Origin of the sequence: Parapedobacter composti, assembly GCF_900112315.1 — a bacterium.
Classification (GTDB): domain Bacteria; phylum Bacteroidota; class Bacteroidia; order Sphingobacteriales; family Sphingobacteriaceae; genus Parapedobacter; species Parapedobacter composti.
The window spans coordinates 115,343-173,013 of record NZ_FOLL01000001.1; the positions used below are offsets into that span (position 1 = coordinate 115,343).

General features: G+C 52.4%; 44 protein-coding genes and 1 pseudogene (2 of these 45 running past the window's edge). 31 read left to right on the top strand and 14 right to left on the bottom strand.

Features of this window, described 5'->3' with window-relative positions; translation table 11 throughout:
* A protein-coding gene (locus BM030_RS00450; RefSeq protein WP_090970002.1) for a thioredoxin domain-containing protein crosses the window boundary here: on the top strand, positions 1–1,560 show its 3' portion. Its footprint begins 459 nt before the window's first position; the window shows 1,560 of its 2,019 coding nt (coding positions 460–2,019); the start codon falls outside the window, past its left edge; it ends in the stop codon at positions 1,558–1,560.
* A gap of 19 nt (positions 1,561–1,579) precedes the next feature.
* Complete coding sequence (locus BM030_RS00455) at positions 1,580–2,077, top strand: FKBP-type peptidyl-prolyl cis-trans isomerase (RefSeq protein WP_090970887.1); 498 nt, start codon at positions 1,580–1,582, stop codon at positions 2,075–2,077.
* On the opposite strand, the gene mnmD is transcribed toward BM030_RS00455, so the two are convergent.
* Positions 2,074–2,742, bottom strand: a complete 669-nt coding sequence (mnmD, locus tag BM030_RS00460) for a tRNA (5-methylaminomethyl-2-thiouridine)(34)-methyltransferase MnmC2 (protein WP_317615082.1) — start codon at positions 2,740–2,742, stop codon at positions 2,074–2,076. The two genes, BM030_RS00455 and mnmD, sit on opposite strands and share 4 nt — an antisense overlap.
* A gap of 47 nt (positions 2,743–2,789) precedes the next feature.
* Here mnmD and BM030_RS00465 point away from each other — a divergent pair, with 47 nt between their 5' ends.
* Together BM030_RS00465 and arfB are read left to right on the top strand one after the other, a co-directional pair.
* On the top strand, positions 2,790–4,055 hold the full coding sequence (locus BM030_RS00465; RefSeq protein WP_090970004.1) for a dicarboxylate/amino acid:cation symporter: 1,266 nt from the start codon (positions 2,790–2,792) through the stop codon (positions 4,053–4,055).
* Between the two features lie 25 nt (positions 4,056–4,080).
* A pseudogene (arfB, locus tag BM030_RS00470) lies at positions 4,081–4,452 on the top strand (alternative ribosome rescue aminoacyl-tRNA hydrolase ArfB); the annotation flags it as partial.
* On the opposite strand, the gene BM030_RS00475 reads toward arfB, so the two are convergent.
* The gene (locus BM030_RS00475) at positions 4,449–5,405 is read right to left on the bottom strand and encodes a lipid A deacylase LpxR family protein (protein WP_090970006.1); all 957 of its coding nucleotides are present in this window, start codon (positions 5,403–5,405) and stop codon (positions 4,449–4,451) included. The pseudogene arfB and the gene BM030_RS00475 sit on opposite strands and share 4 nt — an antisense overlap.
* 228 nt (positions 5,406–5,633) lie before the next feature.
* On the opposite strand from BM030_RS00475, the gene BM030_RS00480 reads away from it, so the two are divergent.
* From BM030_RS00480 to BM030_RS00490, 3 genes are read left to right on the top strand one after another with little or no spacing between them, the layout of a single operon-like run.
* Positions 5,634–6,071, top strand: a complete 438-nt coding sequence (locus tag BM030_RS00480; protein WP_090970893.1) for a cytochrome c maturation protein CcmE domain-containing protein — start codon at positions 5,634–5,636, stop codon at positions 6,069–6,071.
* A gap of 1 nt (position 6,072) precedes the next feature.
* Positions 6,073–8,523: a cytochrome c biogenesis protein CcsA gene (gene ccsA / locus BM030_RS00485; protein ID WP_090970008.1), complete on the top strand. Its 2,451-nt coding sequence runs from the start codon at positions 6,073–6,075 to the stop codon at positions 8,521–8,523.
* Positions 8,523–9,284, top strand: coding sequence for a Rossmann-like and DUF2520 domain-containing protein (locus BM030_RS00490; protein WP_090970010.1), 762 nt, complete (start codon positions 8,523–8,525; stop codon positions 9,282–9,284). Before ccsA ends, BM030_RS00490 begins: the two co-directional genes overlap by 1 nt.
* Positions 9,285–9,291: 7 nt before the next feature.
* On the opposite strand, the gene BM030_RS00495 is transcribed toward BM030_RS00490, so the two are convergent.
* Together BM030_RS00495 and BM030_RS00500 are read right to left on the bottom strand one after the other, a co-directional pair.
* Complete coding sequence (locus BM030_RS00495; protein ID WP_090970012.1) at positions 9,292–9,891, bottom strand: hypothetical protein; 600 nt, start codon at positions 9,889–9,891, stop codon at positions 9,292–9,294.
* On the bottom strand, positions 9,878–10,375 hold the full coding sequence (locus BM030_RS00500; protein ID WP_090970014.1) for an RNA polymerase sigma factor: 498 nt from the start codon (positions 10,373–10,375) through the stop codon (positions 9,878–9,880). Before BM030_RS00500 ends, BM030_RS00495 begins: the two co-directional genes overlap by 14 nt.
* Positions 10,376–10,443: 68 nt before the next feature.
* On the opposite strand from BM030_RS00500, the gene BM030_RS19770 reads away from it, so the two are divergent.
* Positions 10,444–10,878, top strand: coding sequence for a hypothetical protein (locus BM030_RS19770; RefSeq protein ID WP_170845584.1), 435 nt, complete (start codon positions 10,444–10,446; stop codon positions 10,876–10,878).
* 12 nt (positions 10,879–10,890) lie between these two features.
* Here the strand turns inward: BM030_RS19770 and BM030_RS00510 are convergent, their stop codons facing one another.
* Positions 10,891–11,676 carry an amidohydrolase gene (locus tag BM030_RS00510; protein ID WP_090970895.1) on the bottom strand — a complete coding sequence of 262 codons (786 nt, stop codon included), beginning with the start codon at positions 11,674–11,676 and terminating at the stop codon, positions 10,891–10,893.
* A 414-nt stretch (positions 11,677–12,090) separates the two neighbouring features.
* Here BM030_RS00510 and BM030_RS00515 point away from each other — a divergent pair, with 414 nt between their 5' ends.
* From BM030_RS00515 to BM030_RS00555, 9 genes are all read left to right on the top strand, one after another.
* On the top strand, positions 12,091–13,101 hold the full coding sequence (locus BM030_RS00515; RefSeq protein ID WP_090970018.1) for a LacI family DNA-binding transcriptional regulator: 1,011 nt from the start codon (positions 12,091–12,093) through the stop codon (positions 13,099–13,101).
* 135 nt (positions 13,102–13,236) lie between these two features.
* On the top strand, positions 13,237–15,819 hold the full coding sequence (locus BM030_RS00520; protein ID WP_090970020.1) for an alpha-amylase family glycosyl hydrolase: 2,583 nt from the start codon (positions 13,237–13,239) through the stop codon (positions 15,817–15,819).
* A 51-nt stretch (positions 15,820–15,870) separates the two neighbouring features.
* Positions 15,871–18,849 carry a SusC/RagA family TonB-linked outer membrane protein gene (locus BM030_RS00525; RefSeq protein ID WP_090970022.1) on the top strand — a complete coding sequence of 993 codons (2,979 nt, stop codon included), beginning with the start codon at positions 15,871–15,873 and terminating at the stop codon, positions 18,847–18,849.
* Between the two features lie 12 nt (positions 18,850–18,861).
* On the top strand, positions 18,862–20,451 hold the full coding sequence (locus BM030_RS00530) for a RagB/SusD family nutrient uptake outer membrane protein (RefSeq protein ID WP_170845585.1): 1,590 nt from the start codon (positions 18,862–18,864) through the stop codon (positions 20,449–20,451).
* A 16-nt stretch (positions 20,452–20,467) separates the two neighbouring features.
* The gene (locus BM030_RS00535; RefSeq protein ID WP_090970023.1) at positions 20,468–21,484 is read left to right on the top strand and encodes a SusE domain-containing protein; all 1,017 of its coding nucleotides are present in this window, start codon (positions 20,468–20,470) and stop codon (positions 21,482–21,484) included.
* A gap of 16 nt (positions 21,485–21,500) precedes the next feature.
* Positions 21,501–23,378 (top strand): glycoside hydrolase family 13 protein, encoded by a 1,878-nt coding sequence (locus tag BM030_RS00540; protein WP_244518575.1) that lies wholly within the window; start codon positions 21,501–21,503, stop codon positions 23,376–23,378.
* The gene (gene pgmB, locus BM030_RS00545; RefSeq protein WP_090970024.1) at positions 23,375–24,043 is read left to right on the top strand and encodes a beta-phosphoglucomutase; all 669 of its coding nucleotides are present in this window, start codon (positions 23,375–23,377) and stop codon (positions 24,041–24,043) included. Before BM030_RS00540 ends, pgmB begins: the two co-directional genes overlap by 4 nt.
* Before the next feature lie 25 nt (positions 24,044–24,068).
* Positions 24,069–26,390, top strand: coding sequence for a glycoside hydrolase family 65 protein (locus BM030_RS00550; RefSeq protein WP_079714893.1), 2,322 nt, complete (start codon positions 24,069–24,071; stop codon positions 26,388–26,390).
* On the top strand, positions 26,387–27,727 hold the full coding sequence (locus BM030_RS00555; RefSeq protein ID WP_090970026.1) for an MFS transporter: 1,341 nt from the start codon (positions 26,387–26,389) through the stop codon (positions 27,725–27,727). The genes BM030_RS00550 and BM030_RS00555 overlap by 4 nt, the downstream gene beginning before the upstream one ends.
* Before the next feature lie 18 nt (positions 27,728–27,745).
* Here the strand turns inward: BM030_RS00555 and BM030_RS00560 are convergent, their stop codons facing one another.
* A complete protein-coding gene (locus BM030_RS00560) occupies positions 27,746–28,720 on the bottom strand; it encodes a polyprenyl synthetase family protein (RefSeq protein ID WP_090970028.1) in 975 nt (324 codons plus the stop codon).
* A gap of 167 nt (positions 28,721–28,887) precedes the next feature.
* Between BM030_RS00560 and BM030_RS00565 the strand changes: the two genes are divergently transcribed.
* Positions 28,888–29,463 carry an RNA polymerase sigma factor gene (locus BM030_RS00565; RefSeq protein ID WP_090970030.1) on the top strand — a complete coding sequence of 192 codons (576 nt, stop codon included), beginning with the start codon at positions 28,888–28,890 and terminating at the stop codon, positions 29,461–29,463.
* An 11-nt stretch (positions 29,464–29,474) separates the two neighbouring features.
* Positions 29,475–30,575: a S1 family peptidase gene (locus BM030_RS00570; RefSeq protein WP_090970032.1), complete on the top strand. Its 1,101-nt coding sequence runs from the start codon at positions 29,475–29,477 to the stop codon at positions 30,573–30,575.
* A 62-nt stretch (positions 30,576–30,637) separates the two neighbouring features.
* On the opposite strand, the gene BM030_RS00575 is transcribed toward BM030_RS00570, so the two are convergent.
* Positions 30,638–31,273: a peroxiredoxin gene (locus BM030_RS00575; RefSeq protein WP_090970034.1), complete on the bottom strand. Its 636-nt coding sequence runs from the start codon at positions 31,271–31,273 to the stop codon at positions 30,638–30,640.
* A 103-nt stretch (positions 31,274–31,376) separates the two neighbouring features.
* Here BM030_RS00575 and BM030_RS00580 point away from each other — a divergent pair, with 103 nt between their 5' ends.
* From BM030_RS00580 to BM030_RS00600, 5 genes are all read left to right on the top strand, one after another.
* Positions 31,377–32,126: an EcsC family protein gene (locus BM030_RS00580; protein ID WP_244518576.1), complete on the top strand. Its 750-nt coding sequence runs from the start codon at positions 31,377–31,379 to the stop codon at positions 32,124–32,126.
* 95 nt (positions 32,127–32,221) lie between these two features.
* Positions 32,222–32,668, top strand: coding sequence for a GNAT family N-acetyltransferase (locus BM030_RS00585; RefSeq protein ID WP_170845586.1), 447 nt, complete (start codon positions 32,222–32,224; stop codon positions 32,666–32,668).
* A gap of 37 nt (positions 32,669–32,705) precedes the next feature.
* Entirely contained in the window at positions 32,706–33,515 is an 810-nt protein-coding gene (locus BM030_RS00590; RefSeq protein WP_090970036.1) for an AraC family transcriptional regulator, read from the top strand.
* A 112-nt stretch (positions 33,516–33,627) separates the two neighbouring features.
* A complete protein-coding gene (locus BM030_RS00595) occupies positions 33,628–34,005 on the top strand; it encodes a VOC family protein (RefSeq protein WP_090970906.1) in 378 nt (125 codons plus the stop codon).
* Positions 34,006–34,153: 148 nt separating this feature from the next.
* On the top strand, positions 34,154–35,296 hold the full coding sequence (locus BM030_RS00600) for an acyl-CoA dehydrogenase (RefSeq protein WP_090970038.1): 1,143 nt from the start codon (positions 34,154–34,156) through the stop codon (positions 35,294–35,296).
* 10 nt (positions 35,297–35,306) lie between these two features.
* Here the strand turns inward: BM030_RS00600 and BM030_RS00605 are convergent, their stop codons facing one another.
* From BM030_RS00605 to BM030_RS00635, 7 genes are all read right to left on the bottom strand, one after another.
* The gene (locus BM030_RS00605; protein ID WP_244518577.1) at positions 35,307–37,502 is read right to left on the bottom strand and encodes a S9 family peptidase; all 2,196 of its coding nucleotides are present in this window, start codon (positions 37,500–37,502) and stop codon (positions 35,307–35,309) included.
* Positions 37,503–37,511: 9 nt separating this feature from the next.
* A complete protein-coding gene (locus tag BM030_RS00610; RefSeq protein ID WP_090970041.1) occupies positions 37,512–38,903 on the bottom strand; it encodes an aminopeptidase P family protein in 1,392 nt (463 codons plus the stop codon).
* Positions 38,904–38,916: 13 nt separating this feature from the next.
* Entirely contained in the window at positions 38,917–40,167 is a 1,251-nt protein-coding gene (locus tag BM030_RS00615; protein ID WP_090970043.1) for an NAD(P)/FAD-dependent oxidoreductase, read from the bottom strand.
* Positions 40,168–40,185: 18 nt separating this feature from the next.
* Entirely contained in the window at positions 40,186–41,193 is a 1,008-nt protein-coding gene (locus BM030_RS00620; protein ID WP_090970046.1) for a 4-hydroxyproline epimerase, read from the bottom strand.
* Positions 41,190–42,671: an aldehyde dehydrogenase (NADP(+)) gene (locus BM030_RS00625; RefSeq protein ID WP_090970048.1), complete on the bottom strand. Its 1,482-nt coding sequence runs from the start codon at positions 42,669–42,671 to the stop codon at positions 41,190–41,192. Before BM030_RS00625 ends, BM030_RS00620 begins: the two co-directional genes overlap by 4 nt.
* Positions 42,668–43,618, bottom strand: coding sequence for a dihydrodipicolinate synthase family protein (locus BM030_RS00630; RefSeq protein ID WP_090970050.1), 951 nt, complete (start codon positions 43,616–43,618; stop codon positions 42,668–42,670). The genes BM030_RS00625 and BM030_RS00630 overlap by 4 nt, the downstream gene beginning before the upstream one ends.
* A gap of 168 nt (positions 43,619–43,786) precedes the next feature.
* Positions 43,787–44,662, bottom strand: coding sequence for an AraC family transcriptional regulator (locus BM030_RS00635; protein WP_090970051.1), 876 nt, complete (start codon positions 44,660–44,662; stop codon positions 43,787–43,789).
* Between the two features lie 331 nt (positions 44,663–44,993).
* On the opposite strand from BM030_RS00635, the gene BM030_RS00640 reads away from it, so the two are divergent.
* From BM030_RS00640 to BM030_RS00670, 7 genes are all read left to right on the top strand, one after another.
* On the top strand, positions 44,994–46,754 hold the full coding sequence (locus BM030_RS00640; RefSeq protein WP_244518578.1) for a DUF885 family protein: 1,761 nt from the start codon (positions 44,994–44,996) through the stop codon (positions 46,752–46,754).
* A complete protein-coding gene (locus tag BM030_RS00645; RefSeq protein ID WP_090970055.1) occupies positions 46,751–48,196 on the top strand; it encodes an APC family permease in 1,446 nt (481 codons plus the stop codon). The genes BM030_RS00640 and BM030_RS00645 overlap by 4 nt, the downstream gene beginning before the upstream one ends.
* A gap of 17 nt (positions 48,197–48,213) precedes the next feature.
* Positions 48,214–50,511 (top strand): S9 family peptidase, encoded by a 2,298-nt coding sequence (locus BM030_RS00650; protein WP_090970057.1) that lies wholly within the window; start codon positions 48,214–48,216, stop codon positions 50,509–50,511.
* Between the two features lie 332 nt (positions 50,512–50,843).
* On the top strand, positions 50,844–54,014 hold the full coding sequence (locus BM030_RS00655; RefSeq protein WP_090970059.1) for a SusC/RagA family TonB-linked outer membrane protein: 3,171 nt from the start codon (positions 50,844–50,846) through the stop codon (positions 54,012–54,014).
* 11 nt (positions 54,015–54,025) lie between these two features.
* Positions 54,026–55,504: a RagB/SusD family nutrient uptake outer membrane protein gene (locus BM030_RS00660; protein WP_090970061.1), complete on the top strand. Its 1,479-nt coding sequence runs from the start codon at positions 54,026–54,028 to the stop codon at positions 55,502–55,504.
* A 61-nt stretch (positions 55,505–55,565) separates the two neighbouring features.
* On the top strand, positions 55,566–56,705 hold the full coding sequence (locus BM030_RS00665; RefSeq protein WP_090970063.1) for a DUF4859 domain-containing protein: 1,140 nt from the start codon (positions 55,566–55,568) through the stop codon (positions 56,703–56,705).
* A gap of 39 nt (positions 56,706–56,744) precedes the next feature.
* Positions 56,745–57,671: the 5' portion of a DUF5007 domain-containing protein gene (locus BM030_RS00670; protein ID WP_090970065.1), read on the top strand. 45 nt of this gene lie beyond the right edge of the window; 927 of the gene's 972 nt are visible here — the first part of the coding sequence; it begins with the start codon at positions 56,745–56,747; its stop codon lies beyond the right edge, outside the window.

A 57,671-nucleotide genomic window follows, 5' to 3' on the forward strand; every position in this document is an offset into this window, starting at 1 on the left:
ACCGCCGGTATTCAACAGAGTGAACAACTGCCTGTCAACCGGATACCGGAAACTTATACAGATAAAGATATCACCGCCATTGTGGAACCTTGGAAACGCTTATTTGATAAGCAAGAGGGGGGCTATACGCGGGCACCTAAGTTTCCGCTGCCGAACAATTGGTTGTTTCTGCTCCGTTATGCGGTGCTGGCGGATGATACCGCGGTACTGGAGCATGTACATTTCACGCTTCGGAAAATAGCGTCCGGAGGGATCTATGACCATGTAGGCGGAGGTTTTGCCCGCTATTCGGTAGACGGTAGGTGGCATATTCCGCATTTTGAAAAAATGCTGTATGATAACGCCCAACTGGTGAGCCTGTATGCCGAGGCTTGGCAGCAACGCCCCACTGAACAGTATAAACGGGTGGTGACGGAAACATTGGCGTGGGTGCGCCGTGAGATGACAAGCCCCGAAGGGGGATTTTATTGTGCGTTGGATGCCGACAGTGAAGGCGTAGAAGGTAAGTTCTATACATTTCACCGGTCAGAAATTGAACAGGTGCTCGGCGATGATGCGGCATTGTTTATCCAATATTTTGGCGTTACCGCTGAAGGCAACTGGGAAGAAGAGCAAACCAATGTTTTGTATGTGGATGCTGATGCCGACCCGCTTGCGCGGGAGGCCGGGTTTTCGGCAGCGGAGTGGGAGCTGTACCTGGCTGATGCCAAGCAAAAACTATTGGACTACCGGGAGCAGCGCGTACGGCCGGGACTGGATGATAAACAGCTTACTTCGTGGAATGCCATGATGCTTAAAGGGTTTCTGGACGCTTACCGGATATTTGATGAGCCGGAGTACCTGCAAGCGGCGTTGGACAATGCCGGGTTTATCCGGCAGAAGCTATACGCCGGAGATGGCGGACTGCTGCATCAACCTGAAGGGGGGGGTAAAGCCATTCCGGGTTTCCTTGATGACTATGCCTTTTGTATTGAGGCTTATACGGCACTGTACGAAGCCACATTCGATGAGGCGTGGTTGCAGGAGGCGGAGCGGCTGGCAGCGTATGTGCTGCACCATTTTTACGATAATGAACAGCATGCGTTTTTTTATACAGCAGACACGGCCGAGCCGCTCATCGCCCGTAAGCAGGAGGTGATGGACAATGTTATCCCATCATCGACGTCTGCCGTTGTGCGGCAGTTCCATAGGCTGGGACGTTATTTCGACCGACAGCAGTACTTTGATATTGTGGCGCAGTCGCTCGCCAACGTGGTGCCGCAAATGGCGCGATACGGCTCTGCTTATTCCAACTGGGCAATTTTGCTGCTGGAGGTGGTACACGGTTGCCACGAAGTCATCCTTACAGGCCCCGAATGGCAGGCCTTCCGCAAGGTGGTAGACGGGCAGTACGTTCCCAATAAAATCATTTTGGGCGGAACAAATGGCACGCTCCCATTGTTAGCCAAGAGGATAGATAACCGGCAGACAAGGGCATACGTGTGCAGGAATAAGACATGCAGCCTGCCCGTAACCGATAAAACGGAACTGATAAACTTATTAATTAACCCGGATGCTTGACATCCATAATTCCAATCCAATGACTATAGTACCCAACAGCGTGGTAACGCTGACCTACAAGCTCCACACCGTGGAGAATGGAACCAAAACCTTTGTTGAAGAAGCCGATAAGAACAATCCTTTGGATTTTCTATACGGAGTGGGCATGATGCTTCCTAAGTTTGAGGAAAACATCGCGGGGCTGAAAGCCGGCGATACCACCGATTTCCTGCTTGCTGCTGAAGATGCTTATGGCGAGGTAAATGAACAGGCTATCGCATCGCTCCCCATTGATATGTTTGCTGAGAGTGGCATCCCCGCAGTGGGGCAAGTGTTGCCGTTACAGGATAACCAGGGCAATCAGTTCCGCGGTAAGGTAACGGAAGTGAGTCCTGAGGTGGTGGTGGTTGACCTCAATCATCCCATGGCCGGGCAGGATTTGCATTTTTCCATCGAAGTACTTTCTGTTAGGGAAGCAACCCCGGAAGAACTGGCTCATGGGCATTCACATGGGCCGGATGGAACGCACCAACATTAAGCGTTTACTGCCCGGAGCATCTCCCGTTTGCCAGGTGCTCCGGGTACTTTTTCGATACGGAACCCCAAGGAACGCATCACACGTTTGAGTTGGCCTGTGATGGCGTAGGTTACAAACACGCCGCCGGGCTTCAGAAAGCGGCATACATGTTCCAACGTTTCTGCCGTCCACATCTCTGGTTGGTGCACTGCCGCAAAGGCATCGAAATATAATACATCAAACCGTTTTTCTGTAGTAAACCGCATTGCCTCCGTCGGCACGATTTCAAGTGTACCGCCGCGGATAATGGGCTGTGGTGCGTGCTGACTGAGGGCATATTGCCGGAGAAAAGGCTCCCAGACCTCGGTGGCCACGTATGCGCCATATCCGGTTTGGGCAAGGGTTTCTTCGGGCAGGGGACAGGCTTCTACGCCTGTATAGTGCAGTGAAACGTCTTGCCTGAAGCAATGGTCGGCACTTAGCACGAAGTTCAGACCCGTGCCGAACCCGATTTCCAAGATGGATACGGTGGAGGATGGTTGTATGGCGAGCCGGTGCTGCAGGCCCATGCCCAGGAATACGTGCCGGCTTTCCTGCACCGCGCCGTGGCGGGAGTGGTAGTGCTCGCCCACTCCGGGATGATAGAGTGTTCTGGAGCCGTCTGCCGTGGTAACAAATGTTATCATGTTGTGCAAACTTAAAATATTTCCGCTACTTTCGTGTTTTGTAACGTATGGAAAGGCGAGCGACTGGCTTTTTGAAGAACTATGGGGATATCCTGCTCCTGCTGTTGGGTATTGCTGTTGGCAGTGTTGTGGGGATGTTTTTTCCCGGCACCGTGGAGTGGCTGAAGCCCGTAGGCGATGTTTTTCTTAACCTGCTGTTTGCCTCGGTGGTTCCCTTGTTGTTTTTTGCCATAGCATCGGCCGTGGCCAATATTGATGGGTCGCAGCGGCTGGGGCGTATCATCTCGGTCATGGTGGCGGTTTTCCTCGGTACCGTCGTCATTGCGGCAGTGTGTACCATCGTGGCATTGTGGCTGTTCCCGGTGGAAGCGCCGTCAACCGTTGGCGGACCGGGTACGACCCGCGAGTTGTTGCAAGGCGATCCCAATGATACCTGGGGCGCTAAGCTGGTGCGCTTCGTAACGGTTGACGAATTTTATCGGCTGCTCTCACGCGAGAACATGCTGGCCTTTGTGATTTTTTCTTTTCTGGTGGGAATTGCCGCCATGCGCTCCGGTGGGCCGGGCGCAGCCTTCAGGGGATTCCTCGCGTCAGGCAACGAGGTGATGAAGCACTTGCTGATACTGATTATGAAAGTGGCCCCCATTGGACTGGGTGCGTATTTTGCTTATCAGGTAGGCACTATCGGGCCGGAACTGTTCGGGTTTTATGCTAAGCCCCTTGGCTTGTACTATGTGTTGGGCGTATGCTATTTCGCCGTATTTTTCTCGTTATATGCCTACATGGCCGGTGGCCGGCAAGGGGTATCCCGGTATTGGAGAAACAATATCCTGCCCTCGGCAACGGCCATCAGTACCTGCAGCAGTATTGCAACCATGCCCGTAAATCTGGTGGCGGCGCAGCGAATGGGAATTCCGGCGGCCGTGGCCAATGTGGTGATTCCGCTGGGCATGACGTTGCACAAAAACGGGTCTTCCATGTCCAGCATTGTTAAGATATACGTGGCTTTTGTGCTGATTGGCCGTGATTTTTTTGAGCCGATGACGTTGCTCACTGCGGTCGGCATCACCGTATTGGTGAGCATTGTGGCAGGGGGTATTCCCAATGGTGGGTATATCGGCGAGATGTTGATGATTTCTGTGTATGGCCTGCCTACGGAAGCCATACCGGCAGTCTTGATTATCGGTACGTTGGTCGACCCGATTGCGACGGTGCTGAATGCCACCGGCGATACCGTGGCCGCGATGCTGGTAAGCCGGTTTGCGCTGGGGCGTAACAAACGAAACAGGGATGGCATTAATGGAACGGATTGATTTGGATGCGTTGCGGCCTTTTGTGCAATTCCAGACCTCACGTAGCGGGGGCAGCGGCGGACAGCACGTCAATAAAGTGGAAACCAAGGTGACATTGGTGTTTGACCTGGAGGCTGCCACGGTCTTTTCTCACGAGGAAAAGGCGCGCATCAGGGAACGGCTGCGGAACCGCCTGCAAGCCGATGGCAACGTGCAGGTGAGTAGCCAACAGCACCGGAGTCAGCTGCAGAATAAGGAGGCGGCGCTTGAAAAGCTGTTGACACTTCTGGCCGGAGCGCTCAAAACCGAAAAGCCCCGTAAGGCCACCAAACCCTCCAAAGCGGCCGTGCAGAGACGGCTCGATGCCAAACGGCAGCAGGCACTGCGGAAAATCAACCGCCGGAAAGATTGGCTTTAAAACCGGTAACCTGCCCCGATGGAACCATAGCGGTGGCGGAAAAACATGCCCGGCACTTCCTTGGAATAGAACATGTATTGCATGCGCAGGGTTAACGCCTGTTTGGCATACACGAAGCCAAACTGATGATAGGACATCCAACGGGAAGGTGTATGGGTAACGGGGCCTTTGTCGCGAAGGAATATTCCGCCCTGGAGCGTGGCATCGTAACCGACAAGTTTCAACTGGGGCTGGTAGAAAAAGAAAAATTCATTGTCTACGGCCTCGCCCCGGGCTTGCAGGCGGCTGGAGGTGTAAGCCGATTGGTGGAGCGGATTGATCCGGCCGAACCGAAAGACAGATGCTATGGATGCATCCGTGTGGTTAAGCCCCAAGGTTACCCGGCCCTGTGCCGATAAATCAAACCATTGCGCATCATTACGGAATAATAGGCCGCCGTATTGGACGGCGGCATTTACCCCAACAGCGTTGTTCAATTGGTATTCCCATCCGGCAATTTCATAAAGATTCAATGCCCGGTGCACGCCTTCCTGAAACTGGCGTCCCAACGCCCGCCGCCCAATGGTTCCTAACTCGCCTATCAAGGAGACGAATGTCTCGTTGGCAAAAAAACGATCCATGTTGAAACGAAGAAACAGATAGGCCGTGATGGGGCGGTCTACTTCTTCTATATAGTGGATCTGGGCCGTGTATGCGTTGTACATCTGCTGTGCCACGGTAATCCCCCATAACCGGTTGGCTTCAGTGCTGGTGAGCAATGCGCTATCCGCCGTTTTCCGGATGCTGAAGAAGATGCCATTGGTATAATACTGGTCTTGTTTGTTTAGTAAGTAAAGGTCGTTGTCGTTCTGGAAATTCAGTTCAGATTGTTGGGCGAAACTGAAAAGGCTAAACGATAGTAGTAAAGCCAGGGTTAGGTATAACCTGTGGGTACGATATAGGTTTTTGGCCATCAGGATATGCTGTTGCGCGCTCGTAGGCAAACATAGTGATTTTTTGGCTTTTTAGAAAGGGCAAGTAGTCTGCCCCGCCACGCATCCGGAACCGCCCCCCTAATCACAGCGGTTCCTCGCTATTGTTTAGAATGATTCTAAAAATCAGCAAATACTTGCAGGATGCTGGGCTTGCTGTTTCGTTTCGTAATTTTGTACACTGGTTTTAATTCGTTGAGGGATAATGAAATGAAGAAGAGTTCGGTAATAGGTATTATTATTATTGCGATAGCTATTGCAATGATTATTGTAATATATACGGATTCAAGCACGTATTCGACATTCACGGAAGCAAAGGAGAAGCAAACCGAATTGTATGTGGTTGGGATACTTAACAAAGAGAAAGCGTTGTATTATGACCCGACCCAAGATGCTAATCATTTTTCGTTTTACATGTATGATAATGATAGCACCGAATGCAAAGTTGTTTTCCGGGGCGCCAAGCCACAAGACATCGAGCGGTCCGAACAGATTGTGCTGACAGGCAAGATGGTGGGCGATGAATTTCATGCAAGCAAGATTCTGATGAAATGTCCATCGAAGTATGAGCAGGACGAAGTGGAAGTGATTGAAGCGTCAACGGCCCGCACCTTGGGGTTTGTTGAAACACCAACCGATAATCGATAGCATGGATATACAATATGTAGGTGAAAACCTGCTGCCCGGCAAAATCGGGCAGTTTTTTGTTATTCTTTCATTTGGCGCAGCGCTGTTGTCATGTGTAAGTTATTACTTTGCTGCGCAATATAAGGATGACCGTTCCTGGCTGCGGATAGCCCGCAGTGCGTTTTGGTTGAACGTACTGGCAATAGTGGGCATCGGTAGCTGTCTGTATTATATCATATACAACCACTTGTTTGAATATCATTATGCTTGGGCACATTCATCCCGGTCACTGCCCACGCACTATATCATTTCCAGTTTCTGGGAAGGGCAGGAAGGCAGCTTTTGGCTCTGGATGTTTTGGCAGTCGCTGCTGGGCATGGTGCTGCTTTTCAAAGCCGGAAGCTGGGAGCGCCCGGTGATGGCGGTGGTAATGCTTTGCCAGGCCATTTTGGCATCCATGCTTATTGGTGTAGAAATCTTCGGAGTGCGGGTAGGCAGTTCGCCGTTTATCCTGCTGAGGGAAGCCATGCAGGCACCTATTTTTTCAAACCCGGATTACCTGGGTATGATTCCCGACGGCAGGGGATTGAATCCCCTGTTGCAGAATTATTGGATGGTTATCCATCCGCCAACACTTTTCCTTGGCTTCGGGGCCATGATTGTGCCTTTTGCTTATGCCACTGCTGGTCTTTGGCAGCGGCGTTACCGCGAATGGATAACACCTGGTATTCCGTGGGCGCTTTTTGCGGTGATGACTTTGGGTGCAGGTATCATCATGGGATCGTTCTGGGCGTATGAGGCGCTTAACTTCGGGGGGTTCTGGGCGTGGGATCCGGTAGAAAACGCTTCCATCATCCCCTGGTTTACGCTCATTGCCGCCGTGCATGTGATGATTGCCTATAAAAATTCCGGACATTCTTATTTCGCCGCCACGTTGCTGGCTATGGTGAGTTTCGTGTTGGTTATTTATGCTTCGTTCCTGACGCGGAGCGGCGTGCTGGGCGAAACCTCGGTGCACTCCTTTACAGACTTGGGGCTGTATTGGCAATTGGTTGCGTTTAACTTGGTGTTCCTCGTTATCATGGTGTACCTGCTGGTGAAACGTAAAAAGGAAATGCCGTCCCATCCCAAAGAGGAAGAAAGTTATTCGCGCGAGTTTTGGTTGTTTATTGGTGCGTTGGTGCTTACCGTGGCTTGTGTACAGATAATCGCTTCGACGTCCATCCCGGTATTTAATCAGCTGTTTGGAACGAATGTGGCACCCCCGATTGATCCCGTGCAGCACTATAACAAATGGCAGGCAGGATTCGCCGTGGTGGTGGGATTATTGTCGGCATTCACGCAATTCATGAAATACAAGCGTACAGATATCCGTAAATTTTACGCGGCGGCTATCGCTTCGTTGATTATCGCGGTGTTGGTAGCGGCGATAGTGGTTTACGTTACCAAGGTATATACCAACTTCATGTATGTACTACTGGTGTTTTCTGCGGCTTATACTATTGTGGCGAACGGAAAAATATTGGGCGATGCCTTTAAGGGCAAGTGGAAGCTGGCGGGGGCTGCCGTGGCGCATATCGGTTTCGGCCTGTTGCTCATCGGTGGACTGGTAGCCGCGGCGACCAATGAAGTGATTTCGGTAAACAGCAGCGGTTACATTGCTGTGGCTGGGTTTGACCAAGTGGAGAAGCCCGGCGAAAATTTATTCCTCACCGAAGGGGAACCTGTTCAGATGGGCGATTACCGCATCACGTACGTGGGGGATAGCGTAGCGCCTCCCAACGTTTACTATAAGATCAATTATGAAAAGATAGACGAAGAAACGGGCCGGGTTATCGAGCGCTTCCAGTTACAGCCTTTTGCACAGAACAATCCACAGATGGGTGGCTTGATAGGTACCCCGGATACCCGGCACTACCTGACGCATGATATTTACACGCTCATCACGGCAGCGATGTCTGATACGCAGCAACAGGCCCAGGGTGAGGATGGCCAGACTGGATTCGACGATTATGAAGAACCGGCGGTATACGAGACCAATATCGGGGATACGCTTCGATACCGGAACGGATATATCGTGGTGGAGGGTATTAACCGCGATGCCACGGTACAGAACATCCCGCGTAGGGACGATGATGTTATCGTAGGATTGAAACTGAAGGTTTATGCGGCGACCGGAGAGACGTATGACGTAGAACCCGTATTTCTTATCCGCGGAGGAAATACGTTCGATTTGTTTAAAGATGTGGCAGAGCAGGGTCTCCGGTTCCGTTTTAGCAATATCATGCCGCAAAAGGATAAACTTGAACTCATGGTATACCAGAAACCCCTCCCGGAAAAGCGGTGGGTGGTATTCAAGGCTATCAAGTTTCCGTATATCAATTTCTTCTGGTGCGGAGCTATTGTGATGACCATCGGGTTTTTCCTTTCCATCCTGCGCCGTAACAAAGAGGTTAGAACCACGAGTGACTGATGAACATTGTATTGCTTGGCAGCGGTAATGTGGCCACGCATCTGGGGCAAGCGTTGGTAGACGCCGGGCATCGCATAGTGCAGGTATATAGCCGCACGGAACACCATGCCGCATCGTTGGCCAAGCCGCTTGAAGCCCAAGCCATAAGTGAACTCTCCGCGGTACAGACTGACGCTGATGTTTACCTCATCGCGGTGAAAGACGAGGCCATCGGCGCGGTGGCCGCAGAGCTACCGCAGAACAGACGTGGTGTGACGGTACATACCGCAGGGAGCGTGGATATCGGTTCGCTTTCGCCGTACGCGGGCCGGTTTGGTGTGCTGTATCCGGTGCAGACCTTTTCTAAAGTTAAACCAGTTGATTTCTCGGTTATACCGATAGCGGTGGAAGCGTCTGACGAGCATGCCTATGCCATACTTAAAGGCTTAGCCGATAGTATATCGGCGCGGGTGTTCCCCTGCAACTCCAAACAACGCTTGTCTCTCCATGTGGCGGCGGTGTTTGCCTGTAATTTTACCAACCACCTCTACGCCATCGGCGCGGATATCCTTCGAGGTCATGAACTGGACTTCGATTTGATACGGCCGCTCATTTTGGAAACGGCCGAAAAGGTGATGGTGCATTTACCGCATGAGGTACAGACGGGCCCAGCGGTACGGGGCGACATCCGCACCATGCAAAGGCATTTGGAACTATTGAAAGGCCAGTCTGAGTTGTCGGATTTATATCAAAGCCTGAGCAAACAAATCGGCCGGAAGTAACTGTGGGCTACTCTTCCCTGAATTGGCCGTTTATCCGCTCCAGATTAGTGATCATTTCTTGGATTCGCGCATTCTCATTACGGATGTATTGCTTCATGAAAACAAAATGGCAAATCAGGAACCAGCATATCATAAACATGACTGTGCTAAGAAACATCCAAAAAGGCAACACGAAATACATTTCGATGCCGTATAAGACGAAAGCAATAGCGATACAGGCCTCATATATCGTATAATTACGGGTATTGAAACGGTTACGCTTCTGTTGAAAGGCCTTGAGGTAATTGATGTAATCCTGCGGTTTGGATAAAAGGCAGGCGCTGTTGTTGATCTGCCGGTAATCGTCCAACTGATTGAATAAATAATAGCAGATGCAGCCCGCCATGATAGCCAGTGCAAGGTATGTAGTCCAGGTCGAAAAGCTAACGGCAATACCTATCCATACCAAAATGATTACCGCAATGGCTACGGCTACACTCTGCCAGAGCAACTTTTGGGCAAGTGCGTTTTTGCCGCTTTTGATGCGATTCAGTACCGTTTCAAAGCTAACATTCGGCTCCGGCTTTTGGCCCTGCCATAGCTGCTGTATCTCGTCAAACCCTTTCATTGCTGTTATATATTTCAGTTAGCTTATGCTTTATTCGATGTATCTTTACGCGAAGGTTGCCTTCGGATATGCCGGCTACTTCCGCAATTTCGGTATAAGGGACCTCGTCTAATACCATCGTAATGATAATCCGTTCGTTTTCTTCCAGCTGGGCGATAGATTTGTATAAAAGCGCAATCTGTTCCTGTTTTTCGGAAGCTTCCTCTGCATAGTTCTCAATGATGTTGTCGTTAAGTTCGTCGGTCGCCCGGCGCTTAGCGGTGCGCAGATACGAAAGACAGGTGTTTACCGCTATCCGGTAAATCCACGTGGATAGCTGTGATTGATTGCGGAATTTATCAAGGTTCTGCCATACCTTGATAAAGGTTTCCTGCATCAGATCATTGGCGGAATCCCTATCGCCCGTATAGCCATAACACAGGTGATACACTTTCTTTGAATTATCTTCAAATAGTTGCTGGAACAGTTGTCGCTGGTTATTCATCTATGCCGTTACGTTAATTTGACGTGCTTGATGCCAAGATGTTACAATAATTCATTACCTTTATGCCTATGGAAACCATTATTCCCATACTCATCGCTATCACTGTTTTTGCACTCCAGGCCTATGCCAATTACCAAAAGGAGCAAGAGAAGGCACGGAAAAGGAACTTAGGCCGGCCCCCGCTGCCGGAAGATAATGCCGATCACCTGCCCCATGGCCCCGATCACCGATCACGGGTCCCCGATCCCCGATCCCCGACCCCCGGTCACCGATCACCGACCCCCGATCCCCGGCCACAAGTAAAACCGGCGTTTGAGGATTATTCAGGCGTTGTAGATGCCAGAAAGATAAGGCGGATCCGCCAGGCCCGCGATGGGCGGCAAACACCTCAGCGGTTAGAAGTGGAAGAAGGGACAGCTCCATTAGCGAAATGGGATGAACCGGTGTTCGATCTCCGAGATGCCGTGATTAAATCGGCAATCCTCGAGCGGCCCTATAAATAAACACTTAGGGGCTTACGGACTTATCTTCAAGTTAAAATCATCCATATCTTTCAAGAAGGGTAAACTCGTGCGTGTGTCATCCAAATCCCTTCGGTAGATCGTAAACGTATATAGATCTTCATATTCTGGTTTGTAGTATACCACGTCGCCTATCGGCGATATACACATCGAACCTCCGGAGTAATAAATCTCGTTGCCGTCGTGCCCCACGCGGTTTACGCCGATGACAAATGCTTGGTTTTCAATAGCCCTGGCCGGAATCAGGCTCCGCCAGTGTGCAGAGCGTTTGTCTGGCCAGTTGGCCACATAAAGCAAAACATCATAGGCACCGTTGAGATTACGCGACCATACCGGAAAGCGGAGGTCATAGCAGATCATCGGACAGATCTTCCAACCGTTGAGTTCTACGATGACCCGCTTGTTGCCAGGTGTGAAGACGGTATCTTCCTTTGCAAGACCAAATAGGTGGCGTTTGTCGTACTTAACATAGTCGCCATCTTTGGTCATCCATACAAACCGGTTATAATAGTTGCCCCCTTCTTCAATGATGAGGCTTCCCGCTACTACACAATCATATTGTTGGGCTATTTTGAGCATCCAATGCATGGTTTTTCCATCGGATTTTTCGGCGCACTTCTCCACGTTCATCGTAAAACCAGTATTGAACATTTCGGGTAATATAATCAGATCCGTTTTTTCACGGATGGCCGATAGCCGACGTGACAGGTTATCCAGATTTTTGTCAATATTCTCCCAAAAAAGATAAGCCTGAAACGTCGTGATTTTTAATGCATCCATATCCATAAGCTATGGTGTCCGTTTATTTGTAATTGTATGGCGTGCGATTCGCCACAAGTTAGTAAAAAAAATACAAAAAGCGAATGATCAAGTGCAGGTCGCAATTATGCTGCCAGTTTCTGGTTGGCCACTTGTTCTAAAATGACGGCTGACCAATACCCCTAATTAATGTACATCAAGTGGAATGTAACAGGGTTTTAAAAGGTTAGCAATAGGTGTTTTCCCCTATGAAGTCCCTATAACATCCCTATAATATCCCTATAAAGACCTAATAAATAGGGGGAAAGGTTGGCAGTCAGTGGCCGGACGGGGTATACCCAGTTTGGTATTGAAAAGCATTTGCTCGCGGGGGTATAAACAATTAACAGGTATATATGTATTATTGTACGGAAAAAAGGATTAGACGTTGGTTGTATGGATGCCATAAACATAAAGGTGCTGGCAGAGAAGCTCGGGCTCTCTACCTCAACGGTGTCACGGGCTTTCCGTGGTAACAGCGATATCAATGCGAAAACCAAGCAGCGTATTCTCGAAACGGCCGAAACATTGGGGTATCAGCCCAACATGTATGCCAGCAGCCTGCGTGACCAAAAGAGTAAGACCATTGCCATCGTAGTGCCCGAATTTGCGAATAATTTCTTTTCGCAGGCGATTCATGGCATTGAGCGGGAGGCGCGCATGAATGGCTACCACACCTTGATTTATGTGACCGACGATGATTACGAGAAGGAGGCTTCTTTCGTGACCCAGATTTGCAACGGCCGTGTGGAAGGGGTGATCATGTCAGTGTCCGGCGAAGGGCACCGGCATCAATACCTGGAGTTGCTGGCAAAGCGGGGCATTCCCTTGGTTTTTTTTGATCGGTATTATGATGATGTGGCGGCGACCAAGGTCACGGCAAATGACTATGAGAGCAGCTATGCCGCCACAAAGCACTTGCTTGACAAAGGTTGTTCCAGGGTGGCTTATTTGGTCGTCAACAAACATGTGTCTATCGGCAAAATTCGCCTACAGGGCTATGTCGATGCGCTGCGCGACTACGGTATGGCAGCGGATGACGACCTCATCGTGGAATGTACCAATGACCGGTACGAAATCCGCAGGCGACTGGCCGAATCGTTCGGGCGGCTGCAGCCTGACGGTATTTTTGCCGCCGTCGAGCGGCTGGCGATAGCAACGTACCGGTTCTGTAGCGAAGAAGGTATCGCGATCCCCGAGAATCTGAAAGTTATCGGATTCTCAAGCCTGGAAATCGCAGACTTGCTTAATCCTGCGCTCAGTACGGTTACTCAACCTGCTTATGAGATGGGGGCCACTGCGGCCGCCGTGTTATTTCGCGCACTCAAGGCCGGCGAAAAGCGAACTGGCAATGAAAGTATTATTCTGCCATCGGTACTGATGGAGCGGAAGTCGAGCGCCGGATAGCTTCAAAAAAAAATCTTTTTTTCTTTGAATTCAACGGATGTTGTATACATTTGTTTAAGTTTCGGGAACGTTCCCGAAAATGCTGACCAGCAAAAGTGATCTTTTGCACCCGATTATATAGCCAAAATTGAGGTCATGAAAGGTATTCTTTTTTGTTTCTTATGGGGGCTGGCCGTATTGACAGGCTGTAAGAAGCCGTCAGGAGACGATTCGCCCGGGCCTGATCCGGTGGTCCCGGAAGCCGAAACGGGCCTACTCACATTTATGCCCGCTTTTCCCACAGCCAATGAGGAGATAACGCTGCGGTTCGACAGCGGCAGAGGTAACCGGGAACTACATGGATATGCCGGCGATGTGTATGCACATATCGGCGTGATTACGTCCTTGAGCGGCGGTGCAACGGATTGGCGGTACGTCAAGACGGAATGGGGGGAAAACACCGCCGCCACGCGGTTGGTGGATATTGGAAACGGGGTATACGAGCTTAAATTGAAGCCGCGTGTGTATTTTGGGGTGCCTACGGGCGAAAAACTGCTTAAAATTGCGTTGGTTTTGCGCAGTGCGGACGGTTCGAAAGTGGGCAGAAACAGCGATGGCAGCGATCTGTACGTGCCGTTGTTTGAACAGGGTGGCTTGCATGTCCGTTTTTCTGGTCCTGAAATGCAGCCGCTGTTTTCCCCGCAGCCTTCAAAACTTGTTTATGCGCCCGGTGAGACCATTGAGCTGACGGCGCTGGCTTCCACGTCCGTCGAGCTGGCGATTCATGTCAACGGAAATCTCATCGGGACGGACCGCGGGACGACGTTGCGCGCTACCTATACCTTTACCCAGTCGGGCGAGCACACCTTTACAGCAGTGGCTACGGAAAGCGGAAAATCCGGTGAAGCTGGCTTTTCCGTGTTGGTGCTGGGCGATCCGGAAATAGCGGAGCTTCCCGCCGGGGCTGCGCCCAACGGTGTCACCTTCATGAGCGGCGGATCCGCAGCGGTATTCGCGCTGACCGCGCCGGGCAAAACGTCGGCCTATTTGCTGGGCGACTTCAATGACTGGTCATTTCAGCCGGAAAGCCTGATGAAGCGCACGCCTGACGGCAAGCATTGGTGGGCGGCCGTAGACGGCTTGGACCCGCAGGCCGCCTATGCGTACCAGTTTGTGATAGATGGCACTATCCGTGTGGCTGACCCGTATGCGGAGCTGGTGCTTGACCCTGACCACGACCAGTACATTCCGGGGCATACCTACCCCAACCTGAAATCCTACCCGCACGGAAAAACCAGCGGGATAGTCGCTGTGACGACGGCCAACGAGCATCGGTATGCGTGGCGTACGCAAGGGTTCCGGCGGCCGCATCCGCACGATTTGGTGATTTATGAATTGCATGTAAGGGATTTTATCGCGGCCAGAAACTATAAGACGCTGGTTGACACGCTTAACTATTTGACTAACTTGGGAGTCAACGCGTTACAGCTGATGCCTGTCAACGAATTCGAGGGTAATTCCAGCTGGGGGTATAATCCGTCGTTTTACTTCGCGCCGGATAAATACTATGGCACTAAAAACGATCTCAAGCAATTAATCGATGAATGCCATGCAAGGGGGATTGCTGTCATCCTTGATGTGGTGCTGAACCATACGTTCGGCCAGTCGCCCTTGGTGCGGCTTTACGCCGAGAACGGAAGGCCTTCGGCAGACAATCCTTGGCTCAACACAGAAGCCCGCCATCCGTTCAACGTGGGATACGACTTCAACCACGAAAGTGAATACACGAAAGCTTTTGTGAGCGATGTGTTGCGGTTTTGGATGGAAGAATACCGGGTGGATGGCTTCCGCTTTGACTTGTCTAAAGGTTTTACGCAAAAAAATACAGGCACGTCTGAAAGTGGGGTCGCCGCCTGGAGCGCGTATGATGCATCGCGCGTTGCTATCTGGAAAGCATACCATGCGTTTATCCGATCCATTGATGCGGACTTTTTCGTCATATTGGAGCATTTTGCCGACGATAGCGAGGAAAGCGAGCTGGCAGCCGAGGGTATGCTACTGTGGAATAACCTGAACCACCCGTTCAACGAGGCTACAATGGGCTGGCTGGAGCAGTCGGATTTCAAAAGGTTGTTTCATACCGAACATGGTTTTTCCGCGCCTAATTTGGTGAGCTATATGGAAAGCCATGATGAGGAGCGTATCATGTTCAAAAACCTGGCGTATGGCAACCGATCGGGGGGGTATGACGTACGTCAACTCAATACGGCATTGAAGCGCGTAGAAATGGCCGCGGCCTTTCTGCTGGCGGCACCGGGGCCGAAAATGATGTGGCAGTTTGGGGAGCTTGGGTATGATGTCTCCATTGAGGAGAATGGGCGCACCGGAGAGAAGCCGGTGCTATGGGAATACAACAAGGGGCCGCGCCGTGAACTTTACGAGGCTTTCGGCCGTTTAATCGGGTTTAAAACACACAATGAGATTTTCCGTCACGGCACATTTACTTACCAACTGGCCGGAGCCGTCAAATATATCAGTCTGATGCATGCAGGCCAGCAGGTGGTTGTGGTGGGCAATTTTGACGTGGTGCCGCGCAGGGCTGATGTCGAAGAGATTTCAGCAGGAGATTGGTACGATAATATGGGCAGGCAGGTGATACGGCTGGACGAGGGGTACGCCAAGTCGCTCGCCCCCGGTGAATATTATGTGTACAGCAAAACGGCATTGGCAAGCCGATAAAAAAGAGCGTTGCGGGACGAAACAAAAGCATGGAAACCAAAATGACTGAATATGATAATCAAACACACAAAGCGAATGCTGATGTTGTGCCTGCTGCTGGCGGGCACAACATTCCTGGCCCACGGACAAGGCGGGGCCATCACCGGCCGGGTGGTTGATGAACAGGGCCAGCCACTGCTGGGCGCTTCGGTGCAGGTGAAAGAACTGCGCCGAACGGCATCGACCGATGAAGACGGGCGGTTTGCGCTTCCGGATATTGCCAATGGCACGTATACGGTAGCGGTAACGTATGTGGGATACCTGCCTGCGGAAAAGCGTGTGCCGGTGAGCGGTGCAGAGCAGGTGGCAGACTTCGAATTGAAACCGGATGAACAGTTCCTGAGCGAAGTGGTGGTGATCGGCTACGGCACACAGCAACGGCGTGATTTAACGGGGTCAGTGGCTACCGTAAGTTCACGCGAGTTTCAGTCGGGCACGATTACCACGCCGGAGCAGCTGATAGCGGGCAAGGTAGCCGGCGTGCAGATAACGTCGTCCGGTGGTCGGCCGGGTGCGGGCAGCACCATCCGCGTGCGCGCCGGGGCGTCATTGAATGCCAGCAACGACCCGCTCATCGTCGTGGACGGGGTGCCTCTTGCCGTGGGCGAAGTGCCGGGGGTTAGCAACCCGCTGAGCCTCATCAATCCAAATGACATTGAAACATTTACCGTGCTCAAGGACGCCAATGCGACCGCGATTTACGGTTCGCGGGCGTCTAACGGCGTAATCCTCATTACGACGAAAAAGGGAACGGGCAGCCGGACAGCCATCAACTTCAGTACGCAGCATGCGCTGGCGACGGTGGACCGGAAGGTCGATGTGCTTTCGGCGGATCAGATTCGCGACTATGTGAATGCGAATGGCAGCGAGGCGCAAAAGCAGCTACTGGGCAGCGCGAATACCGACTGGCAAAACGAAATCTACCGGCCGGCGTACACGACCGATAACAACCTCAGCATTGCCGGAAGGGCTGGAGATCTGCCCTACCGTGTTTCGGCCGGTTTCCTGAATCAGGATGGCGTGCTTATGAGCGACCGCCTGCAGCGTACGTCTGCGGCTATCAGCGCCAGCCCGATGTTATTCAACAATACGCTGAAGGTAGATATAAACCTCAAAGGCTCGCACACCCGTTCCAGGTTTGCCAACCAGGACGGCATCGGGGCCTCAATCCAGTTTGACCCCACCCAGCCGGTACGCACCGACAATGCGTTCGGCGGTTACTGGGAGTGGCTGCAATACGATGCGGACAACGACCGGCATGTGCCTAATCCGAATGCGCCCCGAAACCCGGTTGGCCTCATTGAGCTTAAGGACGATCAAGGCGATGCGTACCGCAGCTTCGGGAACATACAGCTCGATTATGCCCTGCCGTTTGTGGAAGGGCTGCATGCCAACCTGAACCTCGGCTACGATGTGTCCAGGGGAAAGGGCGGTGTTTTCATTCCGGCTATTGCGGCGCAGCGGTTCAGCACCGCCGGCGAAGTCACCCGCTATCAGACAGATATATTCAACCGGGTAGGTGAGTTTTACCTCAATTACACCAGGCAGCTCGCCGGAATAAACGGCCATATCAATGCCACGGCGGGTTACGGTTATTACGACAACAAATCAAGGATAAATAACTATAACCGTACCAGCGAGGACGGCACCGTATTGAGCGAGCCTGCGTTTCCGTTTGATGAACCGCAGAACCGCCTGATCTCATATTATGGGCGCCTGATCTATACGCATGCAGACCGTTATATCCTCTCGGGGACGATCCGTACCGATGGTTCCTCGCGGTTTGCCAGCGAAAACCGCTGGGGGGTGTTCCCCTCTGTGGGCCTTACCTGGCGCATCAGGGATGAACCCTTCCTGCGGGATAACCGGGTGTTTTCGGATCTGAAACTGCGGCTGAGTTACGGGGTTACCGGCCAACAGGACGGTATTGCCAACTACTCGTACCTCCCCAACTATGTCAGCAGTGCCAATGAGTCCATGTACCAGTTCGGCGATACCTTCTATTACATGCATACCCCTTTGGCCTATGACCGTGACATCCGGTGGGAAAGCACGGCCACCTACAATGCCGGGATCGACTATGGTTTCTTGGACGGCCGTATACATGGCAGCGTAGACGTTTATTTCAAGAAAACGAAAGACCTCCTGAGCGTAATCCCCATCCCCGTAGGTACCAACTTCAGTAACCTGCTGCTCACTAACGTAGGGAATATGGAAAACAGCGGCGTCGAGTGGAGTATCAACACCACGCCGGTAAGGGGCGAAGCGTTTACCTGGGACGTGGGGTTCAACTTTACCTTCAATACCAACAAAGTAACCAACCTGACCAACGTGGATGACCCGAATTACCTGATTGAACAAGGCGGGATCACCGGAAGCACTGGCAACCACATTCAGGCGCACGTCGTCAACTATGCGCCTTATAGCTTCCGTGTGCATAAGCAGGTGTACGATCAGAACGGCAGACCATTGGAGGGCGTGTACGCCGACCTGAACGGCGACGGTACGATCAACGATGACGATCGTTATTTCTATAAGTCGCCACTACCGCGGTATCTGCTGGGTTTTACCTCTCAGCTCGAATACAGGCAGTTTACGCTCACCACGGTACTCCGTGCCAATATCGGGAATTACGTGTATGACAACGTGTCGTCCAACTTCGGAAGCCGGTACAACGTGCTGGACCCCAATGGGCCCATCAACAATGCTCCCGTGGATTTCCTGAACACGGGCTTTGTGCAAAAACAGTACACCAGCGATTATTATATCCACAATGCGTCGTTCCTGAAGATGGACAACCTTTCGTTGAGCTACAGGATAGACAACCTGCTGCGGGGCAGTGGATCCAGTCTGACGGTTTCCGCCAATGTGCAGAATGTGTTCACGGTGACAAAATATAAGGGGGTAGACCCTGAAATAAGCAACGGAATAGACAATCAGTTTTACCCGCGGCCCAGGACCTTCACCCTTGGGCTTAATCTGGGCTTCTAAAAATCAACGGCGATGAAGAGAACAACGATATTAATGAAAACGGGCTTGCTGGCAGCTTGGATGTTTGCCGCGTGTAGCCAGAATCTGGACCTGGTGCCGACTAACGATATCACAGCAGACATGGCTTTTAGTACACCTGAGGGGTATAAAAGCGCGCTGGCTAAAGTCTATGGCAGTTTTGCTACAACCAGCGGCAGAGGGCCTGGAGAAAGTGACCTCGGCGGGATCGACGCTGGTACGTCTGACTTTTTGCGGCTGTACTGGAATGCGCAGGAGCTGACAACGGATGAGGCTATATGTGCATGGCTTGGTGACCCCGGGATTCCCGACCTGAATTACATGAGCTGGAATTCCAGCCATATTATGCTGCGGGGGCTTTATACGCGGAGCATTTACCAGATTACCGTAGCGAATGAGTTCCTACGGGAAAGCACGGACGAAAAGCTGAACCAACGGGGGATTTCCGGCCCAGAAGCACAGGAAATTGCCCATTACCGTCTGGAAGCTCGTTTTCTTCGGGCATTCCAGTATTGGGTGCTGATGGATCTTTTCGGGAATCCGCCGTTTATCACCGAGACGGATGGGATAGGCAAGGTTCCCCCGCGGCAGATAACTCGGGCGGAGCTGTTTGGATATGTAGAATCAGAATTGCTGGATCTGGAGACACAGCTGAACGATGCCCACCAGAATGAGTACGGACGGGCAGATAAGGCGGCTGCATGGGCCCTGCTGGCCCGCATGTACTTGAATGCCGAAACCTATCTGGGCACAGGCAATGGAAAGTACACCGAAGCCATCACCTATGCAACGAAGGTGATCGATGCCGGATATGCGTTGATGGAAAACTACCGGCACCTGTTTCTGGCAGATAATGACCAGAACAATCCGGAGGTCATCCTATCCATCAATTACGATGGCATTCAGACCCAGAACAATGGGGGAACGACCTTCCTGATCAATTCGTCGGTGCATTCGTCAATGGGGCCTGCGTCTTTTGGCATACCGAACGGTGGATGGGGCGGTAACCGCAGCCGGAGCACACTGCCGCTGGCATTCGACGACCATAGTGGTGCTACAGATACACGGGCCATGTTTATGGGGGATCAATTGGATATTGAAGACCCCAGTTTGTTTACCCAGGGATTGGCGGTGGCCAAGTTCAGGAACGTCACGTCTTCGGGCGAAAATGGCCGGTCGGTCAACGGGGTGTTCTGTTCCACGGACTTCCCCCTGTTCCGGCTTGCTGAGCAATACCTGATTTATGCGGAAGCCGTGCTGCGTGGGGGCAATGGCGGCAGTACTGCCCAGGCGATAGCCTACATCAACAGGCTCCGTGAAAGGGCTTATGGCAATACTTCCGGTAATGTAACCAGCATCTCGCTGGATGGCATTTTAAATGAGCGGAGCCGCGAACTGTATTGGGAGGCTTTCAGACGCACCGACCTGATCCGTTACGGCAGGTTTACATCCGGTGATTATCTTTGGCCGTTTAAGGGGGGCGTGGCTAATGGCGCGGGCGTTGAAAGTTACCGGACGCTTTTCCCTATTCCGGCGGCTGATTTGATTGCCAACCCGAATCTGACACAAAATACCGGTTATTAACAATTAGACTATTGCCATGAACAGATCATATTTAAGCAGCTTGTTTTTTGCGGCTATCGGAATGTTGATGATTACCGCCTGCGATAAAGACGAATCACGGCTGGTGCTGCAACCGGGCGATGGTCCGGTATTGCAGGCATCTGAAAACACACTTGTTCTGGAACGCGAGCATGCCGATGAGGAGGCTATCCGTTTTTCCTGGACGCCTGCTGACTTCGGCTATGCTGCGGCAGTGACCAACACCCTCCAGGTGGCCCACAAGGGGACGAACTTCGAACAACCAAGGGAACGCATTGTTACGGCTGGTGAAAACAGTGCAGGCTTCACGACCTACGACTTCAACAGCCTCCTGCTGGCCCTTGAACTCCCGGTGGGGGAGGCGAGTGAAGTGGAAGTGCGGATACGCGCGAGGATAAACGAAGCGGTGGAACCGCTTTACTCAAACGTGGTGCAACTGACGGTGACGCCTTATGCTGCTATCAGTTACCTGTATGTCCCCGGGGCTTACCAGGGCTGGGATCCGGCTACGGCCGAAAGCCTGGTGTCGCCAACGAGCAACGGCATTTATACGGGTATTATCCGGTTCCCCGAGGCAGGTTCGGAGTTTAAACTCACCCCGGCCCGCAATTGGGATGATTCCTACGGTGAGGATGAACCTGGCTCCATTGTGCTGAATGGAGGCATCAATATCAAAGCGCCGCGAGCTGGAAACCTTGAACTCACCGTCAATACCAACGATAATACCATTAAGTATACCGACCATTCGTGGGGGCTAATCGGCAGTGCTACACCCGGCGGATGGGATACCGATACGGACATGGTGTATGACAACGCCAATGCCGTGTGGAAGGTGACCGTAACGTTGAATCCGGGAGAATTTAAGTTCAGGAAAAACCACGACTGGTCGGTCAACTTCGGCGTGCAGGACGGTGAACTGGTGGAAGGTGGGCCGGATATCGCGCATACAGAAAGCGGTACGTATGTAATTACGTTTGATCCGGTAGCCAAAGTGTACACCATGGTGAAACAATAAAAATCAGTTTTACGAGATGAACGTATTGCTCAGAATGAACGTGTTTTTCAGATGGATACCGGCATGTCTCCTGGCGCTGAGCCTGGGGATGCCGGCAGGCGCGTCCGGCCAGTCCGTAGCGCGCGTAGAGCCGCTCCACTGGTGGGTAGGCATGCACAACCCTGAATTGCAATTGCTGGTATATGGCGAAAATATTGCGGCTTATGAGCCGGAAATCGTGTTTCCGGGCGTACAGCTCACCCAGGTGCACCGGGTGGAAAACCCGAATTACCTGTTTCTGGACCTGCATATTGCGCCCAGTACCACACCGGGTAATGTGCCCATTGTGTTCAATGGATCCGATGGCCGGACCTTCAGTTGGGAGTATGAACTGAAGGCCCGCGAAGCCGACAGGACTAAGGCACAGGGTGTCCGTAGCGACGATGTGATTTACCTGATCATGCCGGATCGCTTTGCCAACGGCGACACGAGCAATGACATCGTGCCGGGCATGCGTGAAACGGCATTAAACCGCGACTCGATGTATTACCGCCACGGAGGCGACCTTCAGGGCATTATCAACAAGCTGGACTACCTCCATGACCTTGGGGTGACGGCCCTTTGGCTTAATCCGGTGTTGACGAATGATATGGAACAGGCTTCTTACCACGGCTATGCGGCGACAGAAAACTATCAAGTGGACCCCAGATTCGGTGACAATGAGCTGTACCGGAAACTGGCAGATGAACTCCACCGAAGGGGTATGAAGCTGATAAAAGATTTAGTGCACAACCACGTCGGGCTGCGGCACTGGACCGTTCTTGACCCGCCTGCTCCGGACTGGCTGAACCAATGGCCCACCTATACCAATACGACGTATAAAGATCAGGTGATTTTTGATCCCTATGCCGCCGAGGCTGACCGGAAACGGATGACCGATGGGTGGTTTGTACCCACCATGCCAGACATGAATCACCGTAATCCGTATGTGCGCAAATACATTACGCAAAGCCACATCTGGTGGGTGGAGTATGCCGGAGTTGATGGCTTCCGCCTGGATACGTATCCGTATAACGATCTGGATTTCATGGCCGATTGGGGTAGGCTCATCAAGGCGGAATATCCGGAGCTGACGTTCTTCGGCGAAACCTGGGTGCATGGTGTGCCCAACCAGGCGGTATATACCCAGGGCAGCACCATTAACCAGCGGTTTGATACGCATATGCCCGGGGTGACGGACTTTCAGACGCACTTTGCCATCATCGAAGCGCTCAATGGGTCGTTCGGCTGGACCGACGGTGTGAATAGGCTGTACAGCGTCCTGGCCAACGACTTCGTCTATGAAGATGCGTACCGCAACGTGGTGTTCCTGGATAATCATGATAAGAGCCGCTTCTTTTCAGAAGTGGGCGAAAATGTGGATAAGTATAAGTCCGGCCTGGCTTGGCTGATGACGACAAGAGGCATCCCGCAGCTTTATTATGGTGCGGAAATAGCCATGAAGAATTTTGCCAATCCGGATGGCATGGTACGGGAGGACTTCCCCGGCGGCTGGCCGACGGATACCGTGGATAAGTTTACCGAGGCCGGACGCTCGGTACTGGAAAATGACATTTTCCAGTACATCCGCACGCTGGCTAACTACCGCAAAAGCAATCCGGTGCTGCAAACGGGCCGGATGATGCAGTATGTGCCGGAAGATGCCGTGTACGTTTATTTCCGTTACAACGATGAAAAGACGGTGATGGTGGTGATGAATACCGGAGAGGATGAAGCTGAAATCGATGTCTCCCGCTTTGAAGAGCGCATCCGATCAGCCACGCGTGCCAAGGATATCATCAACGGGAATACTGTAGACCTTACCGCTCCTCTCAGGTTGAACGCCAAATCCACGGCGGTGCTGGAATTACTATGACAGGCGACAGGAACAACTGGAAACAGCTCGCTGCCGGCAAAGAAGCTTTCATCTTTGATTTGGATGGAGTGCTGGTAGACACAGCTACGTTTCACTACCGGGCGTGGAGGCGGCTGGCCAATGAGCTGGGCTTTGACTTTTCCATGCAGCAGAATGAACTGCTCAAAGGCGTAAGCCGCATGCAGTCGCTGGAGCAAGTGCTCACCTGGGGACGGATGCAGCAGGCCGGTTTGGACAAGGAGCACCTCGCCGAAAAGAAGAATGCATGGTATCTGGAACTTGTGGAACGTATGGGGCCCGACGATGTGCTGCCCGGTGTGCTGGCCTTTCTGCGTGCGGCGAAGGCAACTGGCATCCGCACGGCGTTGGGGTCGGCCAGCAAAAATGCCCGGCTCATCCTGGATCGCACGGGCCTGCAAGGGTATTTCGACGCGGTTATTGACGGCAACGCGGTAGTGATGTCCAAGCCGCACCCCGAAGTGTTTCTCCGTGCGGCCGAAGCGCTGGGCGCTGCGCCGGATGCGTGCCTGGTTTTTGAAGATGCCCAGGCGGGCATCGATGCGGCAAAGGCTGCCGGCATGTCCGCGGTGGGCATTGGCAGCGGGACAGCGCTGCAACGGGCAGACCTTGTGGTTGCAGGGTTGGCGGACTTGAAGATAGATTGACGAAAGCACATAAAATGAACGTTGGATGAAGAACTATATCAAACATGACGAATGGAACATTATCGAAGAAGGATTTAATCCTGCGCTGAACAAAGTTTCGGAAAGTATTTTCAGCATCGGCAACGGACGTATGGGACAGCGGGCCAACTTTGAAGAGCGTTACGGCGGCGAAAGCCTCCAAGGGTCATATGTTGCCGGGGTTTATTATCCCGACAAAACCCGCGTGGGGTGGTGGAAAAACGGATACCCGGAGTATTTCGCCAAGGTGCTGAACGCCCCCAGCTGGATCGGTATCGACGTTTTCGTTGACGGTGAACCGTTGGATCTTCATCGGTTGGAAATCCTCCGTTTCAGGCGGCAGCTTTGCATGAGGGATGGCTACCTGAGCCGGAGTTTTACTGCGCGTTTCGAGGACGGCAGGGAAGTAGCCGTGGAAGCCACCCGGTTTTGCAGCTTGGTGGATGACGAATGCGGGGCCCTTAGCTACCGGATAAGTGCCCGGAATTTCGAGGGGCGCTTTGTCGTGATTCCTTATCTTGACGGTGGTGTCCGCAATATGGATTCGAATTATGATGAGACGTTCTGGGAGTACGTCGCTGCCAGCACCGCCCCGAACCGGTCGGTATTGACCATGCGCACCAAAAAAACGGACTTTTGGGTGACCACGGGCATGCACTATGAGCTGCTGGCTGATGAAGGGCGCATCCAGTGCAGTGAACAGGATGTCAGACGGGATGATTACATCGGCAAGTCCGTAACATTCGATCTGGCTGCCGGCCAGAGCATCGCCGTACGGAAATATGCCGTCGTCCTTTCGTCTGAAAACCATCCCAAAGCGGACATGGAGGCACGGGCATCGGCCATGCTGGACCGGGTGGTGGCCAAAGGTTTTGATCGCATGATGGTTGAACAATCTGAAGCTTGGGGTCAAAAATGGGAAGAAAGTGATATCCGCATCAGGGGAGACATTGCTGCCCAGCAGGCCATACGGTTCAACATCTTCCAGCTGCATCAGACCTACTCCGGTGAAGATGAGCGGCTTAATATCGGCCCCAAGGGCTTTACCGGCGAAAAGTACGGTGGGGCTACCTACTGGGATACCGAAGCGTATTGCCTGCCGTTTTACCTGGCCACGGCGCCGCCGGCCGTGGCTAAAAACCTGCTGCTGTATCGCTACAGGCATTTGCCCAAGGCGATTGAAAACGCCCGCAAACTGGGCTTTGATGGCGGAGCGGCGCTTTTCCCGATGGTTACGATGAATGGCGAAGAGTGTCATAACGAATGGGAAATCACGTTTGAAGAGATCCACCGCAACGGCGCCATCGCATTTGCCATCTACAATTATGTCCGGTACACAGGGGACGATGAGTACCTCGCAGACTATGGGCTGGAGGTGCTCATCGGTATTGCGCGTTTCTGGGCACAGCGCGTCAACTGGAGCGAATACCGGCAGCGCTATGTGATACTGGGTGTAACGGGGCCGAATGAGTATGAAAACAACGTCAACAACAACTGGTATACCAATACGATGGCGGTATGGTGCTTAACGTATGCGCTCGAGGCCCTTACTGCCGTCCGGCATGCTTGGCCTGCCAAGTATGAGGCTGTTATCACCAGGACGGCTTTCGACGAGCGGCATGAAACCGGCACATGGGAAACGATTGTCGAAAAAATGTACTATCCGGTAGATGGCGAGAGGGGTATTTTCCTGCAACAAGACGGTTTTCTGGATAAAGAACTGGTGCCGGCCGAATCACTGCCGGCTGAACAGCGGCCGCTGAACCAGCATTGGAGCTGGGATCGCATTCTGCGATCGTGCTACATCAAGCAAGCCGACGTACTGCAGGGCATATATTTGCTTGAAGATCGCTTTGATCTGGAGACCATACGGCGGAATGTTGACTTTTACGAGCCGCTTACCGTACATGAAAGCTCGCTGTCACCGTGCGTGCATGCTATCCTGGCGGCCAAGCTGGGCGATGAAGAGCGGGCTTACCAATTTTATCTGCGCACGGCAAGGCTTGACCTTGACGATTATAACAACGATACGGAAGATGGGCTTCACATCACATCCATGGCGGGCACATGGATGAGCATCGTGGAAGGCTTTGCGGGTATGCGCGTTCGGGATGGACGGCTGCATTTCAGCCCCATGTTGCCTGTGAAGTGGCAATCGTACGAATTCAGTATCCGTTTCCGCGGTACGGTGCTGACGGTTAAGGTAAGCCGTTCAGGAGTGTTATTGGCTCATAGTGGCAGCGATCCGCTCACGGTTTTTGTCTTTGGTCATCCGTACCGTGTGCCACGTGAAGCGAGCGTTGAACTGGCGGGAGGGCAGCGGATATGAATGTTGTGAAAAAGCCGCGCCTGCGCCTTGGCCAGATTGTAAGTATGAGCGTTGGGTTTTTGGGTATCCAGTTCGGCTTTGCATTGCAGAACGGCAACGCCTCCCGTATCTTGCAGACGTTCGGGGCCGATATTGAGCAGTTGTCGCTGTTTTGGCTCGCAGCACCGCTCACGGGCATGGTCATCCAGCCCATTGTGGGGCACTATAGTGATCGGACGTGGACGCGGCTGGGGCGCAGGCGGCCCTATTTCCTGGCAGGTGCGTTGTGCTCTGCCGTCGCGCTCGTGCTGATGCCTAATGCGGCCGCGCTGACCGCACTGCTGCCATCGTTGTGGATTGGGGCGGGTATGCTGATGATTATGGACGCGTCATTCAATGTCGCGATGGAGCCGTTCCGGGCGCTGGTGGCCGATAAGCTGCCCGATGAGCAACGGAGTGTAGGGTATTCGGTACAGTCTTTTCTCATCGGGTTAGGGGCGGTGGCCGGCTCTTGGTTGCCCTATATCCTGGCGGAATGGGTGGGGGTACCCAAAACCGCGGAGACGGGATATATACCGGACAACGTGCTGTTTTCGTTCTATATCGGCGGCGCAGTGCTGCTGGGCGCAGTACTGTGGACGGTGGTGACCACGCGGGAATATCCACCCGAAGCGCTGGAACGTTTTGAGGCGGCAAGCGGAGTTGAGCAGCCGACCGGCAAGCGCAGCGGGTTATGGGCGATATGGCGGGATTTCCGTGAGATGCCGCCAGTGATGAAGCAGCTGGGATGGGTTCAGTTTTTTTCGTGGTTTGCCTTGTTTTCCATGTGGGTGTTCACGACGCCGGCTATCGCGCAGCATGTATACGGCGTGCGTGCGGGCGATACGTTCTCCCTGCGATACGCAGACGCCGGAAACTGGGTGGGCATTTTATTCGGTGTGTACAACGGGGTCGCTGCGGTTTACGCCCTGGCGCTGCCGCTGATTGCCCGGCGGATGGGCACAAAAGGAGCGCACGCCGTGTCCTTGGTAGCCGGCGGTATCGCCCTAATTGCTATTTACTTCATTCAGGACCCCCGGTTTCTTTTGTTGCCGATGGTTGGGGTCGGGATGGCTTGGGGCAGTATACTGGCCATGCCTTACGCCATCCTGTCCGGCAGCATCCCGGCGCGCAAGATGGGGGTGTATATGGGGATTTTCAATTTCTTTATCACCTTTCCGCAGATCGTGAATGGCTTCTTCGGCGGCTACCTCGTGAAATACGCTTTCGGTGGGCAGCCAATTTATTCGATTATGATGGCAGGCGTATTGCTGCTTGTTGCCGCAGCGCTGGTGTTACGGGTGAAAACGGCGCGTTGAGCCGCTGCTCCGGGAACGTCAGCTCGTCCGGTTGAGTAAAGTCTGTGCCAATGTCCGCAAAGGCGTTTTACGGGTTGTATGAACGCCGATGGCATCCAATGCCGCATAAGCCTGCTCGATGTATCGCTGTTTGGCCAGTTCAGCCGCCTGCCTGACACCGAGGCGGTCGTATAGCACCGTTACGGCGTTTACCTTCGCTTCCGCCGGACCATCGGTGGCCAGCCACCGGTCCAGTTCCGGCCGGATGTCCGTGCCTGCCGTTTCAAGAGCCTTAATCAACAGGTACGTCTTCTTATTGGCCAGGATGTCGCCCCCCCTTTGCTTGCCGAACTGTGCGGGGTCGCCATATACATCGAGGATGTCGTCTTGCAATTGGAATGCAATACCTACCGCAACACCGAAATCGTATATCAGGTTTACGTCTACCTCAGTTGCGTCTGCCAGGATGGCTCCCATCTTCAGGGCGGTGCCAAGCAAGACAGAGGTTTTTAGCCGGATCATCCGGAGGTAGTCATCAATACCCACCGATGCCATGTTTTCGAAATCCATATCCAGTTGCTGCCCTTCACACACTTCGGTTGCCATGGTGTTGAACGCCTCCAAAAGCTGCGGCAATTTTTCAGGTGGGCATTTTGCCAGTTGCCGGTAAGCCATGATAAGCAGGTTGTCGCCCGAAAGAATGGCCACGTTGGGATTCCATTTTTCATGGACAGTTTGCTGCCCCCGCCGCAACGGGGCATTATCCATGATATCGTCATGCATCAACGAGAAATTGTGGAACAGTTCTACCGCCAGCGCGGCCGGAAGGGCCTTCGTGATATCCGTTATTGAAAACAGATCAGCTGCCATCAGCGTCAATAACGGACGAACCCGTTTGCCCCCGATTTGAAGCATATAGCGGATTGAACCGTACAGGTTTTCAGGGTGTTCGGGAATGTTGAGGTTATTCAGACCGTGGTTAATGTGCTGTTGCAGTACGTTGATGCTGTGCATAACATTGCGTAAATTTGCCGCTAAGATAGGATTATTTTGGTGATTGGTGGTCGGTTGTCTGGGGGCGGTGGATAATGCCTATTATCCGATGGCGAAAGGCTGTTATCAATACCTGTTGTCTATTGAAAATATATGGGTTACTTTTGGAAGCTTAAGGGTATTAATTAGTGAGTAAGTTAAGTAAGGCTGTCGCATCGGAAGCGGACTTGAAAACCATTGATGGCGTCGCGGCTGGCGATGCTGAGGTTTTGGAGCAATTGTATCAAGACTATTATCCCATGGTGTTGAAGATGATTGTCCAGAACAGCGGCACCGAAGATTCGGCCAAAGATATTTTCCAGGAAGCAGTTATTGTACTCTACGACCGCGTAAGACAGGGTGATTTTGAATTGAGCTGTAAGCTGAAAACGTATATTTACGCTGTATGTAGGCGGCTTTGGCTTAAACAACTGGGGGCTCAGGAGCGTGTGTTTTACGATGTGGAGAGCTATGCTGAGTTGATTCCGGTGGAGGACGATTTGGCCCGGCATCGTGAAAAAGACAGGGAGCTGTCCAGAATGGAACGCGCATTAGGTGAATTGGGCGAGCCTTGCAGGACCATTATTAAGGATTTCTACATATTAGGATTGTCTATGCAAGAAATCTGTGAAAAATTTGGATATACCAATGCGGACAATGCCAAGACGCAGAAGTACAAGTGCTTGCAACGTCTTAAGAAATTGTTTTTTGCAGCAATACGATAAGTGAAAAGGATATGATGAACGAACATGCATTTACCCAGCAAGCTGATAGGTACCTTAATGGTGAAATGGACAGTACAGAACGGGTCGCTTTTGAGCAATACTGCCATGAGCACCCCGAGGTGGCCGAACAACTGGCTCAGCATCGGCTGTTCCTGCGACAGTTGAAGGAGCAGGCCGCGCGGGCGGCATTCCGGGAAACCCTGACTAAGGTGGCGGCTGATTACCATGCGCCTGTGGCGACGAATACCGATGCTGACCGGGAGCCGGTGGTGCTGACCCTCTGGAATAGGTTTAAAGTGAACGCGCTGGTAGCGGCGAGCGTTGCGGTGGTGGCTGTTTTTTCCACGCTTTGGTTGTCGGGATATTATAAAACCATCCAGACAACCACGTCGAATTTCAGTGCGTTGCGGCGGGACATGAATACGGTGAAGAAAAACGTGAATGCCCAGAACGCCGTGATACGGAATATTAATAGCGGCCAGAAAGGCGACCCGGTAGGGCATTTCGGAGCTACGGGATTCCTTCTTTCCGGCAATGGCTATGTCGTTACCAATTATCATGTGGTAAAGGACGCAGACTCGGTACACCTACAGAATAACAAAGGAGAGTCGTTCAGGGCCGACGTTGTTTATACCGACCCGGCGCACGATTTAGCGATGCTGTATATCAGCGATAGTACGTTTAAAGCATTGAAAAGCGTCCCTTATACCTTCAAGTCGTCGCCTTCGGAGCTCGGAGAAGATGTGTATACCATCGGGTTTCCGCGCGATGAGGTGGTGTATGGACAGGGTTACCTAAGCTCGCAGACCGGGTATGCCGGCGATACCACAGCCTATCAGATTTCGATTCCGGTTAACCCGGGCAACAGCGGCGGTCCGGTGCTGGATAGCCGCGGCAATGTAATCGGTATCATCAGCGGTAAACAAACGGGTATTGATGGTGCCTCATTTGCAATAAAGAGCGAAGCTATGCTGAAATCCATATCGGCCATTGCGGTGGATTCCTTGGAAAGCAAATTGGTTATCAATAAGAAAAATTCGCTGAACGGATTAAGGCGTACTGAACAGGTGAAGAGGATTCAGGACTATGTATACATGGTTAAGGTATTTTAACGGCAGGACACTGTGAAGCAAATGGAAAGCGGCTATCTCATCAAAGACAGCCGCTTTCTTTTTTAAATATTCGGTTGCGGGGTCGTACGCAGGTAGGGTTTGATAACCTTATGCCCTTTAGGGAATTTAGCCGGGATTTCTTCCGTTGGGATAGCCGGTACGACAATGACGTCTTCCCCATGCTTCCAGTCGGCCGGAGTGGCCACGCTATAGTTGTCGGTCAGCTGCAGCGAATCGATAACCCGGAGGATTTCCAGGAAATTCCGGCCTGTAGACGCCGGATAGGTAAGGGTGAGCTTAATCTTCCGGTCCGGCCCGATGATAAACACCGAGCGCACCGTGGCCGTAGCCGATGCGTTGGGATGGATCATATCATAAAGCTCGGATACTTTACGGTCTTCATCAGCAATCAACGGAAAATCTACCTCACAGTTCTGTGTCTCGTTGATATCGTTAATCCAACCGGTGTGTTTTTCCAGTGGGTCCACACTTACGGCCAATACTTTTACATTGCGTTTCTCGAACTCTTCCTTCAGTTGTGCCGTCCGGCCCAATTCCGTTGTACATACGGGGGTATAATCCGCCGGATGCGAAAATAACACCACCCAGCTGCCTTCGGTGTAATCGTAAAAATCGATTTCTCCTATTGTCGTTACCGCTTTGAAATTCGGCGCGGTATCACCCAATCGTAAACTCATAGTTGGTTCCTCCTTTTTATAAGTCATTAGTCTACAAAGTTAGTAGATTTTGCAAGGATAACAAACCATGTAACAAATTCGTTTTCATTATGTCATAAAAAAGATGGAAAATGATTCGATCCCAGAGATGTCGCCAGTTTACCGTAAAAAGATTATGCTTGAATTGGCTTTCTGGAAGCATAAAATGACGCGGAAGCAGCCATTGGGTAGTGTATTGGCTAAAAACGTCCAATCGAAGCTCAATGATCTTATTCCGGAGAAGGTACATCAAGCCATCACCTTTACAATTGAAAAAATGGTCAAAGGGGTGTTGTTCGGCGCACAATACACTACGGCACCGCCGAAGGCATATAGCAGTTTCCAACTCCGCGAAGCCTATGTACTGAAGGTTATTGACACGTATAAAAAGACGGCCTCCGTAGAAGGTGCGGTTACCGGAGCTGGCGGCATCTTAATGGGGATTGCTGATTTTCCGGCCCTGCTGGCCATTAAAATGAAAATGCTGTTCGATATCGCAGTGATATATGGTTTTGATGTAAAGACGTATAAAGAACGGCTTTTCCTGCTCACGGTGTTTCAGCTGGCTTTTTCGAGCCATAAGCACCGCGGCGAAATATATAACCGTCTGCTCCGTTGGGAAGCTTACGCAGCGGAATTGCCCGACGACGTTGACAGCTTCGACTGGCGGACGTTCCAATTGGAATACCGCGATTATATCGATCTCGCGAAAATGGCGCAATTAATCCCGGTAATCGGTGCTGCCGTCGGCGCGGTAGTGAACTACCGGCTGGTGCAGCAGTTGGGAGCCACGGTGATGAATTGCTACCGGATGCGGTTGCTGGAAAAGAAATAAGCTTGTTTTGGGCGATATTTTTCTCAATATTTGTCTTTGGTTTGCTTCCTTGCTGGTTGGCTGAATATACTGGTCGAGGCGTTATATATTATCACATGCTTATCCGAGATTATCGTTTTGACGATCAACCGTTCATTCTGGAGTTACTGCGGCTGAATACACCGATGTATTTCGCTCCGGAAGAGGAACCCGACCTGCGCTATTACTTAGCGCATGAGCTTGAAGCGTATTTCATCGTCGAACACGAATGCCAGCTCATCGGATGCGGAGGCATTAACTTTTCCAATGATCGAACAACGGCGACAATCAGTTGGGACATCGTGCATCCGATGTATCAGGGCCAAGGAATCGGGACATGGTTGCTGAATCACCGGATAGCGCGGATACAATCACTGCCGAATAGCCGGTCTATCACCGTCAGGACTTCCCAGTTTGCCCATAAATTCTACGAAAAGAACGGGTTTAAATTGACGGAGATCCGGGAAAGCTATTGGGCAAAAGGATTTGATTTATACCACATGGAGTATACGTTAAAGCAATAATTCACCTATAGCATCACGGCAACCGATGGCTTTAGACATGTTAGCGATCATACGGGCGGGATATAAGCCGGTACAACCTACCATAACCCCGGCGGGCGAGTCGGTGACATACGAAGAAATATTGCCGGATCATAGGCTGCGCCCGTATATTTATTGTTATTGGCAGCTCAAAACGAAGGCTCCCCTACAGGCGCCGTTTACTTACCGTGTGGTGGCGGATGGCTGCATCGATGTCTTCTTCGAGTTGGGCCGACCTGAGGCGAGCTTCGTGATGGGCTTTTGTAAGCGGTATACGGAATTTGAACTGGATAATGCATTTAACTACGTCGGTGTCCGGTTTCTGCCTACGATGTTTCCGCAGTTGTTCAACGTCGACGCATCCTCGTTGAGCAATCGTACCGAGGACTTGGGCGCTGTCATACCGTCCATGGCCCGTTTCGTTGCGGATCGGTTTGCCCCGGACCTGCCCACCCGTGCTGTCTGGCAACGGCTGGATGATTATTTTCTTCAGCATCTGGCCGGTATCGATTTTAATCAGGACCCGCGCTTATATGGCGCCATTGCCACGATCATGAAGAAATCGGGTGTGCTGAACCTGGAAAAAGACATCGATAGCGGTATCAGCCCGAGACAGCTGCGGAGGCTTTTCGAATACTATATTGGCGACACGGCAAAGACGTTTTCCAAAGTGGTGCGTTTCCAAAATATCCTCCGCGCTAAACCTTCAACCCAAAATCTTCGGGAAAATAAGCTGTTTTATGATGCAGGCTATTACGATCAAGCTCACTTTATCAAAGAGTTCAAAAGCTTGTATGGCGTGACACCGAGTCGCGCATTTGGAAGGTAACTCGTCCGATTTTTACAATTTTAGGTCGCCATCTCGGTGCATTTTTGCATAGGCAAGACAAAAGAATTATTGCGTGCACGCAAGTAGCAGGCAACACAAAAATCCAGACAAAATGAAATTAAATGCAGGAATCATCACCGAAAAACTGGCCGAAAGCAAGGCCTTTTACACCGAAACACTGGGGTTTGGGGTAACATTCGAAAACGAGTTTTATCTCCTGTTGCACACCCCGGGCCACACCGCCGAAATCAGCTTTCTGTTGCCTGATCACCCTTCGCAGCAACCCTTATTCCAGCCTGCATTTGGCGGACAGGGAATCTATCTTACCATCGAAGTGGAGGATGTGGATGAATTATACGAAGCGGTAAAAGCGAAAGGGGTCCCGGTAGCAATTGACCTCAGGGACGAACCGTGGGGTGACAGGCATTTCGCCATTGTCGATCCCAACGGCGTCGGGGTCGATATTGTTACGTATTCGGCAACGGAATAAACCCTTTTTTGTCCCGCGGACATCGGAGCATGCGTTATTCGGCTGCAAAATGGGTATACTCCCGGTGCCGGGCCCGAAAATCCAACATGGTTTTACTATGCAAGCATAGCATTTTTGTTATATTTGCTTCGTAAGGAGCCTGTCAATTATGATTTTCGAACTCACCGAAGAACAACGAATGATCCGGGATATCGCTCGGGACTTTGCACAAAATGAGTTGAAACCCGGCGTCATCGAGCGCGATGAGCAACAGCGCTTTCCTGCCGAACAGGTCAAGAAGCTGGGCGAACTGGGCTTTTTAGGGATGATGGTCGCCTCCAAATACAACGGCGCAGGGCTTGATGCGGTATCGTACGTATTGGTGATGGAAGAGCTTTCCAAGATTGACGCGTCTGCATCGGTGGTGGTGTCGGTCAACAATTCATTGGTGTGCTACGGCCTCGAACAATACGGCACAGAGGAGCAGAAAGAGAAGTACCTAAAGCCATTGGCTGTCGGGGAGCACATCGGCGCATTCTGCCTCTCGGAACCCGAAGCGGGGTCAGACGCCACCTCACAGCGTACCATGGCTGCGGATATGGGCGATTATTACCTGCTTAATGGCACCAAAAACTGGATTACCAACGGCGGCACCGCCTCCACGTACCTGGTGATGGCCCAAACCCATCCCGAAAAGGGGCACCGGGGCATCAACGCGTTCATCGTGGAAAAAGGAATGGAGGGATTCACGGTTGGGTCCAAGGAAAATAAGCTGGGCATCCGCGGGTCAGATACGCACTCGCTCCATTTCAGCGATGTAAAAGTGCCCAAGGAAAACCGCATCGGAGAGGACGGTTTCGGATTTAAGTTTGCCATGAAGACACTCGAAGGCGGGCGTATCGGCATTGCGGCGCAGGCACTGGGTATTGCTTCGGGCGCGTATGAGCTGGCACTGAACTATGCCAAGGAGCGTCAGACCTTTGGCAAACCCATCGCCCAGCACCAAGCTATCCAGTTCAAGTTGGCTGATATGGCCACTCAGATAGAAGCGGCAAGGTTGCTTTGCCTAAAGGCTGCCTGGTTGAAAGATCAGGGCCAGCCCTATGCGCAGGCTGCTTCCATGGCCAAACTGTACGCCTCCGAGGTGGCGATGAAAACTACCGTCGAAGCGGTGCAGATTCATGGCGGCTACGGCTACGTAAAAGAATACCACGTCGAACGCCTGATGCGCGACGCCAAGATTACCCAAATCTATGAAGGTACCTCGGAAATCCAACGGATGGTCATTGCAAGGGATTTGTTGAGCGGGTAGCCCGTACCAGTTATTTCCCTCCGGGCGGGCAATGCTGGCGCAGGAAGTTCGTATATAGCGTAGCCAGATGTTCGGCGGTGCCCTCTTCCTCGTTGATGCTGTGGCTCCGGTTTGGATAGGCCATGAAAGCGAACTGCCGGTTGTGCTTAATCAATTCGTTGATAAGTAGTTCGGCATGCTGGTAATGCACATTGTCATCGGCCGTACCGTGGATATACAGCAGATTGCCAACCAGATTTTTGGCATGCGTAACGGGCGAACCCTGGACAAACGGTGTCCGGTCTTCCTGCGGTAGCCCCATATAGCGTTCTTGATAAATGTTGTCATACATCAGTTGGTCGGCAACCGCTGCAACCGCTATGCCGGTTTTATAGATTTCCGGATATTGGAAGAGCAGGTTCAGCGTGGATGAGCCGCCGCCGCTCCATCCCCATACCGCTACGCGTGAGGAGTCTATGAACGGCCATTTAAGGATTTCCTTTGCGGCCATGGCTTGGTCGCGGATGTTCAGTGTGCCGATGTTTTTGTAAATAGACTTCCGCCACGTACGGCCCTTGGGTGCAGGTGTGCCGCGGTTTTCAACGGAAATATAAATATAGCCGTCAGCTGCCATATCTCCACGGTACAGCCGGTTATGGCCGATGCCGTACGTATCAGTAACGGTTTGTCCGGCTGGCTCCCCATACACGTAGAATACAACGGGATACCTTTTGGTGGAGTCGAAGTCTTTGGGTTTGACCATCCAACCGTCCAGGTTAACGCCATCGGCTGTTGTCACCGTAAAAAATTCAGCTTTGGACGCAGTGGCCGGAGGTCTGGTGGTTTGACCTTTCACCAGCACGTTGTGGTCTGGCAGGCTCACCACTTCCCCTCCGTTGAACAGCTCGTGGCTGCTGAATGTATGGAACGCAACGGTGCCGTTTGGCGACACGTTATAATGATGCGTGCCGGCTTGATCAGCCGGTGTTAGGCGTTCAGGTTGACCGCCGGTCAGCTTCACGCGGTAGAGGTAACGTTGTGTGGCATTTTCCGGCGATGCCGAAAAATAAATATAGCCACGGGCCTCGTCAATCCGGTTGATACCGATGACGTCATAATCGCCCGGTGTGATGAGTTTTTCGTTTCCCTTACGGTCTACCCGGTACAAATGGCGCCAGCCGTCTTTCTCGCTAACCCAAATAAATTCTTTCCCGTTGTTTATCCACTCCCAGCCGGAGGGGTCGTCGTCGTTCCAGCGGGATTTGATGTCTATCCAAGCGTCGTCGGTTTCCCGGTAGATGGGCTGGCAACTGCCCGTTGAGGCATTGGCCAGGTAAAGTGTGCTTCGCTGTTGCCTGCGGTCCAGCTGCTGGATAATGAGTTCATCGCTGTTGGCGGCCCATTCCATGCGCGGCAGGTAGTGCTCCACCGGGTCGCCCGGAACGGCCATCTCAACCGTATTGCCCTGTTGGACATCCACCACGGAAATTGATGCGCCACTGGGTGCCTCGCCCACTTTGGGGTATTCCACGGGAATCGTGTAAGAATAGGTGGAATCCGTATTGTTAATCATCAGGAAATTCCGTATCGTGCGGGCGTCGATGGTCCAGAAAGCAATTTTCCGGCTGTCGGGCGACCAGCGGAACCCGTCGCGGCAGCCGAATTCTTCCTCATACGCCCAGTCGAATGTGCCGTGGATGATGCGATCCGTACCATCGTCCGTCAGCGCGCTTATGGTGTGTGTCGCCAAGTCTTCGACATATAGGTTGTGGCCGCTCACGTAGGCGGCCTTCTTCCCGTCGGGCGACAGCTTGGCGTATTGCAGGGAAGACTCCGGGAAAGACGCGCCCAGTTGTCGGAGCGAGCGGTCGTTCCGGTTATACACCCAGTAGTCGCCGCGGGTATCATAGCGCCATACCCGTTTAGTGTTGGTGTTGATCAGTATCAGCTTTCCATCTTCCGATAGGGAAAACCGGACAACAGGCAACGGCGTGTTCCGGCCAGCGGGCGTCAGGTCGGTCCGTGAGGCCAGTACCGTGCGCTGTTGTGGGTCGGACACCTCCACGGCCACAATTTCTCCCTGTACGCTGTTAATGATAGACTTGCCATCGGCTGTCCACAGCGGCTGCTGCCGCACCTGGGCTTTCGCCACATACAGACTCATTGCCGCGATGAACAACAGTGCGAATCGACAATGTTTTAATGGTAAGAATATCCGGTTCATCATACGTTTGCATTATCCATCCCGCAGCGCTTCGATGGCTGTAACAGACTTAGCCAGTGGCTTGCCCAGTATGCGGTAACCATCAGCCGTTACGAGCACATCGTCTTCGATACGGATTCCACCGAAGCTACGGAATTTTTCCACATTGTCATAATTAATGAAGGCAGCCAGCTTCTTTTCCGCCCGCCAGCGGTCAATTAGTTCCGGGATAAAATACAGTCCGGGTTCCACGGTCACGACAAATCCTGGCTGTAGCTCACGTGCCAGACGGAGAGACTTGAGTCCGAAGGTTTGCGTATCTTTCCGGAGCGCGTCGGTATAGCCCACATATTGTTCACCTAAGTCTTCCATATCATGCACGTCAAGCCCCATCATGTGCCCCGTGCCGCACTGGAAGAACAGCGTATGCGCACCGGCATCGACGGCCGCATCGGTGTCGCCTTTCATCAACCCCAGATCCTTTAAACCATCCACCAATGCACGGCAGGCCGTGAAATGGATGTCCAGGTAACGGACGCGGGGGGCAATGGTACCCGTGGCCGTTTCCAGCGCATGAAGGACCACTTCGTAAGCATCCTTCTGCAACGGCGTAAACCGCCGCCCCGCGGGAAACGTGCGGGTCAGGTCGGCCGCATACCCGAGCGGGGTTTCCGCGCCCGAATCGTTCAGCACGAGCTGGCCTTCCCGAAGTGTGTTGCCATGGTAGTGGTTATGCAGCACTTGTCCGCGAGTGGTCAAGATAGTGGGGTAGGCCAATGCATAGCCCTGCCGCTGCGCCGTGTATTGTACGGTTGCAGCCAGTTCCTGTTCGCGCATGCCGGTCTTTGCCGACCGCATGACGGCCAGGTGCATGTCAACCGTCACATTAACCGCTTTTTCGATTTCGGCAATTTCTTCCGGCGATTTCACCGACCGCTGAGCCACAACGGCTTTGATGAGTTCCACAGACGCAGCCAAGGAAAGCCGCTCTACCGGTATACCCAGCACTTGCGACAGCCTGATGCGGTTGGCGGGCCGGTAAGGGGGCAGGAAATGGATAGGCCTGCCCTTCTGCAGGGCTTCGGTGATGACGCCGGTGAGGGCACCGGTTGGGCGTGTTTCCGTCACGCCGGATGCTGCAGCTTTCGCTTGCAGCGTTTCCTGTTTGCCCATCCAGATTACATCGTCTATGCTCTGCTCATCGCCAAACAGGAGGGTACGGTTTTCATCGATATCGATAACGGCCGTCAAATCAGGGGTCGCTATGCCAAAATAGTAAAGGAACGTGCTGTCTTGCCGGAAGGGATATGGGTTGTCCGGGTAATTGATGGGCGACTCCCCGTTGCCCGACAGCAGCACCATCCCCGATGTTAGACGGGCTTTCAGTTCATTCCTGCGGGTAACGTACGTTTTTGTGTCGAACATGTTTTGGAGAGAATTATTGAAAACGGTCGGGCGTAAAAAGTGTGATATCGGAGGAGGGCGGTGTTCCGTTGGCGAGTTCAGCGACGATTTTACCGGTTGCTGGCCCCATGCTGAGTCCCATCATGCCCATGCCGCCCGCCACAATCAGGTTATCAATAGATGCCGCCCGCCCAAGATAGGGCAGTCCATCGGGTGAGCAGGGTCTGAATCCAAGCCATATTGCCTCGTCTGCTGGCAGTGGGAGCCGGTACTCCGGATAATATTCCGGTATCGATTGGACAATGCCTTCTACACGTTTTATATTAATGCCCCGGTTGATGGGGGCCAGCTCCATGGTGCCGCCGATGCGGACCTTGCCGTTCATGGGCGTGACGGCTACGCGGGCTTCCAGCAACAACGCCGGATACCTCAGCTTTCCGGCGTAGGCGTCCGTCATGAATGAATAGCCCTTGCCGGGCATCAGCGGAATATTCAGCCTTGCCTTTTTCGCGAGCTGTTGCAACCAAGCTCCTCCCGTGAGCACGACCACATCGGGGGAATAGCTGTCGGTGCGGGTTTCCACGGAGGCGATCCGGCCCTGTTTGAGGGTGAAGCGGGTGACTTCAGCCTTCGGAATAAGCGCTGCCCCAAGTTGTCTAAGTTTGTCAGTTAAGCCGCTCATCAACGCCGGCGGGTAAAGGTGGCTGTCGCATCGGTAATGGACAGCACCCCTGACGTCGAGTCGGACGTCCGGTTCCAACTGCTGCACTTGGCTACGGTTCAACACCTCTACATCCAATCCCAGTGATCGGGCTTTTTCTGCCAGGTGGATTTCTTCTTCTTCCGTTTTAGGTGTTTTGTAGAGCATCAGGATGCCGCGGCGCTCCAGTCCGAACCCGCCGTGCAGATCGTCTGCCAGTTCATCGTAAAGCGCTTTACTTAAGTTGTTCAGCGCAAGGATATGCGGTGCACTGCGGTTAACATGGCCGGCATTGGTGTGCTGGAGAAATTTGAACCCCCAGGAAAGTGCCGAAAGGCTAAGGGTTGGTTTGACATAGAACGGGCTTCGGCTGTCAAGCAGCCATTTGATGCCCTGGGTGACGATGCCGGGCGCGGCCAGTGGTGTGAAATGGCTGGGTACGATCATTCCGGCATTGCCATAAGAGCAGTTATCGGAGAAATCACCTTTATCCACAATGCGCACGTCCCAGCCGTCTTTGGCAAGGTAATAACCGGAAGACAGTCCGGTGATTCCACCGCCGATGATGAGTACAGAACCTTTCATTTTGCCAACCCCTGATAATTAGATAACCTGAAAACCATGTGCATAAGGGTCGTCGTCATCCATCATAATCGTGTTATATCCCGTAACCATTGCCCATCCTGCTATGCCGGGCACGATAGCCGGTTTGCCGTCGCCGAAGGCATTGGGGATTTCTGCTTCTATCGTTCCCGTGAATTTGGAGCCGATGACGCTTTCATGGATAAAACGGTCGCCAGGGCGGAGTTTGCCTTTGGCATGCCATTGCGCCATGCGGGCCGATGTGCCGGTGCCGCAGGGCGATCGGTCAATAGCCTTTTCGCCGTAAAAGACCGCATTCCGTGCGGTGGAAGCCGAGTCAAGCACTGCTCCCGTCCACTGGATATGGCTAAGGCCATGGATATGGGGATCTTCCGGATGCACGAAGGTATATTGGTCGTTGAGCCGTTGGCGCAACACTCGGCTCCAACTGATGAGTTGTTCGGCTGAGTAATGTTCCAGTCCGTTGAAGTTATCCTGTGGGTCTATGATGGCGTAAAAGTTGCCACCATAAGCTACGTCTACCTGCAATAAGCCCAAACCAGGGCATTCCACGGTAAGTCCTTCGGCTGCCAGAAAGGATTTGACATTAGTCAGTTTTACCGCCGTTACTTTTTTTCCCTCCTGTACATAGTCGATAAGCACGAGTCCGGCAGGGGTTTCCAGTCGCAGTTTCCCCGGTATTTTGGGGGTCAGCAGCCCCTCTTCGATGGCGATGGTGACTGTGCCGATGGTGCCGTGTCCACACATGGGCAGGCAGCCGCTGGTTTCGATATACAGTACACCCGTATCATTCGCAGGGTCAGATGGCGGATACAGGATGCTGCCGCTCATCATGTCGTGGCCACGGGGTTCAAACATCAGGCCTTTCCGAATCCAATCATATTCAGCCAAAAAATGGAGCCTGCGCTCCATCATGCTGTTGCCCGACAGCACGGGGCCACCACCAGCCACTAACCGTACCGGATTGCCGCAGGTGTGGGCATCGATGCAAAAAAACGTCTTTCTCATACGGAAACCGCTGCATTGTTCAATATACCGTTCACTGTACGCCAGACCCCCAGTGGGTTGGCGTTTTTCAGCTCATCCGGCAACAGTTCATCTGGCCAGTTCTGGTAGCTCACCGGCCGTAGGAACCGCTTGATGGCATCTGGGCCCACCGAAGTAAACCGACTGTCCGTTGTAGCCGGGAACGGACCACCGTGCTGCATGGCGTAGCACACTTCCACGCCGGTAGGGAAACCATTGAGCAGCAGCCGTCCGCATTTTTCCGTCAGTACGTCCACCAACGCTTGAGCGGCTTCCAGTTCTTCGGGTTTGGCGAGCAGGGTAGCGGTCAGCTGACCATCCAGTTGCTGGATAATGCTCAGCAGTTCTTCGGCATGTTTATAGGTGATGACGAGGCCAAAAGGGCCGAATACCTCATGCGAGAGGCCCGGATTAGCAGCGAAAGCCCGTGCGGTTGTTGTGGCGACTACAGGGTTCCCGTGCGAGTCGGGCAATTGTTCTACCACCTCGGCCAGCACGGAAACATCTTCATGGGCGAGTATTGCCGTTTTATTGCGATGGTAAGCAACGGCAATGCCGCCGTGGAGCATCGGCGCAGCCGGAATTCCGCTGATTTCGGCGCGGAGGGCTTCCAGGAAAGCAGGCAATGAAGGGTGGTCTGGTGCAAACAGCAGGCCCGGATTGGTACAGAACTGGCCGACGCCCAGCGTCAGGGAAGCTGCATACTGTTTGGCAACATCCGCAGCGGCGTTTTCCAGCATGCCCGGAAGCAGGAACACGGGGTTTACGCTGCCCATTTCCGCAAAGACGGGAATGGGTTCAGGGCGTTTTGCAGCCAAATCGGACAACGCCTTGCCACCAGAGAACGACCCAGTAAATGCCACGGCTTTGACAGCGGGGTGCACTACCAGGTACTGCCCACCCTCAGGGCCTTCACTGGCAACTGCAGCAAACAAGCCTTCAGGGCCACCGGCCTTGCGTATCCCTTCCGTAATGGCCGCGGCCATGATGGCCGATGTTTCGGGATGGCCCGGGTGGGTCTTAGCGATAACCGCGCAGCCTGCTGCAATGGCAGACGCCGTGTCGCCCCCGGCGGTAGAAAAGGCGAAAGGAAAATTGCTGGCCCCGAATACGGCAACTACACCCAGTCCCTGGCTGGTCTTGCGGAGGTCGGGCTTCGGCGGGGTCCGCATCGAATCTGCCGTGTCTATCCGGGCATCAAGCACAAGGGCAAGTGCATCCGCATAGCTCCGCCACTGGAAAACCGTACGTGCCTTTTCACCGGTCAACCGGGCTTCTGGCAGGTGCGTTTCGGCCCGGGCGGTGGTAATCAGCTCTGGCCCCAATGCCTCGATTTCATCGGCTACCTGATGCATCAGCGCAGCGCGCTGCCTGACGTTCCAGCGTTTGAACGACAGATAGGCATTCCGTGCTTGGGTTACCGCATGGTCTATTGCGTTCAGTGATGTCTTATTATTCATGATACCTTGTCCGTTAGGGCAGCCAACGGCAAATTTAAATAATCCGGCAATACCGGGCGCGTCGCAAGGGCATCATCGATGATTTTTTGCACGCGTGCTCTTTCTTCACCTTCCAACGGCAGCCTCGGCGCACGTACATGTTCGTTGCTCAACTTTTCGGCCGTGGCCGCAAGTTTAATGTACTGCACCAGGCGGGGATGGATATCCAGCTCGAGCAATGGCATGAACCACCGGTAAATCTCCAAGGCCTCGCTGAGCAGACCAGCCTGGACGAGCCTGAAAATTGCCACCGTTTCACGGGGAAATGCATCCACCAAGCCGGCTACCGAACCGTGCGCACCAGCCACCTGGCTTTCCAGTGCCAGAGTATCCACGCCGCCCATGATCTTGAAGCGCTCGCCGAACCGGTTGAGCATGCGGGTTACGTTGGTAATATCGCGGGTAGATTCTTTTACCGCCTGTATATTGGGGCTTTCCGCCAGCTGTTCAAACATGTCCAGCGTGACGTATATACCATAGTCAACCGGGTTATTGTAAATCATGATGGGCAGGGACGTGGCGGTTGCTATGGTTCTGAAATAAGTCACTACCTCCCGGTCGGAAGCTCGGTACCTCATGGGTGGTAGCACCATCAGCGCGTCCGCGCTGCGTTTTTCCGCTTCCCGAGCAAAAAGTACGGCATCATCGGTCGTTTGTTCGGCAATATTCAGTACAACGGGTAGGTTTGATGGCACATGTTGCCTGGTAAAGGTCAATAGTTCGAATTTCTCTTTGGTGCTCAGCGTACTGGCTTCGCCCAACGTGCCGGCGATGATAAGTCCCGAAATCCCGGCGTCGATTTGTGCACGGAAATTTTTTTCAAACATGCCATAATCAATAGCGCCGTCTGCGGTAAAAGGTGTCAGCAATGCCGGATAAACCCCATGCCATAGTTCTGTTTTGCTCATGTCTTCTTTATTAAATATAGTAAGTCTCGTTTTCTATACGCATCTATCCGTTTAGCGTGATGCATGCGGCAGTCGGTTCAAAGATAACGGCTTTGGACAGCGGTGGACAACCCGTCAATTAATCATTCGTATGCAAATATTGACAAGTTGCCTATTTATCGGACGGTTTTATTGGACGGTGTTGAGGTACTTGGAAATGTATTCTTTAGGAGAGGTGCCGATTACGGTTTTGAATACCCGGTTGAAGTTGGTGATACTGTTGAAACCACACGTATACGCTACACCTGCGATGCTGTCATAGCCACCGCCGGTGAGCTTTCGGCAAGCTTGGTTGACGCGGATTTCATTAAGAAACGTCACAAAGGTGACGCCCGTGCGCTTTTTAAAGTAGCGGCAGAATGCTTGAGGGGTAAGGTACGCTTCAGCGGCAACGTCCTCCAAGGTTAGCGCGGTGTGGTAATGTTGGAGGATATAGTTGTAAATATTAGCCATACGAAGGCCTTCTGAATCGGTAATGGGTTCCCTGGCAAAGGTGTAGAGGTGTTCTGGTCTCGGATTTAGCTTGCAGAAAGCCCTCAGCAGGTGGAGAAAGTGCAGCATCTGGTCCATGCTTCCGGAATTCTTGAGTCGGAGGATACGTTTGGAAACGGTATGAAAATGCTGCGGCGGAAGCCGGAAACCGTTGCCGTATTCCTTTAGGAAGGAATTCAATTGGCTTAGCTCCGGCAGTTGAAAAAAATCTGCCAAACGGCCGTTGTTAGGGTCATAGAAAACGGAAATGGTATGCACATCGGCGGACGTCCCGTTTCCGAATTTCTGCCCTTTGAACACGTGCGATTGATTGGGGGCAATCATGAAGATATCGTCGGGGCCGAAACCATGCATGGTGTTTTCGACAATCAGGGTACCCTCTCCTTTAATTATCCAAATCAATTGGGCTTCCTTATGGCGGTGCAGATGCGGATAGAACTGCGGGATAATATCTTCCTGAACCATTACGGTTTTATCGGGTACAACCGGAATCGTAAACTGCAATGCCTTCATGTTATTATGGGGTTAGTTAAATTGTTGTATAAATGTACAGATCTTGATAGTATTTATGCAAATCTTTGGCAATATTGGTTAAAATATGGTGATGCTGGGCTAAAAATCGGGAAGGCTGGGCCAGTTACCGGCATAGTGGATTAAATCGGTGAAATAAAAGTTAATATGTGGCTATAGCAGGGGATAAGTTTGCCCTATATTTGCCCTGTTTGTGCTCCGTTGGCGCATGAAGACTAACCATATTCCAAACCCATACGTAAATTGTTGCGTGGGACGAATGTCAAGATCAGCTACGTTTATGGCAATGAGCATTATTCGACTACAGAAAAGGATGGCAGTCTTGCTATTGGGCATGCTGCTGCCGATGGCAGGGCAGACCCAGCAACCGGGGTTTGCCGAAGCACTTTACGAACAGGCAAGCGAGGCCTCAGGATTGGTCGTCCAATACGGAAACGATGTGCGGGCAATCGATTACTTTTATGGCCCGATGGCGTCCGCCGGCTTCGGCCGGTGGGGGATGGCTTCCGCCAACTCGCCTGAACAGCGGGAGCGCTTGCTGCAACTGGACAACGAGTACCTGACCAAACTTGCCCGGTTGGATTTTGATGCGATGAGCATACACGGGCGGGTAGATTACGTGCTACTCAAACGGAAGATTGAGGCCAATATGATGCGCTTGAAGGAAGAGGCTGAGCGGTATAGGCGCATCGAGCCTTATATTCCGTTCGCCGGAACCATCTATGCTTTTGAAGCGAAGCGCCGGCGGGGCACTAGCGTAGAAGGCCAGGTGGTTGCCCAGCAACTACATAATGCGCTTACTGAATTGGAAGCTGCCAAAAAAAGCATGGAGGGGCGCAGTGAACTTGACCAAAACGAAGCGGCTTTTGCGGCAGCTGTGGTAGACGGGCTCAAAGCGCGCCTGAAAAGTACGTACGATTTCTACAATGGATATGATCCGCTGTTTACCTGGTGGGTACCTGAACCCTATAACGCACTTGACCAAGCACTGGATGAATATGCCAAGCTCATTCGCTCAAAAAGCGATGCCCGCGTTTTTGACGATGGCAGCCATATTGGGGGGCAGCCCATCGGGCGCGAGGAACTGAATCGGCAACTGCAAGAAGAAATGATTGCTTACACAGCGGATGAGCTGTTGAAACTTGCCGATAAAGAATTTGCTTGGTGTGAAGCGGAACTATTGAAGGCTTCACGTGAAATGGGTTTTGGAGACGACTGGCGGGCTGCGCAGGAAAAGGTGAAAAATAGCTATGTGCCGCCGGGCAAGCAGCCGGAATTGATTATCAAGCTGAATGACGATGCCATTCAGTTCATTAGGCAGCATGAACTGATGGATTTGCCTCCGCTGGCAGAAGAAACATGGGGCATGATCATGATGACGCCAGAACGACAACTGGTGAACCCGTTTTTTACCGGCGGCCGGGAAATCAGTGTATCGTATCCAACCAATACCATGTCGCACGAACAGAAGCTGATGAGTATGCGGGGCAATAACCCCTATTTTTCACGCGGTACGGTGCAGCATGAACTGGTACCCGGGCATCACCTGCAATACTTCATGAACAGCCGCTATAAACCTTACCGGAGGGAAGCGTTCAATACGCCGTTCTGGACCGAGGGATGGACGTTGTACTGGGAGTTGCTGCTGTATGACAAGGGATTTGCACAAACGCCGGAGGAACGTATCGGCATGCTCTTTTGGCGGATGCACCGCTGTGCGCGCATCACCTTTTCGATCAAATTTCACCTTGGTGAATGGACACCGCAGCAATGCATCGATTACCTCGTAGACAAGGTGGGACATGAGCCGGCCAATGCCCACGGTGAGGTGAAACGTTCTTTTGAGGGTAACTACGGGCCCTTGTACCAACTGGCGTACCTGGTGGGCGGTTTGCAGCTTTTCAGCATCAAGAAAGAACTGGTAGATAGCGGAAAGATGACGTTTAAGCAGTTTCACGACGCCGTTATCAAACAGAACTACCTGCCGATGGAAATGGTACGTGCCACGTTAACCAACCAAAAGTTGGAGAAGGATTATGAAACAAACTGGAAGTTCTACGATTTCAACAGATGACTACAATAACGGATAAGGGATTTAAATCATCTTTGGGATTGATGGACGCTACCATGCTGGTAGCCGGAAGCATGATCGGATCGGGCATATTCATTGTCAGTGCGGATATCGCACGGAATACCGGCAGTGCGGGTTGGCTCATGATGGTATGGCTGATTACCGGTTTCATGACACTCACGGCCGCACTGAGTTACGGGGAGCTCAGTGCGATGTTTCCAAAAGCGGGTGGGCAATATATTTACCTGCGGGAAGCTTATAACCCCCTGGTCAGCTTCGTGTTCGGTTGGACGTTTTTTACGGTTATCCAAACAGCCACCATCGCCGCGGTGGGGGTGGCTTTTGCTAAATTCACAGCCTATCTGCTGCCGGCGTTGGATGAAGACGTGACAGTAATGGATTGGGGATTTCTGCAGCTATCGGCAGCCCAGCTGGTTTCTATTGCCGTTATCCTATTGCTCACCATCGTCAATACCCGGGGCGTCAACAGTGGGAAGGCCGTACAAACCGGCATCACCGTTATCAAAATTGTCAGCTTGCTCGGCTTGGTGCTTTTCGGGTTTTTTGCTTTTAACCTGGACGTATGGCGGGCCAATTGGTTGTCAGGCAATGCATGGCATCTGCACCGGCTCAACACAGACGGCTCGTTGGCGGAATATACGGCATTCGCCGCGCTGGGTGCCGTTGCCGCAGGCATGGTGGGCGCAATATTCAGCAGCGATTCATGGCATGCCTCTTCATCGGTTGCCGGCGAAATCAAAAACCCGGGGCGTAACGTGGGGTTGAGCTTGGCATTGGGCACCATTATCGTCACGGTGGTTTACCTGCTGACCAACCTGATGTATACCGGCGTACTCACGATGGAACAGATGGCCGCATCGGATAAAGATCGGGTGGCGATGACCGCGGCCCGGGAGATTTTCGGGCCCTTGGGCATCACCATCATTGCCATCATGATCATGGTCTCTACTTTTGGCTGCAACAACGGTCTGATCATGGCAGGAGCCCGGGTATACTACTCCATGGCACAGGATGGACTCTTCTTCCGGAAGGTGGGAAAATTGAATAGGTTTTCGGTTCCGGGTGTGGCGCTTTGGCTGCAATGTATCATCGCTTCGCTATGGTGCCTCAGCGGCAAGTACGGCGACCTGCTGGATATGATTTCCATCGTGGTGGTCATGTTCTATGTGCTATGTATTATCGGTATCTTCAAATTGCGTAGGTCGAGACCCGGGGCGCCGCGGCCATACAAAGCTTTCGGCTACCCGGCGTTGCCGCTGATGTACATTCTGATGGGAACAGCCTTCATTGTACTGATGATCATCTACAAACCGGATTATACCTGGCCGGGGGTTATCATTGCGTTGCTGGGTATTCCCGTTTATTACCTGATACGTAGGCGGAGCTCGCTTCCGCCGAACTCCGATGTCGGCAACTCCAAGTAAATAATAATGCTGTAACTATGAACTGCAAGGAAAAAATATGCCGTTACCTGGCTCAACTGTGTGTATGCGGATTGATTACTATAAACGTGGCCGGCGCCCAGGGCACCGCGGAAGACTATCAGCGGGCGGCTGCATTTGGCGAGACCACCCGAAATAAGGTGTATTATTCCCCCAGCAGCTTCACCTGGCTGGAAAACGAGTTGAAATGCTGGTACGTAAACCAGACGCCGGAAGGCAAGCGTTTTATGCTGGTAGATGCTGTTGCGCGCAGCAAGGTACAGGCCTTCGATCATGGTAAACTCGCCGCTTCACTGGCTTCCGCAAGCGGGGAAAGCGTAGATGCTGATAGCCTTCCGTTTAACGCTATAAGGTATATAACGGCTAGCCAAATCGAATTTGACGCTTTTAATAAAGTGTGGAGTGTCAGCTTAGCCGATTACCGGGCGACCGACACGGGAAGGAAGCCCGAACCTCCGCGTTGGGGCCGTGGGGGCGGCCGTTATTGGGGCGACCCGGATGAGGACGGCATTCGCGAGATCCCCTCGCCCGACAGCAACTGGGTGGCTTACATTAAGAATTATAACGTCTACGTCCGCCCGAGAGGCAAGCGCGAGGGTGAGCTGCAGTTGAGTTATGACGGGGCGTTAGGAAATGCTTATTCGCCGTACATTGCCTGGTCGCCGGATTCCAGGAAACTGGCCGTCAACAAGGTAAGGCCCAACACCCAACGGAAGATTTATTTCGTCGAGTCATCGCCCAGCACGCAGTTGCAGCCTATCCTCCAGGAGCGGAATTACCTGAAGCCCGGTGATGCGCTGCCGCAAAGTCAACCGGTATTGTTCCTGCTGGAAAGCAGGCAATCTTACGCGGTCCAGCCAGAACTGATTCCCAATCAGTATGGCTTGTCGCGCCTCGAGTGGCGTAAGGACAGCCGTGCCTTTACCTTTGAATACAACCAGCGGGGCCACCAGCGTTATGAAGTGTTTTCGATGGATGCGTCAACAGGTCAGGTTTCCTCATTAATCACCGAAACCAGCAGTACGTTTATCGACTACAGCGGCAAAAAGTACCGGAAGGATATTAACGACGGACGGGAAATGATCTGGGCTTCGGAGCGCGATGGCTGGAACCACCTTTACTTATATGACGGTAGCACAGGGAAAGTGAAAAACCAGATTACCAAAGGGGAGTGGGTGGTGCGTGAAGTTGTGCATGTAGATGAAGAAAAGCGGTATCTCATCTTTGCCGGCAGCGGACGCGAAGCTGGACAGGATCCTTATTTTATCCAGTATTACCGCGTAAATTTCGACGGGTCGGGCTTGACCGCCCTGACCAGCGAAAATGGCAACCACCGAGCTACATTTTCTTCGGACCATTCCATGTTTGTTGACACGTATTCGCGGGTTGACGCCGCGCCGGTGTCGGTGCTGCGCAGCGCAGCGGATGGCAAGGTATTGCTTGAACTGGAAAAAGCCGACGTCAGCGAGCTGCTCGCCACGGGCTGGAAGTATCCCGAGGTGTTCCACGCCACGGGCCGCGACGGCGTTACAGACATCTGGGGCGTTATCATCCGGCCTTCGAATTTTGACCCTTCTAAGTCTTATCCCGTCATCGAAAATATCTATGCTGGGCCACAGGGATCGTTCGTACCCAAGAACTTCGGCACACAGCAGGGGATGGCTGCCTTGGCCGAGTTGGGTTTCATTGTGGTGCAGATCGATGGGATGGGTACGTCTAACCGTTCCAAAGCCTTTCACGATGTCTGCTGGAAGAACCTAAAGGATGCGGGGTTTCCCGACCGCATCCTGTGGATGAAGGCCGCAGCCGCCAAGTATTCGTACATGGACCTCAGCCGCGTGGGTATCTATGGTACCTCAGCCGGTGGGCAGAACGCGGCAGGCGCGGTGTTGTTCCATCCCGAATTTTACAAGGTAGCTGTGTCGTCATGCGGGTGCCACGACAACCGGATGGATAAGATGTGGTGGAACGAGCAGTGGATGGGCTATCCAATCGGGCCGCATTACGCCGAATGTTCCAACGTGGTTAATGCGCACCGGTTGCAGGGCCGGTTGATGCTTATCGTCGGCGAAGTAGATGACAATGTAGACCCGGCGTCCACCATGCAGGTGGTGGATGCGCTCATTAAGGCGAATAAAGATCATGAGCTGGTGGTCGTGCCAGGATTAGGACATAGCTCGGGCGGAGAATATGGTGAACGCAAACGCCGCGATTTCTTTGTGAAACACCTGCTTGGGGTAGAGCCGCCGGTTTGGGATGGGCAGCGGGAGCTTGTTAAAATAGATAAGCGGCCTTGAATGTAAGCGAGGGTTCTACGTGTCCCCCGGCACGTCGGTAGCCCTTGTGCCGGATCGGAGAATAATACATTAAATTCCAAGTTGAAGTTGCGAAAATCCGACTATAATCCGGTGAAGTAGTAAAGTATATTTGTCATATAATACGCTAACCAATTAGAAGTTATTCATCGATTGCAGAGGGATCTACGGCATGTCTCAATAAGTGTTATATAGACATGTTAAGATAATCAGCGTTAGGATAATTGGCATTCCGGAACGAGCTTACGGCATCGCGGGTTTATATAGAAATGAGTTTACTATGGTGTTACCAAATTTAACCAAATGGTCGAAAAATGAAAAAAGTGCAACTATCAACATGGCTAAATAGCTTCGTGTGTTGTTTTCTGCTGTTCGCCATGCAGCAATTGTATGCGCAGGAGATACCGGTGGCCGGTGTGGTGCGCGATCAACAGGGGAATCCGCTGCCCGGAGTCAGCGTCGTTGAACGGGGTACCGGCAAAGGAGTGAAAACCGATGAAAACGGTTTTTATGAGATTAGCATAACGTCCGCCGGACGAACGCTGATTTTTTCATCGGTAGGTTTCCATGCGCAGCAACATGTGATCCGGGCAGCGGCTGGGAGCTTCGACATTACGTTGGAAGAAGACTTATCCAGCTTGGATGAGGTGGTCATCATCGGCTATCAGGATGTAACCCGCCGGAAGACAACGGGTGCTATTGCCTCGGTAAAAGGAAAAGAGTTCGAGAACACGCCTTATACGACATTCGATGCCATGTTACAGGGCCGGGTAGCGGGTATGACGGTATTGAGCCCGTCCGGAGAGCCGGGCACAAATAATATTGTCAATATCCGTGGGAGCAGCAACCTTGAGTTGGCCAATAATTCCATTTCCGCGCCTTTATACGTGATAGACAACATCATCTATGATGTAAATGACTTCGGTTCGGCCTATGGGGCAAACCCGTTGCAGTCTATCAACCCCAACGACATCGAATCTGTCGATATCCTGAAAGATGCTTCGGCATCAGCCATCTATGGGGCCCGGGCTGCGAATGGGGTAATCATTGTTAAAACCAAGCGGCCGATGGCCGGTAAACCGGAAATCCGCGTATCGGCGTTTTACGGTATTGCTGATCGCCCGGCGATGAAGCCCATACAAGTGGGAACCGCGGAACGGCGTCTCAAAATGGATATGCTCTATATCGGCGGCAATGACAACTGGTTTTATAATAATCAGCTGAGCATGATGCTGACCGATAGCCTGAATCCGGCATTTAACAACAATACCGACTGGCAAGGGCTGTTCCTGCGGGCTGCCGCCCTGAATAACGTCAATGCCAGCGTGGGGGCGAGTACTGAAAATTTCACTTATCGTTTTTCTGTGCAGCGGTATTACGAGGAAGGCGTGATGATCGGCTATGAAAATGACAACGTCACACCTCGCATCTTCCTGCAGGCCAATCCCACACCGAATCTCCAGTTCGAAACTAACCTGTTTGCCGGTCTCACAAGGGCCAAGCATGGCTCGGGAGATGGTGTGTACGGATCCAAGTATCCTTTTAACACTTGGGGGTTCCCGTCGTCGTTCTGGCAGATTACCGATGAGGAAGAGGCGGTGTATACCGGCAGGTACGACGACTTGATGGACAATGACAGGACGACCAGCATTAATGGCAATACGGCTTTTACCGTCAAAAAGGTTGTTGTTCCGGGACTGTCTTTTCGTACGCAATTCTCTTATAACATCAACAACAATACGCGTGATCTCTTCCAGCCGGGCCTGATTACGCCGAACCGCAGGAACTATGCGCGGAGCTGGGTGTACCAGAACCAGCGCTGGGAAGTGGAAAGTTTTTTTAATTATATCAAGACCATTAAAGATGACCACACGTTGTCCGGCGTGCTGGGCTACGGTATGGAAAAGAATACGCAAAACAACCGCTTCGCGTCCGGCTGGAATGACAACAGCACAGTGGTCAAATCCGTGTCTGGCATACCCTCCGGGCCGGATCTGTATGCCTGGACCGACCTCGCAGAACGCTCGCGGGTGTCGGTGTTCGGGCGCCTAAGTTACGACTACAAGGGACGCTACCTCTTATCCGGTAGTTACCGTCAGGATGCTTCGTCACGGTACAGCCGAGACAATCGCTGGGGTGTGTTCCCAGCCGTGTCGGCAGGATGGGCCGTATCGGAGGAACCATTCTTTGAGCCGCTTAAGCATGCGGTGTCTTTCTTCAAATTCCGGGGAAGTTATGGGCTTACCGGCTTGGATCCAGGCAGTTACTATGCGCAATACATGACGCTTGGCTTCAACGCTGGATACGTAGGAGCGGTGTTGGATAACGGCAATGAAGTGGCCCCCAATACGTATAACGGCACCACCGTAACCTACCCGAATTATCAGAACGCAGCCTCCTCACCCGGTATCCGCTGGGAACGCACGCCGCAGTTTAACGTGGGGGTCGACGCCAATTTCATCGAGGACCGGATATCGGTAACGGCCGACTACTATATCCGTAATTCCCAATCCTTGGTATTCCAGTCGCCCGCACCCTTGACCACGGGCTTTTCTCAGCTGACCGGCAACTTTGTTGATATCCGCAATTCGGGGGTAGAACTGACGATCAATTCGGTAAATACGCGCGCCGGGGCTGCCTTCCATTGGAGTACCAATTTCAACATCGCCTTTAACAAGAATATGGTTACCGGACTGCCCAACGGAGGGCGTGAGTTCCGTACGGGGCCGCCCTGGATGGAACGTACATTGAATATCGGGCAACCGTTGTTCCCCTTTCAGGTATGGCGGGTTAATGGGGTTTTCGCCACGGACGCCGACGTGCCCATCGATCCGCTCACCGGCAACAGGTTACGCAACGGTCTCACCGGACAATACTATAAAGCAGGCGACCCGGCACCTGTTGATGTTAATGGCGACTACATTATCGATTACCTCGACAAGATTTCTTTAGGTGATCCCAACCCGCGGGTTGTTGGGGGGTTAACTAATAGCTTTGCCTACAAGGGGTTCACTTTGCAGGTGCTTGTCACCTTCGTAGAGGGGCGGAGCTTGTGGAACGGTTACTTGTCCGACCGGCTGCAGGATGCTGGGTCGCCTACCTTGTTTACCACCTGGGGAACCAATTCAGCGATTGCGGGCGACTTCAACCTGTCTGACTTCTGGCTGCGGCCGGGTGATCGATCGCGTTTTCCGAACCTGTTTTCCAATACGGTGGACAACTGGCACATTGCTCAGAATTATTTCGTAGAGAATGCCAGTTTTGTGAGGCTTAAGAACATCCAGCTGGGGTATAACTTGCCGCAGAAAATCGTCGACAAGCTGAGGTTCAGGTCTATCCGGCTGTTCAGTGTGGTCGATAACCTGTATATCCGCTCATGGTCAGACACCCCAGACCCCGAAGCCGTTGAGCCGAATGGTTACTCCACCGGGAATGGATATCCTATTCCTAAGAAGTTCACGTTTGGAATTGATGTATCATTTTAATCCGATAGACCATGATAAGGAAAATAGTTATCGTGCCAATCTGTATGCTGCTGTTCGGCATAAGCGCCTGCAGCAGTTTCCTCGACCTGGAACCCCAGAGCAACCCGACCGATTTAAACTTTTGGAAGACCGAAGAGGACGCCAATTCGGGCGTGGCTTCTATATATGCACTGCTGCGGCAAGCGTTCAATTATGCCGAAGGGATGAGCTTCTACGCGTATGGCGATCTGCCGTCTGACGAGTTCAGCACGGCAAACGGCGGCGTATGGCCTTTTCCTGAAGTGATTAACATGAACTGGTCGATGGCGGTTCCTTCTTCAGAGACCTGGCATGTCATGATGCGCCTTCGGCGATATGACCTGTTTTACCGGACCATTGACCAGGCCAACCGTGTGCTAAAATATGTGCCGGAAATGCCAGCCTCGGCATTTCCAAGCGAGGCAGTCCGCAACCGGCTCCTGGGCGAGGCGTATTATCTGCGTGCCTTCACCTATTTTTACATGAGCCGGGTTTGGGGCGGTGTGCCGATTGTAACGGCCACCGTACCGGTAGATGAGGCGGAAGATCTCCCCGCCTCTCCGGCGGATGCCGTGCTGGCCCAGTGCTTGGCCGATATCGAAATAGCAAAAGGGTTGCTCAGCTGGGAGCGGGGCTCATCAACCAACAGGGCTGTACGGGCTAATAAGGCAGCGTTGTTTGCGTTAGCGGCACATGTGTATGCTTGGCAGGGAAATTATGCCCAATGTGCGGTAGCTGCAGACTCGGTCATACAACGCGGCGGACTGGCTTATGTGGGGCGTGCGCGTAGTTCCTACCTTACCATATTTGAGGGGCAGTCGGAAGAAGGGATATTCGAGATTTCACAAAATGCGGCAAACGAGGGTACCAGACTGGGCGTAGGCTATTATACACTGGTTGAACCCTACCTGAGGGGCCAAGCGGGCAATCCGCGGCTGATGATTTCGCATAGCCGGATTGGTGAGCTTTATGCGAGCAACGATCTGCGCCTGGGGAGTGCCTTTGATATTACCACGAATGAGGTATCTGCCGTCTGCATCAAGTATTCAAATGTTGCCTATACAAATGAAACGGCTAATGCAGTGGCGGTGTTCAAAAACAACATCATCGTGTTTCGGTATTCGGACGTCAGGCTGCTGCAGGCAGAAGCGCTCGCGGCTACGGGCAACAGCGGTGCGGCGCTGGCTATCCTCAATGAAGTGCGAGCACAAGCCGGGTTGGGACATTGGGATCAGAGCGGTGACTTGTTTTCCGAAATCATTGAAGAAAGGGGACGCGAATTGTTTCTTGAAGGACACCGTTATTATGACCTGATCCGTCTGGCTCGTTATAACGGAACCCTACGGTTTGGTCCGAAGATGACGTCCGCCGAATTCAACGCCGGGAAGTACTACTGGCCGTTTGACCCAACCTTGCTGAATGTAAATAAACAGCTACGGCAAACGCCGTTTTGGAGCAGGATAAATATGTAAGGAGCCATATTAAAAAGGTTATGTAACCGGCATCAATTGCCACAACAACACGACACGAATAATGAAAACAGTTAATATTTCGAGGTTATTGTTTATCCCGCTTTCCGTAGCGGCGTTGTTAGCCGCCTGTGGCAAACAGGATTATTTGGTTGACGGTGGGCGGCATGAGGCCCGGGTAAACCTGAGCACTTACGATTACTTAGCGCAACATCCGGCAGGGTTATTTGATACGCTGATTACCGTTATCGATCATTTCGGTTTGCGGGAGGAAATCAATAATGCGGCCACGTTCTTTGCGCCAACTAACTACTCCATCCGGCGTTTTTACCAACACAAGTGGAACGAACTCCGCGCCATAGATGAGAACGCAACATATTCACTGGATCAGATGCTGCAGGATATCGTAGTTGACTCGCTGAGGGCCTATATCTATCCCGATGGCCACTTTAGCCTGGCCAGCGCATCCACGCAGTATACACCGATTGCTAATGCTTCGGGAATAGAAGGTTTTAGGTATCATAAGCAGTTGCAGCCGCCGGGGCAGTGGTCGTTCCAGCCGGTCTACTATCTGTTTTACGTCAAAGTGCGGGGAGAGCAGGATGGGGTGGCCGACGACGGAACGGTGACCACCCCGGAGGGCGATTTGGCCGACCTGCGGATACGGTGTCAGACCCAAGGTATTGAAACCGCTACTGGAACTATCATCAATGTGTTGGCTAACAACCACACGTTTATATCGGATTTTAATCCGCCGCAGGAGGAAGTGGAGCCCGATTGGGGGATTGTGTTTGAATATGATTTGGCGTTCCCCTATGACGCAGCAAATTATTCCGGTACTACGGTATCCGTAAACCAAAGCCAGTTAGCCGATGCATTAGGGCTTTCAACGGCTGAAATCGTCAGCCTATTCGGCAGCACAATAATCTTCTACGGCGCAGAAAGTACCGGTGAGCTTAACCCTAACAGTACGGCAAATGCCCCGGGGCATTGGTTTGACGAGGAAGGCAATGTAACCAATTGGGGAGCCACCGCCCGGTTGTTTTCGGAGTACAACGTGGCAGGCTTCAGCTTCACTATCGGCCAGTATCCAGGCCAGACCAATAGGGGAACGACGTATACCATCCGGCAAGCCATGGTCTATAACGATGGGGTTGGAGAGCCCATACAGGTTACCTTTATTTTTAACGTGACCATTGAATAAGTGAATGCGCATAATAGGTGTAAACAAAAAATATCAAGGATGAATGTGAGATTATCGACGGTGTCGGCCCTTGTGGGAACGGCCGTGGCCATAGGAAGCTGTACCAAAGTAGAAAACGGGTACATCAGCGATTACATTACCTACAATATACAGACACTGGAAGCCGTTCAGGGTCAGGTGGCTTATACCGGTTCACTGGTGTTGGATGGGAGCACATCACCTGTAAACGTGCGGTTGCTGAGCATCCGGGATAAGGAAACAGGGCGGGAGGCAACCGAATTCCTTGAAACATACGATATCGCGACGTTTCAGGGGGAGATTACAGCTGAAGACAATACATTGGAGAAGCTGATGACCAAGATAGCCATCGCTAAGGTGCCGGCTATTATGATCAATGAAACAGGTGGCCGAGTGGGGCTTACCCGATCGACCACCAACGTAAATACCGGGTTGTATACGATTGATGTGGAGGTCACCAACGTCAGGGGAACAAAGGTACTCAATGAGGCGCTCGATATCCGACTGCTGCCGGCCGTGTCTCATAATATTTCCTATCAGGCCATGACAACGTCGGACTTCGGGATAGAAGATAATTTTATTGATGCGAGCCAGCATCTTGAGATTGAAGTGCGGCGCGAGCCGACCGAAGAGAATAAAATCATTCTGCAGTGGGTAGACCGAAACGGTACCCCATTCAACCCCAAGGCGGGCGAAATCATCAAACGGGGAGATCGGCCGACGTTTTCAGATTGGTCTCCTTATTTCCCCGAGGAGGTGACCGACACGGGCATCAGCTATAAATTCCCGAATACGGGCCTGAACTATCCGCTTATTCGGCAAATCAATTTGGCGGGATCTGCCTGGAATGACGGCATTGTCTACTACCGGGTGGTTGGATCAGCTACAGACATCAACAGGAACATCAACCCGGTGAGTACCATCAACTATCACCTGAACGGTACCTAC

Excerpts from the sequence above, each read along its gene's own strand:
- pgmB (WP_090970024.1), top strand. The coding sequence starts at position 23,375 with ATGACAGGCGACAGGAACAACTGGAAACAGCTCGCTGCCGGCAAAGAA.
- BM030_RS00590 (WP_090970036.1), top strand. The coding sequence starts at position 32,706 with ATGTTAGCGATCATACGGGCGGGATATAAGCCGGTACAACCTACCATA.
- mnmD (WP_317615082.1), bottom strand. The coding sequence starts at position 2,742 with ATGATAACATTTGTTACCACGGCAGACGGCTCCAGAACACTCTATCAT.
- BM030_RS00475 (WP_090970006.1), bottom strand. The coding sequence starts at position 5,405 with ATGGCCAAAAACCTATATCGTACCCACAGGTTATACCTAACCCTGGCT.
- BM030_RS00645 (WP_090970055.1), top strand. The coding sequence starts at position 46,751 with ATGACTACAATAACGGATAAGGGATTTAAATCATCTTTGGGATTGATG.
- BM030_RS00540 (WP_244518575.1), top strand. The coding sequence starts at position 21,501 with ATGAACGTATTGCTCAGAATGAACGTGTTTTTCAGATGGATACCGGCA.
- BM030_RS00635 (WP_090970051.1), bottom strand. The coding sequence starts at position 44,662 with ATGAAGGCATTGCAGTTTACGATTCCGGTTGTACCCGATAAAACCGTA.
- BM030_RS00575 (WP_090970034.1), bottom strand. The coding sequence starts at position 31,273 with ATGAGTTTACGATTGGGTGATACCGCGCCGAATTTCAAAGCGGTAACG.
- BM030_RS00535 (WP_090970023.1), top strand. The coding sequence starts at position 20,468 with ATGAACAGATCATATTTAAGCAGCTTGTTTTTTGCGGCTATCGGAATG.
- BM030_RS00465 (WP_090970004.1), top strand. The coding sequence starts at position 2,790 with ATGGAAAGGCGAGCGACTGGCTTTTTGAAGAACTATGGGGATATCCTG.
- BM030_RS00500 (WP_090970014.1), bottom strand. The coding sequence starts at position 10,375 with ATGAATAACCAGCGACAACTGTTCCAGCAACTATTTGAAGATAATTCA.
- BM030_RS00580 (WP_244518576.1), top strand. The coding sequence starts at position 31,377 with ATGGAAAATGATTCGATCCCAGAGATGTCGCCAGTTTACCGTAAAAAG.
- BM030_RS00630 (WP_090970050.1), bottom strand. The coding sequence starts at position 43,618 with ATGAGCAAAACAGAACTATGGCATGGGGTTTATCCGGCATTGCTGACA.
- BM030_RS00620 (WP_090970046.1), bottom strand. The coding sequence starts at position 41,193 with ATGAGAAAGACGTTTTTTTGCATCGATGCCCACACCTGCGGCAATCCG.
- BM030_RS00615 (WP_090970043.1), bottom strand. The coding sequence starts at position 40,167 with ATGAAAGGTTCTGTACTCATCATCGGCGGTGGAATCACCGGACTGTCT.
- BM030_RS00520 (WP_090970020.1), top strand. The coding sequence starts at position 13,237 with ATGAAAGGTATTCTTTTTTGTTTCTTATGGGGGCTGGCCGTATTGACA.
- BM030_RS00585 (WP_170845586.1), top strand. The coding sequence starts at position 32,222 with ATGCTTATCCGAGATTATCGTTTTGACGATCAACCGTTCATTCTGGAG.
- BM030_RS00455 (WP_090970887.1), top strand. The coding sequence starts at position 1,580 with ATGACTATAGTACCCAACAGCGTGGTAACGCTGACCTACAAGCTCCAC.
- BM030_RS00560 (WP_090970028.1), bottom strand. The coding sequence starts at position 28,720 with ATGCACAGCATCAACGTACTGCAACAGCACATTAACCACGGTCTGAAT.
- BM030_RS00595 (WP_090970906.1), top strand. The coding sequence starts at position 33,628 with ATGAAATTAAATGCAGGAATCATCACCGAAAAACTGGCCGAAAGCAAG.
- BM030_RS00665 (WP_090970063.1), top strand. The coding sequence starts at position 55,566 with ATGAAAACAGTTAATATTTCGAGGTTATTGTTTATCCCGCTTTCCGTA.
- BM030_RS00570 (WP_090970032.1), top strand. The coding sequence starts at position 29,475 with ATGATGAACGAACATGCATTTACCCAGCAAGCTGATAGGTACCTTAAT.
- BM030_RS00555 (WP_090970026.1), top strand. The coding sequence starts at position 26,387 with ATGAATGTTGTGAAAAAGCCGCGCCTGCGCCTTGGCCAGATTGTAAGT.
- BM030_RS00600 (WP_090970038.1), top strand. The coding sequence starts at position 34,154 with ATGATTTTCGAACTCACCGAAGAACAACGAATGATCCGGGATATCGCT.
- BM030_RS19770 (WP_170845584.1), top strand. The coding sequence starts at position 10,444 with ATGGAAACCATTATTCCCATACTCATCGCTATCACTGTTTTTGCACTC.
- BM030_RS00650 (WP_090970057.1), top strand. The coding sequence starts at position 48,214 with ATGAACTGCAAGGAAAAAATATGCCGTTACCTGGCTCAACTGTGTGTA.
- BM030_RS00550 (WP_079714893.1), top strand. The coding sequence starts at position 24,069 with ATGAAGAACTATATCAAACATGACGAATGGAACATTATCGAAGAAGGA.
- BM030_RS00495 (WP_090970012.1), bottom strand. The coding sequence starts at position 9,891 with ATGAAAGGGTTTGACGAGATACAGCAGCTATGGCAGGGCCAAAAGCCG.
- BM030_RS00610 (WP_090970041.1), bottom strand. The coding sequence starts at position 38,903 with ATGTTCGACACAAAAACGTACGTTACCCGCAGGAATGAACTGAAAGCC.
- BM030_RS00625 (WP_090970048.1), bottom strand. The coding sequence starts at position 42,671 with ATGAATAATAAGACATCACTGAACGCAATAGACCATGCGGTAACCCAA.
- BM030_RS00655 (WP_090970059.1), top strand. The coding sequence starts at position 50,844 with ATGAAAAAAGTGCAACTATCAACATGGCTAAATAGCTTCGTGTGTTGT.
- BM030_RS00605 (WP_244518577.1), bottom strand. The coding sequence starts at position 37,502 with ATGATGAACCGGATATTCTTACCATTAAAACATTGTCGATTCGCACTG.
- BM030_RS00510 (WP_090970895.1), bottom strand. The coding sequence starts at position 11,676 with ATGGATGCATTAAAAATCACGACGTTTCAGGCTTATCTTTTTTGGGAG.
- BM030_RS00660 (WP_090970061.1), top strand. The coding sequence starts at position 54,026 with ATGATAAGGAAAATAGTTATCGTGCCAATCTGTATGCTGCTGTTCGGC.
- ccsA (WP_090970008.1), top strand. The coding sequence starts at position 6,073 with ATGGATATACAATATGTAGGTGAAAACCTGCTGCCCGGCAAAATCGGG.
- BM030_RS00515 (WP_090970018.1), top strand. The coding sequence starts at position 12,091 with ATGGATGCCATAAACATAAAGGTGCTGGCAGAGAAGCTCGGGCTCTCT.
- BM030_RS00525 (WP_090970022.1), top strand. The coding sequence starts at position 15,871 with ATGATAATCAAACACACAAAGCGAATGCTGATGTTGTGCCTGCTGCTG.
- BM030_RS00530 (WP_170845585.1), top strand. The coding sequence starts at position 18,862 with ATGAAGAGAACAACGATATTAATGAAAACGGGCTTGCTGGCAGCTTGG.
- BM030_RS00640 (WP_244518578.1), top strand. The coding sequence starts at position 44,994 with ATGGCAGTCTTGCTATTGGGCATGCTGCTGCCGATGGCAGGGCAGACC.
- BM030_RS00480 (WP_090970893.1), top strand. The coding sequence starts at position 5,634 with ATGAAGAAGAGTTCGGTAATAGGTATTATTATTATTGCGATAGCTATT.
- BM030_RS00490 (WP_090970010.1), top strand. The coding sequence starts at position 8,523 with ATGAACATTGTATTGCTTGGCAGCGGTAATGTGGCCACGCATCTGGGG.